This window comes from Serratia sp. CoH_122_TC_1 (assembly GCF_058191755.1).
Map to the genome: position 1 here is coordinate 186,358 of NZ_JBXWLA010000002.1, position 56,682 is coordinate 243,039.

Annotated in this window: 63 protein-coding genes and 1 tRNA gene (1 of these 64 only partly in view); 43 read left to right on the forward strand and 21 right to left on the reverse strand. The window is 50.0% G+C overall.

The features are described 5' to 3' along the window. Positions 1–258 precede the first annotated feature (258 nt). Positions 259–348 (forward strand) — tRNA-Ser (locus AC2FC2_RS03445). A gap of 209 nt (positions 349–557) precedes the next feature. Here AC2FC2_RS03445 and AC2FC2_RS03450 read toward each other — a convergent pair. Beyond that, a complete protein-coding gene (locus AC2FC2_RS03450) occupies positions 558–914 on the reverse strand; it encodes a helix-turn-helix domain-containing protein (RefSeq protein WP_037423795.1) in 357 nt (118 codons plus the stop codon). A gap of 295 nt (positions 915–1,209) precedes the next feature. Here AC2FC2_RS03450 and AC2FC2_RS03455 point away from each other — a divergent pair, with 295 nt between their 5' ends. Then, on the forward strand, positions 1,210–2,391 hold the full coding sequence (locus AC2FC2_RS03455; RefSeq protein ID WP_490658733.1) for an efflux RND transporter periplasmic adaptor subunit: 1,182 nt from the start codon (positions 1,210–1,212) through the stop codon (positions 2,389–2,391). 23 nt (positions 2,392–2,414) lie between these two features. Further along, positions 2,415–5,561: a multidrug efflux RND transporter permease subunit SdeB gene (gene sdeB, locus AC2FC2_RS03460; protein ID WP_404759825.1), complete on the forward strand. Its 3,147-nt coding sequence runs from the start codon at positions 2,415–2,417 to the stop codon at positions 5,559–5,561. A gap of 84 nt (positions 5,562–5,645) precedes the next feature. Here sdeB and AC2FC2_RS03465 read toward each other — a convergent pair whose 3' ends face one another. The 9 genes from AC2FC2_RS03465 to hinT all read right to left on the reverse strand — a co-directional run bounded on the left by AC2FC2_RS03465 (position 5,646) and on the right by hinT (position 12,958). Then, a complete protein-coding gene (locus AC2FC2_RS03465) occupies positions 5,646–6,131 on the reverse strand; it encodes an RrF2 family transcriptional regulator (RefSeq protein WP_265554925.1) in 486 nt (161 codons plus the stop codon). 291 nt (positions 6,132–6,422) lie between these two features. After that, positions 6,423–6,959 carry a glycine zipper 2TM domain-containing protein gene (locus AC2FC2_RS03470; RefSeq protein ID WP_209632784.1) on the reverse strand — a complete coding sequence of 179 codons (537 nt, stop codon included), beginning with the start codon at positions 6,957–6,959 and terminating at the stop codon, positions 6,423–6,425. A 363-nt stretch (positions 6,960–7,322) separates the two neighbouring features. After that, a complete protein-coding gene (locus AC2FC2_RS03475) occupies positions 7,323–8,627 on the reverse strand; it encodes an NAD(P)/FAD-dependent oxidoreductase (RefSeq protein ID WP_265554928.1) in 1,305 nt (434 codons plus the stop codon). A 332-nt stretch (positions 8,628–8,959) separates the two neighbouring features. Then, positions 8,960–9,502 (reverse strand): alpha/beta hydrolase YcfP, encoded by a 543-nt coding sequence (ycfP, locus tag AC2FC2_RS03480; protein WP_265554929.1) that lies wholly within the window; start codon positions 9,500–9,502, stop codon positions 8,960–8,962. A gap of 72 nt (positions 9,503–9,574) precedes the next feature. Continuing rightward, a complete protein-coding gene (gene nagZ, locus AC2FC2_RS03485; protein WP_490658734.1) occupies positions 9,575–10,594 on the reverse strand; it encodes a beta-N-acetylhexosaminidase in 1,020 nt (339 codons plus the stop codon). Positions 10,595–10,743: 149 nt separating this feature from the next. Then, a complete protein-coding gene (gene thiK, locus AC2FC2_RS03490; protein WP_490658735.1) occupies positions 10,744–11,619 on the reverse strand; it encodes a thiamine kinase in 876 nt (291 codons plus the stop codon). Next, entirely contained in the window at positions 11,600–12,184 is a 585-nt protein-coding gene (lpoB, locus tag AC2FC2_RS03495) for a penicillin-binding protein activator LpoB (RefSeq protein WP_037423820.1), read from the reverse strand. Before lpoB ends, thiK begins: the two co-directional genes overlap by 20 nt. Positions 12,185–12,208: 24 nt before the next feature. Continuing rightward, a complete protein-coding gene (locus AC2FC2_RS03500) occupies positions 12,209–12,595 on the reverse strand; it encodes a YcfL family putative periplasmic lipoprotein (RefSeq protein ID WP_130380234.1) in 387 nt (128 codons plus the stop codon). Positions 12,596–12,607: 12 nt separating this feature from the next. Continuing rightward, the gene (hinT, locus tag AC2FC2_RS03505; RefSeq protein ID WP_037423826.1) at positions 12,608–12,958 is read right to left on the reverse strand and encodes a purine nucleoside phosphoramidase; all 351 of its coding nucleotides are present in this window, start codon (positions 12,956–12,958) and stop codon (positions 12,608–12,610) included. Between the two features lie 254 nt (positions 12,959–13,212). Here hinT and AC2FC2_RS03510 point away from each other — a divergent pair, with 254 nt between their 5' ends. Beyond that, on the forward strand, positions 13,213–14,118 hold the full coding sequence (locus tag AC2FC2_RS03510) for an ABC transporter substrate-binding protein (RefSeq protein ID WP_490658736.1): 906 nt from the start codon (positions 13,213–13,215) through the stop codon (positions 14,116–14,118). Here the strand turns inward: AC2FC2_RS03510 and AC2FC2_RS03515 are convergent. Then, the gene (locus AC2FC2_RS03515) at positions 14,115–14,492 is read right to left on the reverse strand and encodes a winged helix-turn-helix transcriptional regulator (RefSeq protein ID WP_490658737.1); all 378 of its coding nucleotides are present in this window, start codon (positions 14,490–14,492) and stop codon (positions 14,115–14,117) included. The two genes, AC2FC2_RS03510 and AC2FC2_RS03515, sit on opposite strands and share 4 nt — an antisense overlap. Positions 14,493–14,591: 99 nt before the next feature. Here AC2FC2_RS03515 and AC2FC2_RS03520 point away from each other — a divergent pair, with 99 nt between their 5' ends. Both AC2FC2_RS03520 and AC2FC2_RS03525 read left to right on the forward strand, forming a co-directional pair. Next, positions 14,592–15,338 carry an SDR family oxidoreductase gene (locus AC2FC2_RS03520; RefSeq protein ID WP_265554940.1) on the forward strand — a complete coding sequence of 249 codons (747 nt, stop codon included), beginning with the start codon at positions 14,592–14,594 and terminating at the stop codon, positions 15,336–15,338. Positions 15,339–15,634: 296 nt separating this feature from the next. Beyond that, the gene (locus AC2FC2_RS03525; protein ID WP_209632776.1) at positions 15,635–15,901 is read left to right on the forward strand and encodes a hypothetical protein; all 267 of its coding nucleotides are present in this window, start codon (positions 15,635–15,637) and stop codon (positions 15,899–15,901) included. 71 nt (positions 15,902–15,972) lie between these two features. Here AC2FC2_RS03525 and AC2FC2_RS03530 read toward each other — a convergent pair whose 3' ends face one another. Continuing rightward, positions 15,973–17,277 carry an Nramp family divalent metal transporter gene (locus AC2FC2_RS03530; protein WP_209632775.1) on the reverse strand — a complete coding sequence of 435 codons (1,305 nt, stop codon included), beginning with the start codon at positions 17,275–17,277 and terminating at the stop codon, positions 15,973–15,975. A gap of 229 nt (positions 17,278–17,506) precedes the next feature. Between AC2FC2_RS03530 and mntR the strand changes: the two genes are divergently transcribed. Further along, positions 17,507–17,977 (forward strand): manganese-binding transcriptional regulator MntR, encoded by a 471-nt coding sequence (mntR, locus tag AC2FC2_RS03535; protein ID WP_209632774.1) that lies wholly within the window; start codon positions 17,507–17,509, stop codon positions 17,975–17,977. Between the two features lie 233 nt (positions 17,978–18,210). Here the strand turns inward: mntR and AC2FC2_RS03540 are convergent, their stop codons facing one another. From AC2FC2_RS03540 to AC2FC2_RS03550, 3 genes are all read right to left on the reverse strand, one after another. Next, positions 18,211–19,125, reverse strand: a complete 915-nt coding sequence (locus AC2FC2_RS03540; protein WP_490658738.1) for a hypothetical protein — start codon at positions 19,123–19,125, stop codon at positions 18,211–18,213. Positions 19,126–19,233: 108 nt separating this feature from the next. Then, positions 19,234–20,217: a phage integrase gene (locus tag AC2FC2_RS03545; RefSeq protein WP_490658739.1), complete on the reverse strand. Its 984-nt coding sequence runs from the start codon at positions 20,215–20,217 to the stop codon at positions 19,234–19,236. Further along, complete coding sequence (locus AC2FC2_RS03550) at positions 20,214–20,540, reverse strand: hypothetical protein (protein ID WP_259216851.1); 327 nt, start codon at positions 20,538–20,540, stop codon at positions 20,214–20,216. Before AC2FC2_RS03550 ends, AC2FC2_RS03545 begins: the two co-directional genes overlap by 4 nt. On the opposite strand from AC2FC2_RS03550, the gene AC2FC2_RS03555 reads away from it, so the two are divergent. Next, the gene (locus AC2FC2_RS03555) at positions 20,539–20,796 is read left to right on the forward strand and encodes a hypothetical protein (protein WP_259216850.1); all 258 of its coding nucleotides are present in this window, start codon (positions 20,539–20,541) and stop codon (positions 20,794–20,796) included. The genes AC2FC2_RS03550 and AC2FC2_RS03555 overlap by 2 nt on opposite strands. Before the next feature lie 149 nt (positions 20,797–20,945). Here the strand turns inward: AC2FC2_RS03555 and AC2FC2_RS03560 are convergent, their stop codons facing one another. Beyond that, positions 20,946–21,245, reverse strand: coding sequence for a helix-turn-helix domain-containing protein (locus AC2FC2_RS03560; protein ID WP_490658740.1), 300 nt, complete (start codon positions 21,243–21,245; stop codon positions 20,946–20,948). A gap of 87 nt (positions 21,246–21,332) precedes the next feature. Between AC2FC2_RS03560 and AC2FC2_RS03565 the strand changes: the two genes are divergently transcribed. The 10 genes from AC2FC2_RS03565 to AC2FC2_RS03610 all read left to right on the forward strand — a co-directional run bounded on the left by AC2FC2_RS03565 (position 21,333) and on the right by AC2FC2_RS03610 (position 28,906). Further along, positions 21,333–21,599 (forward strand): DNA-binding protein, encoded by a 267-nt coding sequence (locus tag AC2FC2_RS03565; RefSeq protein WP_115182679.1) that lies wholly within the window; start codon positions 21,333–21,335, stop codon positions 21,597–21,599. Between the two features lie 8 nt (positions 21,600–21,607). Then, positions 21,608–21,820 carry a hypothetical protein gene (locus AC2FC2_RS03570; RefSeq protein ID WP_490658741.1) on the forward strand — a complete coding sequence of 71 codons (213 nt, stop codon included), beginning with the start codon at positions 21,608–21,610 and terminating at the stop codon, positions 21,818–21,820. After that, complete coding sequence (locus tag AC2FC2_RS03575) at positions 21,817–22,089, forward strand: hypothetical protein (RefSeq protein ID WP_490658742.1); 273 nt, start codon at positions 21,817–21,819, stop codon at positions 22,087–22,089. The genes AC2FC2_RS03570 and AC2FC2_RS03575 overlap by 4 nt, the downstream gene beginning before the upstream one ends. A 274-nt stretch (positions 22,090–22,363) precedes the next feature. Continuing rightward, entirely contained in the window at positions 22,364–22,564 is a 201-nt protein-coding gene (locus AC2FC2_RS03580) for a hypothetical protein (protein WP_490658743.1), read from the forward strand. Further along, positions 22,561–22,782: a ParE family toxin-like protein gene (locus AC2FC2_RS03585; RefSeq protein WP_490658744.1), complete on the forward strand. Its 222-nt coding sequence runs from the start codon at positions 22,561–22,563 to the stop codon at positions 22,780–22,782. The genes AC2FC2_RS03580 and AC2FC2_RS03585 overlap by 4 nt, the downstream gene beginning before the upstream one ends. After that, complete coding sequence (locus tag AC2FC2_RS03590) at positions 22,779–22,922, forward strand: hypothetical protein (protein ID WP_490658745.1); 144 nt, start codon at positions 22,779–22,781, stop codon at positions 22,920–22,922. The genes AC2FC2_RS03585 and AC2FC2_RS03590 overlap by 4 nt, the downstream gene beginning before the upstream one ends. 9 nt (positions 22,923–22,931) lie before the next feature. Beyond that, positions 22,932–23,225 carry a TraR/DksA family transcriptional regulator gene (locus AC2FC2_RS03595; RefSeq protein WP_490658746.1) on the forward strand — a complete coding sequence of 98 codons (294 nt, stop codon included), beginning with the start codon at positions 22,932–22,934 and terminating at the stop codon, positions 23,223–23,225. Positions 23,226–23,499: 274 nt separating this feature from the next. Next, entirely contained in the window at positions 23,500–26,013 is a 2,514-nt protein-coding gene (locus AC2FC2_RS03600; protein WP_490658747.1) for a replication endonuclease, read from the forward strand. Positions 26,014–26,023: 10 nt separating this feature from the next. After that, complete coding sequence (locus tag AC2FC2_RS03605; protein ID WP_490658748.1) at positions 26,024–26,368, forward strand: hypothetical protein; 345 nt, start codon at positions 26,024–26,026, stop codon at positions 26,366–26,368. Positions 26,369–26,530: 162 nt separating this feature from the next. Continuing rightward, a complete protein-coding gene (locus AC2FC2_RS03610; RefSeq protein ID WP_490658749.1) occupies positions 26,531–28,906 on the forward strand; it encodes an AAA family ATPase in 2,376 nt (791 codons plus the stop codon). Positions 28,907–29,631: 725 nt separating this feature from the next. Here AC2FC2_RS03610 and AC2FC2_RS03615 read toward each other — a convergent pair. From AC2FC2_RS03615 to AC2FC2_RS03630, 4 genes are all read right to left on the reverse strand, one after another. Next, a complete protein-coding gene (locus AC2FC2_RS03615; RefSeq protein WP_490658750.1) occupies positions 29,632–30,621 on the reverse strand; it encodes a hypothetical protein in 990 nt (329 codons plus the stop codon). A 144-nt stretch (positions 30,622–30,765) separates the two neighbouring features. Further along, complete coding sequence (locus AC2FC2_RS03620) at positions 30,766–31,536, reverse strand: hypothetical protein (protein WP_490658751.1); 771 nt, start codon at positions 31,534–31,536, stop codon at positions 30,766–30,768. 173 nt (positions 31,537–31,709) lie between these two features. Then, a complete protein-coding gene (locus AC2FC2_RS03625) occupies positions 31,710–32,747 on the reverse strand; it encodes a phage portal protein (RefSeq protein ID WP_490658752.1) in 1,038 nt (345 codons plus the stop codon). Beyond that, positions 32,748–34,517, reverse strand: coding sequence for a terminase large subunit domain-containing protein (locus AC2FC2_RS03630; protein WP_490658753.1), 1,770 nt, complete (start codon positions 34,515–34,517; stop codon positions 32,748–32,750). Between the two features lie 190 nt (positions 34,518–34,707). On the opposite strand from AC2FC2_RS03630, the gene AC2FC2_RS03635 reads away from it, so the two are divergent. From AC2FC2_RS03635 to AC2FC2_RS03755, 25 genes are all read left to right on the forward strand, one after another. Next, on the forward strand, positions 34,708–35,505 hold the full coding sequence (locus AC2FC2_RS03635; RefSeq protein WP_490658754.1) for a GPO family capsid scaffolding protein: 798 nt from the start codon (positions 34,708–34,710) through the stop codon (positions 35,503–35,505). A 55-nt stretch (positions 35,506–35,560) separates the two neighbouring features. Further along, a complete protein-coding gene (locus AC2FC2_RS03640) occupies positions 35,561–36,619 on the forward strand; it encodes a phage major capsid protein, P2 family (protein WP_490658755.1) in 1,059 nt (352 codons plus the stop codon). Between the two features lie 3 nt (positions 36,620–36,622). Further along, entirely contained in the window at positions 36,623–37,279 is a 657-nt protein-coding gene (gpM, locus tag AC2FC2_RS03645) for a phage terminase small subunit (RefSeq protein WP_490658756.1), read from the forward strand. Between the two features lie 92 nt (positions 37,280–37,371). After that, positions 37,372–37,893 carry a head completion/stabilization protein gene (locus AC2FC2_RS03650; RefSeq protein WP_490658757.1) on the forward strand — a complete coding sequence of 174 codons (522 nt, stop codon included), beginning with the start codon at positions 37,372–37,374 and terminating at the stop codon, positions 37,891–37,893. Continuing rightward, positions 37,893–38,096, forward strand: coding sequence for a tail protein X (locus AC2FC2_RS03655; RefSeq protein ID WP_490658758.1), 204 nt, complete (start codon positions 37,893–37,895; stop codon positions 38,094–38,096). Before AC2FC2_RS03650 ends, AC2FC2_RS03655 begins: the two co-directional genes overlap by 1 nt. A 24-nt stretch (positions 38,097–38,120) precedes the next feature. Next, complete coding sequence (locus AC2FC2_RS03660; protein ID WP_099062514.1) at positions 38,121–38,387, forward strand: phage holin; 267 nt, start codon at positions 38,121–38,123, stop codon at positions 38,385–38,387. Next, a complete protein-coding gene (locus tag AC2FC2_RS03665; RefSeq protein ID WP_490658759.1) occupies positions 38,387–38,881 on the forward strand; it encodes a lysozyme in 495 nt (164 codons plus the stop codon). Before AC2FC2_RS03660 ends, AC2FC2_RS03665 begins: the two co-directional genes overlap by 1 nt. Then, positions 38,869–39,306, forward strand: coding sequence for a lysis protein (locus AC2FC2_RS03670; protein ID WP_490658760.1), 438 nt, complete (start codon positions 38,869–38,871; stop codon positions 39,304–39,306). The genes AC2FC2_RS03665 and AC2FC2_RS03670 overlap by 13 nt, the downstream gene beginning before the upstream one ends. 8 nt (positions 39,307–39,314) lie before the next feature. Then, the gene (locus AC2FC2_RS03675; RefSeq protein ID WP_490658761.1) at positions 39,315–39,782 is read left to right on the forward strand and encodes a phage tail protein; all 468 of its coding nucleotides are present in this window, start codon (positions 39,315–39,317) and stop codon (positions 39,780–39,782) included. Continuing rightward, positions 39,770–40,225, forward strand: a complete 456-nt coding sequence (locus AC2FC2_RS03680; protein ID WP_490658762.1) for a phage virion morphogenesis protein — start codon at positions 39,770–39,772, stop codon at positions 40,223–40,225. Before AC2FC2_RS03675 ends, AC2FC2_RS03680 begins: the two co-directional genes overlap by 13 nt. A 95-nt stretch (positions 40,226–40,320) precedes the next feature. After that, a complete protein-coding gene (locus AC2FC2_RS03685) occupies positions 40,321–40,959 on the forward strand; it encodes a phage baseplate assembly protein V (RefSeq protein WP_490658763.1) in 639 nt (212 codons plus the stop codon). Then, positions 40,956–41,315 carry a GPW/gp25 family protein gene (locus tag AC2FC2_RS03690; RefSeq protein ID WP_490658764.1) on the forward strand — a complete coding sequence of 120 codons (360 nt, stop codon included), beginning with the start codon at positions 40,956–40,958 and terminating at the stop codon, positions 41,313–41,315. The genes AC2FC2_RS03685 and AC2FC2_RS03690 overlap by 4 nt, the downstream gene beginning before the upstream one ends. After that, positions 41,302–42,210, forward strand: coding sequence for a baseplate assembly protein (locus AC2FC2_RS03695; RefSeq protein WP_490658765.1), 909 nt, complete (start codon positions 41,302–41,304; stop codon positions 42,208–42,210). The genes AC2FC2_RS03690 and AC2FC2_RS03695 overlap by 14 nt, the downstream gene beginning before the upstream one ends. After that, entirely contained in the window at positions 42,203–42,808 is a 606-nt protein-coding gene (locus AC2FC2_RS03700) for a phage tail protein I (RefSeq protein WP_490658766.1), read from the forward strand. Before AC2FC2_RS03695 ends, AC2FC2_RS03700 begins: the two co-directional genes overlap by 8 nt. Beyond that, a complete protein-coding gene (locus AC2FC2_RS03705) occupies positions 42,805–44,694 on the forward strand; it encodes an SGNH/GDSL hydrolase family protein (RefSeq protein ID WP_490658767.1) in 1,890 nt (629 codons plus the stop codon). The genes AC2FC2_RS03700 and AC2FC2_RS03705 overlap by 4 nt, the downstream gene beginning before the upstream one ends. A gap of 18 nt (positions 44,695–44,712) precedes the next feature. Further along, positions 44,713–45,786, forward strand: coding sequence for a phage tail protein (locus tag AC2FC2_RS03710; RefSeq protein ID WP_490658768.1), 1,074 nt, complete (start codon positions 44,713–44,715; stop codon positions 45,784–45,786). Positions 45,787–46,177: 391 nt separating this feature from the next. Beyond that, on the forward strand, positions 46,178–48,601 hold the full coding sequence (locus tag AC2FC2_RS03715; RefSeq protein WP_490658769.1) for a hypothetical protein: 2,424 nt from the start codon (positions 46,178–46,180) through the stop codon (positions 48,599–48,601). Positions 48,602–49,065: 464 nt separating this feature from the next. Continuing rightward, positions 49,066–50,238, forward strand: a complete 1,173-nt coding sequence (locus AC2FC2_RS03720) for a phage tail sheath protein (protein ID WP_490658770.1) — start codon at positions 49,066–49,068, stop codon at positions 50,236–50,238. 10 nt (positions 50,239–50,248) lie between these two features. Continuing rightward, positions 50,249–50,764 (forward strand): phage major tail tube protein, encoded by a 516-nt coding sequence (locus AC2FC2_RS03725; RefSeq protein ID WP_006322489.1) that lies wholly within the window; start codon positions 50,249–50,251, stop codon positions 50,762–50,764. A 77-nt stretch (positions 50,765–50,841) separates the two neighbouring features. Then, entirely contained in the window at positions 50,842–51,195 is a 354-nt protein-coding gene (locus AC2FC2_RS03730; RefSeq protein WP_490658771.1) for a phage tail assembly protein, read from the forward strand. Between the two features lie 11 nt (positions 51,196–51,206). Next, on the forward strand, positions 51,207–51,329 hold the full coding sequence (locus AC2FC2_RS03735; protein ID WP_490658828.1) for a GpE family phage tail protein: 123 nt from the start codon (positions 51,207–51,209) through the stop codon (positions 51,327–51,329). After that, positions 51,322–54,243, forward strand: a complete 2,922-nt coding sequence (locus AC2FC2_RS03740; RefSeq protein WP_490658772.1) for a phage tail tape measure protein — start codon at positions 51,322–51,324, stop codon at positions 54,241–54,243. Before AC2FC2_RS03735 ends, AC2FC2_RS03740 begins: the two co-directional genes overlap by 8 nt. An 11-nt stretch (positions 54,244–54,254) precedes the next feature. Beyond that, on the forward strand, positions 54,255–54,719 hold the full coding sequence (locus tag AC2FC2_RS03745; RefSeq protein ID WP_490658773.1) for a phage tail protein: 465 nt from the start codon (positions 54,255–54,257) through the stop codon (positions 54,717–54,719). After that, a complete protein-coding gene (locus tag AC2FC2_RS03750) occupies positions 54,716–55,807 on the forward strand; it encodes a phage late control D family protein (protein WP_490658774.1) in 1,092 nt (363 codons plus the stop codon). Before AC2FC2_RS03745 ends, AC2FC2_RS03750 begins: the two co-directional genes overlap by 4 nt. Before the next feature lie 73 nt (positions 55,808–55,880). Further along, positions 55,881–56,102 (forward strand): ogr/Delta-like zinc finger family protein, encoded by a 222-nt coding sequence (locus AC2FC2_RS03755; protein WP_006322501.1) that lies wholly within the window; start codon positions 55,881–55,883, stop codon positions 56,100–56,102. Between the two features lie 148 nt (positions 56,103–56,250). Here the strand turns inward: AC2FC2_RS03755 and ptsG are convergent, their stop codons facing one another. After that, positions 56,251–56,682, reverse strand: partial view of a PTS glucose transporter subunit IIBC gene (gene ptsG / locus AC2FC2_RS03760; RefSeq protein ID WP_209632737.1) — the 3' portion only. Its footprint extends 1,002 nt past the window's final position; the window shows 432 of its 1,434 coding nt (coding positions 1,003–1,434); the start codon falls outside the window, past its right edge; it ends in the stop codon at positions 56,251–56,253.

Genomic DNA, 56,682 nt, shown 5'->3' on the forward strand with positions numbered 1-56,682 from the left:
TGAGCGCAGCGAATCAAGCCCTCTCTCACCGTGCTAATCTAAAGAGAAAGCCTGAACGAAAGTTCAGGCTTTTTTGTTGTCTGCATTACAGGGAATTCTGACGGAGGATCCTCCGCCCATGCGGTTTGCCGCAGTTTTCAGCAAAGCGAACACAGGTTAAGCGGACGCACCGAATCGCAGAAATTCTGCTTGACCGGATCGCTCGCTCTCCCTATAGTACCGCCCCGTTGCAGCAGTGAGTACGCAACGACAAAATACGGTGAGGTGTCTGAGTGGCTGAAGGAGCACGCCTGGAAAGTGTGTATACGCGTAAGTGTATCGAGGGTTCGAACCCCTCCCTCACCGCCATATTTTAAAGAGAGAGCCTGGATTAACGTCCAGGCTTTTTTTTCGCATGTTATACGGACCGGGAGGGGCGAGAACCCTCGACCGGGTTCGACAAAACGCATGCGTTTTGGACCGCCAAAGGAGCGCAGTGAATTAAGCCCTCCCTCACCGCCATCTCTTAAAGAAAGAGCCTGGACGCAAGTTCAGGCTCTTTTTGCCTGCAATCCGCCTCAGTGCGTGCGGCTAGCCGCCATAGATGGCTGCATCACGGCACGGCGCCAGTCACCCGGTGTTTGCCCGTAGTGGCGTTTAAAACTGCGATTGAAAGATTGTTGCGAGTCGAAGCCGAGTGAAATCGCCACGCTGACGATCGGCTCCCCGCTGTTAGCCAGACGCTCTGCCGAGACCCTCAGCTTCTGCATACGGATATATTCCCCCAGCGCATAGCCGGTTTGGCGTTTGAACATTCGCTGCAAATGCCATTTGGAATACCCGGCGCGGCCCGCCACAGTATTGATATCCAGCTTCTCTTCCAGATTGTTATCAATCCACTCAATCAAATCCGTAATAAAACCCGTGCTGTTCATGCTGACGCTCCCATGACATTGGCAGGTAGATCCGCTGCCCGATATAGATACGTTGCAGCAGTTTCGCACTAAATGCAATTTTTATTATTGCATTTAACGAAGGGGCACTTCTATAATCCAGCCAATTAATGTACCCGATATTAATACATTAATGTGACAACAATGTGTTTCAAAACCTAACCGTTGTACCGAGGACGGGTGCAACTGCTCTGCCGCCGGTCTCAGGCCAGGACGTTACCCGGATAACAGGGCCGGGTGTGTGGCCTGATCGCACTTACTACTGGAAATAAAAATAATGCCAAGCCAGCCTGCTTCATCGCTCCATCCCCGTAGCCCCCAGCGCGGTTTCGGTTTCAGCGCACATCTATCAGCCGTTGCGCTGATGGCTGCACTGCTGGCCGGATGTGATAACAGCGTCGCTCACAATGCGGCTCCCCCACCACCGGCCGTCAGCACTGCAGACGTGGTAATAAAGCCCATCAGCCAGTGGGATGCTTTTAACGGCCGGATCGAGGCGGTGCAAAGTGTACAGCTGCGACCACGTGTCTCCGGCTACATCGACAAGGTCAATTACACCGAAGGCGATGAAGTGAAAAAAGGCCAGGTGCTATTCACCATTGACGATCGCACCTACCGCGCTGCACGTGAACAAGCCCAGGCCGAGCTTGTGCGAGCACGTAACCAAGCTGCGCTGGCACGCAGCGAATCCGGCCGCACCGAAAAACTGATTGGCAGCCAAGCGATTTCGACTGAAGTCTGGGAACAACGCAAAGCCTCCGCCGCTCAAGCACAAAGCAACGTATTAGCGGCACAGGCGCAGTTCGATATGGCACAGCTGAACCTCGACTTTACCCGAGTGATAGCGCCCATCGACGGCCGTGCCAGTCGCGCTATGATCACCGCAGGTAATCTGGTCACCGCAGGCGACAGTGCCAGCGTACTCACGACATTGGTGTCACTCGATAAGGTCTATGTCTATTTCGACGTGGATGAAGCGACGTTTCTGCGTTACCAGAATGATGGCCGACGCACGGAAAAACTGCCGGTGAAGGTCGGGTTGGTGGGCGAGGACGGCTATCCGCATCAAGGAACCGTTGATTTCACCGACAACCAGCTTAATGCCGGTACCGGCACCATCCGTATGCGCGCCCTGCTGGAAAACGCCGAACGCCGCTTTACCCCTGGGCTGTTTGCACGCGTACAGATGCCAGGCAGTGCCGAGTTCAACGCCATGCTGATTAACGACAAATCGGTGATGACCGACCAAGACCGCAAGTTTGTTTATATCGTCGATAAAGACGGTAAAGCACAGCGTCGCGATATTGAAATCGGTCGGGTCGCTGACGGACTGCGAATTGTGCAAAAGGGTCTGTCTGCAGGTGACCGGGTCATTGTCGACGGCATGCAAAAAGTGTTTATGCCGGGTATGCCGGTCGATGCAAAAACTGTGGCGATCAACGCCTCCGCGCTTAACTAAGCCCCAGCAGAGGATCCTGAGCCATGGACTTTTCCCGTTTTTTCATTGATAGACCGATTTTTGCGGCGGTGCTGTCGATCCTGATTTTTGTCGGCGGCGTTATCGCTATCCCTCTGCTGCCGATCAGTGAATACCCGGATGTCGTGCCCCCAAGCGTGCAGGTACGTGCCCAATACCCCGGCGCCAACCCGAAAGAGATCGCCGAAACCGTCGCCACCCCACTGGAAGAGGCGATCAACGGCGTCGAAAACATGATGTACATGAAGTCAGTGGCAGGGTCAGACGGCGTTCTGGTCACCACCGTGACTTTCCGCCCAGGAACCGATCCGGACCAGGCGCAGGTACAGGTACAAAACCGTGTGGCGCAGGCCGAAGCGCGCTTGCCGGAAGACGTGCGTCGCCAAGGGGTAACCACCCAGAAACAGTCACCGGCTCTGACGCTCGTGGTGCATCTGGTCTCCCCTTCCGGCAAATACGATTCGCTCTACCTGCGCAACTACGCCACGTTGAAGGTCAAGGATGAACTGGCCCGTTTACCGGGGATCGGGCAGGTGCAGATTTTCGGCGCGGGTGAATACGCCATGCGCATCTGGTTGGATCCAAACAAAGTCGCTTCACGCGGGCTGACAGCGTCTGACGTGGTCACCGCCATGCAAGAGCAAAACGTGCAGGTTTCCGCGGGTCAACTGGGTGCAGAACCTATGCCGACTCGCAGCGACTATTTGCTCTCGATCAATGCGCAAGGCCGCCTGCAGACCGAAGAAGAGTTCGGCAATATTATACTCAAGAACGGCGATAACGGCGAAGTGGTTCGTCTTCGCGACGTGGCGCGCATTGAGATGGGTTCAGGCAGCTACGCGCTACGTGCTCAGTTGAATAATAAAGACGCAGTCGGGATCGGCATCTTCCAGGCTCCGGGAGCTAATGCCATCGAATTGTCCAATGCGGTGCGAGCCAAAATGGCCGAACTGTCGACCCGTTTCCCTGAAGGGATGAGCTGGCAATCACCGTATGACCCCACCGTGTTCGTGCGTGATTCAATAAGCTCAGTGATAGATACCCTGCTCGAAGCGGTGTTGCTGGTGGTGCTGGTGGTGATTCTCTTCCTGCAAACCTGGCGAGCATCCATTATTCCACTGCTGGCGGTACCCATTTCTATCGTCGGTACCTTCGCCGCGCTTTATCTGTTGGGCTTCTCGCTCAACACCCTGAGCCTGTTCGGGCTGGTCCTGGCTATCGGCATCGTGGTCGATGACGCCATCGTGGTCGTGGAAAACGTCGAACGTAATATCGAAGAAGGCTTATCGCCGCTTGCAGCAGCGCATCAGGCAATGCGTGAAGTATCCGGCCCGATTATTGCGATTGCCGTCGTTCTGTGCGCCGTATTCGTGCCGATGGCATTCTTGTCTGGCGTCACCGGGCAGTTCTATAAACAGTTCGCTGTCACTATCGCCATTTCAACCGTGATCTCGGCGATCAACTCGCTGACCCTGTCGCCGGCTTTGGCAGCGCTGCTGCTGAAGCCGCACGGCGCGCCGAAAGACATGCCGTCGCGCCTGATTGATCGGCTGTTTGGTTGGCTGTTCCGTCCTTTTAACCGCTTCTTTGCCAATAGTTCACAGCGGTATCAACGTGGCGTTTCACGTGCGCTGGGCAAACGTGGCGCGGTATTTGTGGTGTATGTGCTGTTGTTGTGTGCTGCTGGGGTCATGTTTAAAACTGTGCCCGGCGGCTTTATTCCGACTCAGGATAAGCTTTATCTGATTGGCGGGGTGAAAATGCCGGAGGGAGCGTCACTGGAACGTACTGATGCCGTGATTCGCAAAATGAGCGCCATTGGTCTGAGTGTTGACGGAGTAACCGACGCGGTGTCATTCCCAGGGCTCAATGCGTTGCAGTTTACCAATACGCCTAACACCGGTACCGTATTCTTTGCATTGGAGTCATTAAGCACCCGAACGCGCAGTGCTGCGCAGATTAATGCCGAGATTAACGCCAAGATCTCGCAGATCCAGGAAGGGTTTGCGTTCTCCATTATGCCGCCGCCGATCCTCGGTATTGGTCAGGGTTCGGGTTACTCGCTGTATATTCAGGACCGTGCCGGTCTGGGGTATGGGGCTTTGCAAACCGCGGTTAACACGATGTCAGGCGCGATCATGCAAACACCGGGCATGGGGTTCCCGATCTCGTCTTATCAGGCCAACGTTCCACAGCTGGATGCGAAAATTGACCGTGATAAAGCCAAAGCCCAAGGGGTTCCACTCAACGCCTTGTTCAGCACATTGCAAACCTATCTCGGCTCGTCTTATATCAATGACTTCAACCGTTACGGCCGTACCTGGAAAGTTATGGCGCAGGCTGACGGTCAGTTCCGCGACAGCGTGGAAGACATTGCCAACCTCCGCACCCGTAACGACAAGGGTGAAATGGTGCCCATCGGCAGTATGGTCAGCATCAGCACCACTTACGGCCCTGATCCGGTGATCCGTTACAACGGCTTCCCGGCGGCAGATCTGATTGGTGACGCCGATCCGCGCGTGCTGTCTTCTTCACAGGCGATGAGTGAATTAACCGTGATGGCTAACAAACTCCTGCCGAACGGCATGAATATTCAGTGGACCGATCTGAGCTATCAGCAGTCTACTCAGGGTAATTCGGCGATTATTGTCTTCCCGGTGGCCGTGCTGTTGGCTTTCCTGGCGCTGGCGGCGCTGTATGAAAGCTGGACGTTGCCATTGGCGGTGATCCTGATCGTCCCCATGACCATGCTGTCGGCGCTGTTCGGCGTCTGGCTTACCGGCGGCGACAATAACGTTTTCGTCCAGGTGGGGTTAGTCGTATTGATGGGGCTGGCCTGTAAAAACGCCATTTTGATCGTCGAGTTCGCCCGCGAGCTGGAGCTGCAAGGCAAAAGCATTATGGAGGCGGCGCTGGAAGCCTGCCGCCTGCGACTGCGGCCGATCGTCATGACCTCCATCGCCTTTATCGCCGGGACTATCCCGCTGATCATGGGACACGGAGCCGGTGCTGAAGTCCGTGGCGTCACCGGTATCACGGTATTTTCCGGCATGCTGGGCGTCACGTTGTTCGGGCTGTTCCTGACCCCGGTGTTCTACGTTACGTTGCGCCGTATGGTGACGCGTAAAACGCGGCAACAAGCGGCAGGCTAATTCTCCAGCCGCTACCATAAAAAAAGCCCGGTTTAAAAAACCGGGCTTTTTTTGTCTTATTTTTTATACCGCGTATACCGCAGACTATTTTTCCGCTGTCTCTGCGTCTTTCAGGTCTTCTATTGCATAGGCCGCGCAGGCTCGCTTATCGCCCCGCTCCAGCTCGGCCAAGGCATCTGCCACCGTGTGGCGTGCCAGTACGTCCAGCGATGCCTCTTCCGCCTCGTTCACCACCGACTTGAAATACCAGCAGGCGTTGGCACTGACCAGGCAACGCGCCGGCCCTTCCGGTCGGGCGGCCCAGATGCGTTTATCATCGATAACTGACAGATAGATATCCCGCAGGGTGATCTGCTCCGCCGGGCGGCCCAAGTGAATCGAGCCGTTACGCCCCAGGGTCGAAACAATGATGCCATTTTTGGTCAAGGGCACCATCAGCTTGCGGATAAAGCTAGGGTTGGCTTCCAGACTGGCGGCAAGCACCGCGCTGGTCGCACGCACGCCCAGCTTCTCAGCCACGGCTACGCTAAGTACCATTTGCATTGCAGTCGGAAAGCGAAAATCTAACATGTTTTTATCTCTGTCTCCGGGAGACTAAATGCTTGGACTGGGTCAGTGTGAGATGACGCCACCACACCCACTCAACTGCACAATAATATAACAAACACTGTTGCACTATTGAAGGTATGCCCGGATAAATCGCACGGATACATTAGTGCTGAGAATAGCGTCGGCATTGGCCTGATGGCAAAACGGCGGGCAATAAATAGCAGAAACCCGCGTCAATATTAATGCCGCTCGCTTAACTGCGTTAAACGATCAGAACTAACACTGCCCGCGGGCTTAATTCGTAAACTGTGATCAGGCTTTATTCAGCACCAGCTGGCCGCTTTTATCCAGCGGAATCTGGGTGCCCGGATCGTGATCCATACGGATCTTGCCCTGCTGAGTACCGATCTTGTAGGTCACATCGTAACCCAGCATTTTCTGTGATTTGTCGTAGACCGTTTTGCAACGCTGTTGCGTACTGGTGGTGGTGTCGTTATTTTGCATCGCCCCCTGTACCTGATTACCGGCGTAGCCGCCGCCCAGCGCGCCGACGACCGTCGCAACATCACGTCCACGACCACCACCGAACTGATGACCAATTACGCCACCCGCTACCGCACCCAACACGGAACCGGCAAGGCGGTTTTCATCCTGCACTGGCGCACGGTGAGTCACGGTCACATTACGGCATTCCTGACGCGGAGTTTTGATGGTTTCTTTGATCGGCGTTGCTGCAATGACTTGCGCGTATTGCGGACCGGAAGAGAAAACATCAAGACTGGCTACCGCAGCAATACCCAGAGCCGCAGCGATACCAATACCCACACCAGCTAACATTGACTTGTTCACAGGAAATCCTCCTGAAAGTGTTACCACGCATTTGTACCGGGGACTTTACCGACATTGCACCGCGCTTATTATTTTGCGCATTGGCGGCACGTGGTATTCCGGTTTACGGCGTGCGCGACGCGCCGTCTGTAAACGAGATAAAGTCTGCACAATGTTCCAGACCCTCGCAATAAGACAATATGACCAAAAATGCCGGAAATCACGGTTACCCCCGGTGTTTAGGAGGATTCTTAAGAATTTTACCTATTGATGCAGGACATTGTTCTGAACAATCAGTCCATAACGGCCCTATTTCGCGGAAAGAGACCATAAAAAAGCCCACGCGGGCGAACCGGCGTGGGCGAGAGTCGATAACGAAAGCTGTTAGTGCATTTTCAAACGCGGGCGGATCACCCGGTTAATACCACCGACCAGCATCATCAGACCGGTTTTGATGTAGCCGTGCAAAGCGACCTGGTGCATACGGTACAGTGAGATGTAGACGAAACGCGCGATGCGGCCTTCCACCATCATTGAACCACGCATCAGGTTGCCCATCAGGCTGCCAACGGTACTGAAGCGGGACAGAGACACTAAGGATCCGTGGTCTTTGTACACGTACGGCTTCAGCGTCTGGCCATTCATCAGCGCCAGAATGTTGGTAAAGCAACGTGATGCCATCTGATGTGCCGATTGCGCACGTGGCGGGACGAAACCGCCGCCCTCTTTCGGACAGGAAGCACAGTCACCGATGGCGAAAATGTTCGGATCACGCGTGGTCTGCAGCGTTGGCTCTACCACCAGCTGGTTAATACGGTTGGTTTCCAACCCGGCGATGTCTTTCATAAAGTCTGGCGCCTTGATACCGGCAGCCCACACCATCAGATCGGCGTCGATGAATTCGCCACCTTTGGTGTTCAGACCCTTGGCGTCCGCGCTGGTGACCATGGTGTTGGTCAGTACGCGTACACCCAGCTTGTTCAATTCCTGATGCGCCGCAGCAGAAATACGTGGCGGCAATGCAGGCAGAATACGTTCCCCCGCCTCGACCAAGGTCACGTTAAGCGCGCTATTGTCCAGGCCTTCAAAACCATAGCTGTGCAATTGCTTCACCGCATTATGCAGTTCGGCTGACAGCTCAACACCGGTGGCGCCGCCACCGACAATAGCGATATTCACCCGCTCTTTTTGCCCCGGCTGCGCCGAGAACTTAAGGAACAGGTTAAGCATCTCGTTGTGGAAGCGTCGCGCCTGGTGAGGGTTATCCAGGAAGATACAGTGATCTTTTACGCCAGCCGTGCCGAAATCGTTCGAGGTACTGCCCAGCGCCATGACCAGGATGTCGTAAGACAACTCGCGTTCCGGCACCAGTTCACCGCCCTGTTCATCGCAGATTTGCGCCAGGTGGATCGTTTTCGTCTCACGGTTAATATTGGTCAGCGAACCCAGTTGGAAGCTGAAAGCATGATTACGTGCGTGCGCCAGGTAGCTCAGCGCATCGACGCCGTCATCAAGGGAACCGGTGGCGACTTCATGCAGTAAAGGTTTCCACAGATGGCTGTGGTTACGATCCACCAGCGTGATTTCTGCTTTGTGCTTACGACCGAGTTTATGGCCCAGGCTGGTCGCCAGTTCCAGACCACCGGCACCACCGCCCACAATGACGATTTTTTTCTTTGGCGTTGTCAAAATAACCCCCTAAATGTGAACCAATTGTTATCCAAGGGTAAATAAATAATATCCTTAGAATACATAGGGTTCGCTTAAAATAAACCTGCTATCTGAAGCCAGAATAGCATGTGAGGTTATTTGGTCATACCAAAATTGATGTACATCAAATTTTTTTGGTTAAAGGCTGGACGAAGGGGAATTTTGAGGATTGTGATTCAAATAGTTAGCGCTGAGTCACAGTTTTAAATTTTGTCGCCTATGGGGCAAAAACCGACATTTTGGCAAAGAGATGCCGCAATTTTTGCCGGTAAAAAGCAATCATTGCGGCATCTTCGGGCGTTATGAAACTGTTACGCCAGCGTCTTGAATGCTTTGATTCGTTGCAAATGTGGCGAGATATTTTTGAACTTGTGGGTCTGTTGTTCATCCCAGACAATTTCATAATACTTGTGCAGCAATTGAGCACTACGCTGGCTGTCGAGCACTTCGTCGTGGCGAGACAGCACTGCCAGGCAGCGATCGCGGTTTTTCTCCCGAAAATCGTCCACGCACTTGGTGGCAATATCGCGATACTCTTCCGGCCGGTCGATTTTGCCTTGCATATGCTCTTCAGGGTACAAATTGGGGTTGAAGATCACCTGGCGGATACCACACAGAAAGCCAATGCGCTCGGCCCAAAATCCGCCCAAACCGACACCGCAGATCAGCGGATGTTTGTCGCCTTCCTGTTGAACTGCCTTGTCCACTTCTTTCAATAGATGCTGCATGTCATGGCGTGGATGCAAGGTGCTGTAGCTAATAAAGCGTACGTCCGGATCGATAAACTGCAGCTGTAACACCTTTTCATGATTGCCGGGACTGGTGGAATCGAAACCATGCAAATAGATAATCATGTGGATCCTCGCAACAAGCTGAGGGCCGCGCCGCAGCCCTCATCATTTACGCCGTATTACGACGCCCTGGGTTCACCCCGCATTACGCTGTTTGTACTCCTCCCAGCGTTCGCTGAGCGCATTCAGCTCTTTATGCGCCAGCTGCCAGCGCGCAGAATCGCGCAGCTCCTGACGGGTGAACTGACCGCGATGATATAACCGCTTCACTCTCTCTGCTTTGACCGGGGACAGGTTATCCAGCACGCTAACCGCCCCTGCGCGGTTATTGCATACCAGGATCATGTCGCAGCCAGCATCTAATGCTGCCTGACCACGTTCGGCATAGCTGCCCATAATCGCCGCGCCTTCCATCGACAAATCATCCGAGAAGATAACACCGTCGAAGCCCAATTCCTGGCGCAAAATCTGTTTTAGCCAGTAAGGCGATCCGCTGGCTGGGCGCGGGTCTGCTTCAGTATAGATGACGTGCGCCGGCATCACGGCGTCCAACAGTTGACGGTTAATCAACTCCCGGAAGATCGACATATCATGTTCACGGATCTGTGCCAACGGGCGCGGATCGCGGGGGGTTTCCTTGTGCGAATCCGCACTCACCGCACCATGACCTGGGAAATGCTTACCGGTGGTTTTCATTCCGGCGCTGTGCATGCCCAAAATGAAACGTTCGGCCATCACCAGCGCCTGCTGCGGATCGCTGTGGAACGAACGTTCGCCAATCGCTGCACTGACATGGCCAATATCAAGCACCGGCGCAAAGCTGATATCGATATCCTGCGCGATCATTTCCGCCGCCATCAGCCAGCCGGCCTCCTGCGCCAACCGACCACCTTCATGGGCTGAGTTTAGTGCCGCGAACGACTGCGCCGCCGGTAACCGGGTGAAACCTTCGCGGAAACGCTGAACGCGCCCACCTTCCTGATCCACTGCCACCACCAGTCGATCGTGGGAAGCGTCACGGATTTGGCGTACCAATTCACGCAGCTGTTCGGCATCATGGAAATTACGGGTGAACAAGATCAGACCGCCCACCAGCGGATGTTTTAGGATCTCACGTTCTTCTGCATCCAGCTCATAGCTGGCGACATCTAACATTACTGGGCCCACGGCCACCTCACTTCATTATTCATTTATACCTATCATACTTGAACCTGCACCTTTGTTGGCTGCGCCTGTGCGCCCCCGTCGCCGAGTTATCTGTGCTCCTGGGGTGTTACAGACCGGCCGCCTCAACGCAACGCCAATTATTCTAGGTATAGAACATGGGATGTTAAACAAAAACGCCGGTGCAGCACGGTACCCCAGCGCAAAAATTCAGGATCGCCGGTCTGTTGCCAGCGCACTTCAAACCATAACAGCATCAGATAATCTACCCACGGCAGCCAGCGTTGCACCTGCGCGCTCAGCACCTGTAAATTGAGATAACCGATTTGCGCATAACGCTGTAAAAAACGCTGTTGGCTGGCTGACGACCAGGCGTTACCGCGGAACAGCGCAGCGATGTCCAGCGCGATGTCTCCATCAGCGGCATATTCCCAGTCAATCAATCGCAGGCCTGCGGCCTGTGTTATCAGATTGCCCGGATGAATATCCATATGCAACGGTGCCAATTTCAAGGGTGTCGGCGGGCAGCGATGAAGAAAGCGCTGATGCAGCCGCAACCAAGCGGGCGTTAAGCGTCGGCGATCCAACTGTTGCCAATAACGGGCAAACTGTCGCTGCAGATTCAGCGTGTAGCCACTGAGCGGCTGACGATGCAAATCTGCCATCAATTCCGCCAGGTTTCCACGCTCATTTAACTGACTGAAAGCGGCACTTGTGACAACGTCACCATCAAGCCATTGCAGGATAATCCACTGATTGTTTTGCACTAAAACCTGCGGACCGATCCCTCTTCCACTACGGCGAAGCATACGTGCCTCACGCCGGCGACTCACGCCAAGCGCACTTTTCTCTGCGCTTTGTTGACGCGCCAGAAGCTGTACACCTTCACCTTCAATGCGCCAACTTTCGCCCGTCAGCCCCTGCACTGGGCTAAAACGACAACCGGCGGTTTTCACCGCCGGCAGCTCGCTTTCAATCAGTTTCCGTAGTGCGGCTTCAGTGTGTGACTGCGCCATTACCTGACCAGACGATTTCACCGGTTTGTACCAACATCAGTTGCATGTCCAGAGTCGGAGACTTCACATCACCGCTGACGTCGCTATACAGGACATATTGCGCACTGACGATACGCGCCAGGCCAATGGCCTTGCTGCGTGAGCCCAGGCTATCATCCGCCGACAAGCCCAGCGTCTGTTTGGCGGTCGCCAACTGCGCTTCTGGCACGATGGAGAACGTTTGATTCGACGCCAACGCTTTATGCAAAGCAGATGTGGCTTTCGCGGTCTGTAATGCACCGTTGGTATTGTTCTTTACGCTGTCCAGCAGCAACACGCTACCTGGGTTGACACCGTCGGCTTTCAGCATCTGATTTACCAGCGGCTGCACACTGCTCAGCCAATCGAGCTGCTGAATTTTCGGCGGTTGAGGCACAGGTTCTGTGACGGGGGGTTGCGGCTCAACAACGGGCGGCGTCACCGGCTCAACCGTTACCGGCGGTTGAGGTTGTTCGGGTTCCGGCGGGCGCGACAGACAGCCGGTTAACATCAACGCGGCCAGTGCCACAAATAGATACTTTTTCATTTATCTCTCCACTGAACCAAGAGTTTATAAGAATAGATACAGACGCACGCGTTTAGCATCGAGATTGCCGTTGAGTGAGTAAATGGTGGCGTCTGAATTTGGTGCAATAGTGATGGTGCGCTGCGCTTCAAAAGGCCGGATATCCAGCCCCTGATCGTCATACCAGTAGAAGCGATAATGCACCGTCACTGGCGTAGGTTGGCTGTTGCTGAGCTCCGACGTGGCCATCACGCGCCCGGAGGCATTCGAAATCGACGGGTTGTCGGCCAGAATGCCTGCGGTAAGCACCGGCGAATCCATGACTACCGTCTGCCGATCGTTAACCGCGATGCCGCGTGGGCTGCTACAACCCATCAAAATGACAGCGGGCAACGCCAGCGCCATCAGACGCAGGGATTTGCTATAGCGCATGACTTTCCTCGATTAGCGAGACAACAAAGGCCCTAACGAACGGCCACCGACCAAATGCATATGAATATGATAGACCTCTTGGCCTGCATGGCGATTGCAGTTAACAATCAGGCGGTAGCCGTCATCGGCAATGCCCTCTTGTTCTGCAATTTTCGCCGCGGCGGTAATCATACGACCCAGCGCAGCCTCATGTTCAACGGTGACATCGTTGATGGTGGGGATCAATACATTGGGTACAATCAGAATATGCGTCGGAGCCTGAGGTGAAATATCGCGGAAAGCGGTGACCAGTTCGTCCTGGTAGACCACATCAGCGGGGATTTCGCGGCGGATAATTTTACTGAAAATCGTTTCTTCGGCCATCTGGCGTTCCTTGTAGAGGAAAATAAGCTGTACGCAGTATGAGTGACAAATTCTACTGCTTTCAACCTGATTGCGCACTTTCCGCGTTGAGTGATGCAGAATCAGACAACCTTTCGGGATAATCCTCCCTCTCTCGCTACCGTCCGGCGGCAATCATTTGATTTTTTTCACTTTCGATATTCACTATTGTTGCTTTACTTGCCTGCCATCGGCGCGAATAGTAACTCTATGATTAAAAAAGGATAGAGGACAACATGCGATTCAAAACCCTGGCACTGAGCGCATTGCTGATATGCGGTCATTCTGCGGCTGAGACCAAAAGCATTATTGATCTACAAGCCAACCAGCAACATTTGCGTGCGGAGAAAAACCCGGCCGCCGTCGCGCTGATCCCAGCCAATTATCATTTTGCCGTACCGGGCAAACTAACCATAGCAGTGGCGTCTGAAAATTCCCCCCCACTGGCGCTGTTTGCTGAAGACAATAAAACGTTGATTGGCAGCGATCCGGACATCGCGCAACTGGTGGCAGACAGCCTGGGGCTAGAGTTGAACCTAGTACCGACCTCCTGGGAAGATTGGCCGCTCGGCATCAGCTCAGGTAAATATGACGCTGCAATTTTTAATATTGCCGTGACCAAGCAGCGGAAAACCAAGTTTGATTTCGCCACCTATCGCGTAGATACGCTGGGCTTTTACGTAAAGTCCACCAGCAAAATCAGGGCCATTAACCAACCTGCGGACGTTGCCGGGCTACGGATTATTGTCGGCTCAGGGACCAATCAGGAAAATATCTTGCTGGGTTGGGATAAGCAGAATCAGGCTAATGGCCTGGCACCGGTACAGCCCATTTATGTCACCGATGACGCCGCCGCCAATCTGAGCATTCAGTCCGGGCGCGCCGACGCGTTCTTTGGCCCCCACTCCACCGGAGCCTACAAAGCAGCACTGACTGGCAGGACGAAAATGGTGGGCATCGGCCCGAACGTCGCCTATGTGGCAGTGACCACTAAAAAAGATAATGGCCTGGTTACCGCAATCAACGCAGCCATCAATGGTGTGATCGTCAGCGGTGAATATGCCCAGGTTTTGGATCGCTGGGGTGAACATGATGAGAAAGTTCCACGCTCTGCCATCAATCCGCCGGGGATTGGTGACTAGCCGTCAATCAGCTGTGGTGCGTGGGTGCGCATCCAGTTGGCCAGAGAGTCGAGTGTCGGACGCAACGTTTTACCCAGTGGCGTAATTTGATATTCAACCCGTGGCGGAACCTCCGGGAACACCTGCCGGGTGACCAAACCACGTTGCTCAAACTGCCGCAGTTGACGCGTCAACTCTTTCTGGGCGATGGGTGCGACTGCGCGCTGCAGTTCGCTAAAACGTATTGGGGTATCAATCAGTATCAGCCGGTAGAGGATCGGAATAGCCCATTTCCCCGCGACCAGATTCACGAAGCCGACCATTGGGCAAGGTTCACCCGCTGTAGGCAATGCCGTTATATTTTTTTCCGCCGTCGACGGCTCTGCGTTGGTCATTTCATCCCACCTTGTCCTTTAGTATCTAAAAGGTGCCTACTATGCAAAAGATACTATAACGCAAATAATGCCTGTGCCGACAATAAACAGGAGTACGTTATGTCACGACTTAAAGGCAAGTACGCATTGATCACCGGGGGTACCAGCGGCATTGGTTTGGAAACTGCGCGTCAGTTTATCGCTGAAGGCGCCACCGTAGCGATTACCGGACGCAACCAGAACAGCCTAGAGGCAGCAGGAAAAGCGCTGGGCAAGGTACTGCTGTTGCGTAGTGATGCAGGAGATATTGAGCAGCAGCGGGTTTTAGCGCAGCAATTGGCCAGCCACTGGCCACGCCTCGATGTGCTGTACATCAATGCAGGCGACGTCACCCACCATCCTCTGCAAGAATGGGATGAACAGAGTTATCAACGGGTGATGGACATCAACCTTAAAGGGCCCTTCTTTCTGATCCAGTCGTTGTTGCCGCAGTTGGCTAACCCCGCGTCAATTATTCTGTGCGGCTCGGTCAGTGCGCATATCGGCCTGCCGTTAAGTAACGTCTATGCCGCCAGCAAGGCTGGTCTGCTGTCGCTGGCCAGAACCCTCTCCGGTGAACTGCACCCACGCGGCATTCGGGTCAATGGCCTCAGCCCCGGCCCAACAGAAACGCCGGCACTGGGTAAGCTCGGCCTGAAGGATGCCGATGAACAGGCATTACGTGACGAGATCCGCCAATTGGTACCCATCGGTCGTATGGGCACGTCGCTGGAATTGGCAAAGGCGGCAGTGTTCCTCGCATCCGATGAGTCCGCCTTTATGGTCGGCAGTGAATTGTTGATCGACGGTGGCGTGGGAAATTTGTAATTACGTCATGCGAGCATTCGGGGGGGTGATCGCCCATTAACACAAATGCTTTCTTGCTAATTATTTCACTTGAAACAACCAAACATACCCCGAAAGCAATTACGGATCCTGCTTACACTCGCGCTGTCACCCTGGCTGGCGGCGCTGCCTACACTGATTAAACAGGGCGTATTGTGGATCCCTTTCGCCAGCCAAAAACCGACTGACCCTAGCTATCCCTCACCCTCTTACTTTTGTTCCTGATAGTGCCATGCATCCGCCAGTCAGGTGCAGAGCACAAAGTGGAGACTGAGACGATGAGAGTAAAATACCTGATTAATGCCATGCTACTGCTGATGCCCCTGGCGCTGGGCGGCATCGCTCAAGCCAATGATCAGACCATTCCCTGGGGGGAAAACACCGGCGGTGTTGAATCCAATCACATTGCCGCCGTAGGTCAGAACCTGAATGCAGCACATCAGAAGGTCACCAAAACCCAGGAAGGCGTATGGGCCGCAAATAGCGGCAGTATTTCTAACGACGAGAAAGCACTGACCAATGGCCAAAACCCAACGTCCAAATAACGCCACACTGGGAGATAGCGTGATAAAGAAAGGCGGCAAGCCGTGACAGCATAAGCTGCACGGCTTATCGATCACCCCAGACCGGGGATGGCGACACCAAACGTCTGCAACAACAGAACCAGGTTGAGCAGGAGAATAATCACTGTACCTATGACCGACACCAGGCTGGTCAGGCGGCTATTAACAAACTCGCCCATAATGTCGCGGCGACGGGTAAACATCACCAACGCAATCATCGGTGCCGGCAACGCCAGGCTCAGCACCACCTGGCTGTAAACCAGCGCGTCTGTCGCATTCACGCCTAATGCCACCACAATGAAGGCCGGGATCATGGTTACCATACGGCGTACCCAGACAGGGATCCTAAAGCCCACAAACCCCTGCATGATCATTTGACCCGCCATGGTACCCACCACCGAGCTGGAAATGCCGGAGGCAATCAACGACATCAGGAAGATGCCAGCCGCGGCAGCGCCAAACAATGGGGTCAATGTATGGTAAGCCGTTCCTATCTCTGCCACGTCGCTATTACCGGCATGGAAAGCGCTGGAGGCCATAATGACCATAGCGATATTCACCAGCCCCGCGATCGACAGTGCAATCACCACTTCAATATTCGAAAAACGCAGCAATTTGCGCCGTTCGCCACTGTCGCTGGCCGGCGCACGGTGCTGGGTTAAGCCCGAGTGCAGAAAAATAGCGTGCGGCATCACCGTGGCACCGATAATACCGACGGCAATAGTCAATGCCTGCGCATCCGGCAACTGCGGCGTTACCATACCAATACCGGCAGCCGCCCAGTCCACCGGCACAATAAACATTTCAACCAAGTAACACAGTGCAATCACCGCGACCAGACCGCCAATCATCAGTTCTACCGGGCGAAAACCTTTTTTCTCGACCATCAGCAATGCATAGGTGATAACCGCTGTCACCGCCATTCCCGGCAACAACGGCATATGAAACAGCAAGGCAAGCGCGATAGCCCCGCCGAGGAACTCCGCCAGATCGGTGGCCATCGCGGCCACTTCACTGAGCAGCCACATACCGATCACCACCGGACGTGAGAATTGATCGCGGCACATCTCTGCCAGATTACGGTTGGTGACAATACCCAGCTTGGCCGAGAGCGCCTGAAACAGCATGGCAATCAGGTTAGCCATCACCACCACCCATAACAGGCTATAGCCGTATTTCGAACCCGCCTGAATATTGGTGGCAAAATTACCGGGATCCATATAGGCAATAGAGGCAATCACAGCAGGCCCAGCGAACAGTAGCGGCGTGAATGCTCCACGCTTGCGCCCGGCAAGTGCGTTACCAATCGCCGTATTGGTTCGTTCGGTTAACGATGTGGTGGTTGCCGCATCACGCATGGTTTACCCTCAATCTTTTTCTGGTTATTTTTCACCCAACACTCCCTGCAATGTAGCATCGGCTACACTTTATGCAAAATGGAAGATTCACTGCCTTTGTGTACAAATATTTCTTATTATCAGCGAATACGCCCGCCGAATTGATAATGCGTCGCCTTTGGACTAACGTATGGCGGAACTGCAGTAACCTGCAACTTACTGGTTTAACGTTTAAAGGACGTCTCAGAATATGGCTACAAGCGCACCAGATGACGCCGAACGCCCCGTGGTGGCTGAAATGCCGGACGAGGCTGAACATGCCCTGCGCTTCACCCGCGCTCGTGAGGCGCAATCCAATGCGCTGATAGAGGATTATGTCGAGCTGATTGCCGACTTGTTGATGACCACCCGCGAAGCCAGAACCACCGACATCGCCAAACGCTTCGGCGTTTCGCACCCGACGGCGATCAAGAACATCGCCCGGCTCAAAAGCGCTGGATTAGTCGAGTCACGCCCTTATCGGGGGGTTTTTCTGACGGAAGAAGGCGAGCAGCTGGCACAGAAGGTACGCCGTCGCCACCGGATTGTCGTCGACCTGCTGGTATGTCTTGGTGTACCGAATGAAACCGCCGAGCTGGACAGCGAAGGGATTGAGCATCACATTTCTAGCGACACCCTGGCGGTGTTTGAACAGTTTTTGCAAAAGCACGCAGCAAAGTAAATCCGCACCCATAAAAAAGGGAGGCTTTCGCCGCCATACCTTCGCCAAAAAAAACAAGCAGTTACAATAATATCAGTGAGTTAGATACTTGTAACTGCCTGCTAAAAACGGGTATAGCGTGGGCGTTTGGGGCAGAATGTGGACACAGTTCCCATATGCCGATACCAGATAAAATTCTCATTTGTAGAGTTGTAACATTATATTTTATGCAATACCATCAATTGATAGCATCATTAGTAGTTTAAAAATTTATTCCTATTAACTATTTTTATTTTTAATCCATCACCAAATATATGAAAACCTTCATCATCAATATAAATTTCACTGCGCTCCTTACTATCTAAGATCACTTTAGAAAAGTTACTAAGATCATCGCTTTTTAAAGCAGATTGCAATCGGTCAGTGAGTTTAACAGATACGCCGTAACGGTCTAAAATAAAACTAATAAAATCCGGATCAGCCAAAGATCTTAAATGATAATAGTATGCGTTAAAAAACTCAGCATCTGAAAACTCGATATCTAAACCATCCAACTCCGGCTCTGGGTCTTGAAATTTAGCACTCATCGATGTATCAAAATATAATTGAGAGGCAATATATAATATTGGGGTGACGCGATTAACCGTCTTAATAACATTGAGTTGGTTTAACGCTTTTTTTTGTGTTGCATCATTATATTTCCCCGAAGTACCTTTTGCCTCCACAATAATATAATCACCTTTAGAATTCCGCCCAATCAAATCTGGGCGTGATTTTGTATTCCTTGAATATGACATATGGGTTTTTAACATATGTAAATGTGCTAACCAAGGAACATTAAGTAATTTCTGAGAAAGCAGTTTAGAAACAGCCATTCCTAACATGAAAGACATAAATGTTTTTTCTGTAGGGTCAGAGTTTTTATAAATCACAGATTTATATATTTCACGGTTACTTAAGTCAAGAATGGAACCAATTAGACTGATGCGATTTATTATTTCCATAATGGAAAAGTTTTCATTTATAAGCACTTGACGTTGGTAGCGCTTTCCTACAGTTATCATCGCCCATAATAGTTCCTCCTCAGTAATATCCACTCCAGATGAACTATTCAATCCTGCATAACTTCCAGAGAAATCAATGATATTGCAATTAATATGATGTAACATAATTATCTCCGTATATTTAATGAAATAGATTTAATATGAAAAAAATCAATAAATAAAGCCAATAAGGTATCTTATACTTTTATTTTTGGAAAGCGCCTTAATTATTCATCAAAATCCATTTGAAACCAGCGGATTAAAACGTACTGCATCCTCTAAATAGTCTGGCGCAAAATGCGCATAAACCATTGTTTGTAGGATGCTTGAGTGCCCTAAAATCCGCTGCAATGCCAAAATGTTGCCACCGTTCATCATGAAATGGCTGGCAAAGGTATGGCGCAGAACGTGAACGGCCTGCCCTGCTGGCAAGCCTGGGGCAACCTCTTTGATACACGTCCTCACATACGAGTAATTGAGCTCGGCGAATAATGACCCAGACTTGATCCCAGAAGTGATTTCTTTGCAGAGTTCCGTTGAGATCGGGACAGTTCTATTTTTGCTGTTCTTGGTGTTGAGGTAAGTCACCTTATTGCCGATCACCTCTTCCCGCCGAAGTTTGACCACCTCACCCCAGCGTGCCCCTGTTGCCAGGCACAACTTAACCGCCTTCAGATGATCACCTTCCAGCCGGTCGAGCAACTGCCAGATTTCGTCATGAGTTAAGAAACCCATTTCCTGATCCGGCAGCTTAATTTTTTTCATCTCTTTGAGCGGATGTTCACCGTGATAAAGCCCCAAATCGATGAGAACGGAATACACCCCGCCCAGCTTTTCCTGATCGAGATTGACGGTCTTTGCCTTTCTGCCTTCGGCGAGGCGAAGCACTCGATAATCAGAAAAGAAAGATCGGGTGATCTGGCAGGCCTTAGGGTTACCCATTTTGGCCGCCATTACCTGCAATTTATGCTCTATCTTCACACCATCTTTCAGATTCTGGCCATGATGTTTAAACCAAAGCTCTATCAATTCCGTTAATGGTCGTTGGTCGGCTAGTTTATCTACCCAGTCTTTATTATTCTGTGTCGCGATAACCCAGCGCTCAAACTGCTGCGCCTCGGACTTAGTCTTAAATTTCTTGCGAACACGCTTACCCGTCCGCCCCTGGGGACGCACGTCCACCATATAGCCCTCAGCGCCGAGCGATTTAATACTCATAGGTCTGTTTTTGCTGGATCAGAACGTTGTTCACTGAGTTTCTCGAGCACTGATGCTATCTCCTCCGGCGAAGTGTTGGATGAATCAACCATTTTTATTTGGCCATTTTCGAAGTACTCAACCCGAAATTTTTTCCCTCGCTTGATAAAAGCAACCAGCACACCGATAACACCGGTTGCTAAGGGGAGAATTATTTCTACATACTCTGTGTGAATAGTAGAGAAATGTAATGAGCTACGTTCAACCTGCACCCCAGCTCCATCGAAATCGTTTTTCAATTCAGTTACACTATTGCTATCAGAAAAGCAACGGAGTATAGACATGAGACTGTTCATCCTCGCTGAAAATTTATCGTTCATTCAAAGAGTAAAGCTACTTGAACCGCTATTTTTTGGCGCTATAACGCTTCTCTTCGGGAAAAACCTAGTTATTAAGTTCAATCTGTCACCATCCGATCGTCATCCAAAGAATAAAATCTTAGATACCACTGAGTGGACACTGCCGGATAGTGGGGTAACATTCCTGACTAAAAGCGATCTAACCAAACCATCTTCTCCACTGTTTGAAGACGATAGGTAACAAAACCCAGTCAACGATCGATACACAAGTTATGCCGAAAACTCACTCTAGTTAACGCCTTCACCCTGATTAATTTTAATACCCATCCCAAAGATTCCTTTCGAAACAAATTCCGCCTTTACCCCAAGAATTCTTTATACGCCAGGCAATTATCCAACCTTCTGGTCTTTTTGGGGACTGGATGTGCTTCCTAGCCCATCAGGGGAGAGAGCAGGTGAAATCTGTCCGATTTCCGGCGCGACATCCCCTGTCATTAGCCACATCGTATATTTCTTAAACCGCGGGTTGCTTGTAATCTTCATGAGAGTCACACCGCCTGGCTCAATCAACCCCGTTTCGTACTTCTTCACAGTACTAATTGATATGCCTGTTATGTCGCAAAATTCGCTCTGGCTTACCCCTTCACTCTTCCGGATCGCCTTCACTTTCTCGCTTAGAATGCTTGACATGGTTCATTCCTATGAACTATCGTTACCTTGGTTCATAGATATGAACCTCCAATAACTTAAATCTGCGTGATCTTAAAGGGTATCACTATGAACAAAAACCGACAAAAAAAGGTGATTGGGGTAAGGGAAAACCAACTGCCGGCTGATTATCCATTTGGTGATCTGTTGGAAGAGTCGATCTCTGACTACGCCCTGCGCATCGGGAAAAACAAGCAAACCATTCGTACACAGGCCGATACCGGTGCCTTGCCTATATTGCAAGCACGGCCAGGCGCAAAACGTCGAGTAAACCTGTACGCCATCTATCTGAATGCCAAGCGTCACGCGGAAAAGTTTGTTGCACAAATGAGTTGAGGTGGGAAATGCGAACAGGCGAACACGCAATCACCAAAATTAGCCGTAATTCATCACGCTATCGCAGCTTTGTTATTGTTTACCGCCCATGCACCATCGCTAACCCGTTCGCCAGGTATGAAGTCAGCCAAGGCGATCAGTCTTACGGTTTGTTCGATGCACAGGCACTGGCAACGGATTACATCGACCAACTTTACGCACAACAACAGGTGGCAGCATGAAACAGGCTTACATCATTTTGGTTGATGATCTGCTGACGCAGTACCACGCCAAAGCCCAAAACATCAATGCAGCCAGCGCTATCGCCCCGGCAGTGCGAGCTGTTTCACTAAATGACCATGCATTCCGTTTAAGCGTTGGCCTCACTGGCTTATTTAGTGCCGCAGAAGCCGCAGGCGATGGTGTAGCTGCTGCGGTGATCGATAGCTTGGTGTCACGCTGCAACAATGGCGATATCCCATCCCCACGCGAAACAGCATGTTTCGCCTGAATGCCGAGTTGCCCGGCTCTATCTGAGAGCGCATCCCTTCCATTAACGTGTGGGCGATAGGCGTCGTGGGGTGCGCTCTCAGATAGGTAATAAGCATCCGATCGCGTCCTTATAAAAGAATGGGCTGCATATATCGGGTAATTACCTTCAGCATGAGCCGGCATGGATAAAAACCGGCATATATTAGTTGATTACTTAAATATATGAACCATTCGAAATAACAAATGCTGCCTTCTAGTGGCGGGCTTCCCACATCCTAAATTCAGGGGATTTTATGAATGATGTTGCGTTAATGGAATTACTAACAGAAGCCCGCCGTGCCTCGCGGCTACAACTCTTGGAGTTGTTGATCACACGGATTGAACGTTTGGAAGCCGACAATGCTTCTCGCGATCAAATTCTTTCCATGCTGAAAAGCTGGTTAAGCGCCCGTCAAAATGTTGGAGCCAATAAATCTCAGGGGGCCGCACTGTGATAACTCTTGCAGGCACTCCTGCCAAACCTGGCGTCTACCGCAAAGCCATTTCTTTATTAGCGCAATTTCGCCGAGGTAATCGAGTGTTTCGCCGTATTAAGCCACACGGCTACCTGAAAATAGATATCGGTTATCGCTGGCGCTTGCTGAGTAAAAACGGCGGTAAGGATTGGCGGTTAATGACTCACGAAACTTACAACGTGGAGTACCGAAAATGACGGGTTTAGGCCTGGCCATCACCAGCATCTGGGCTGTTATCGCCTTTAGTCTGGTTGGCTTATTTATCTACCGCTATTGCAAGTTCTGCCGGGTATTTAACCGCCAGTGTATGCAACCAGAAGAACGCAACTACGACTAAGGATGCCTGATGGCTGATCAAATCGACATGGCACAAGAACGGCATCAGCTAATTCTTGACGCTCAAATCAAAAACGCCCGCTCGCGGCCTTGCGGACCTTCCGCACTTCACTGCGAAGAATGCGGTTCATCTATTCCTGAACTGCGCAGACGTCTAATTCATGGCGTCACTACCTGCGTGCACTGCCAAGCAATACGCGAAGCCAAATCACGTCACACGAAGTTCCAGGGGAATCCCTCACCACGAAATGAGGATGTTAACGCTGGCTGGATGCAAAAAATCAAACCGAGTAATACCGAGTGACGCCCGTATGAAAACACACCCCTGTGCCGCGCCAACTGGCGTTTTTACATTCAGCTGTAATTCTCGCGATTTTGTTGTTCAACAAAAAGACGTCGCTTACTTCCACCCTTCAACAACTAATGAGCGGCAGTATTTCGTGATGATGCAAAACGGTAAGCAGTACCGAGCTGAAAACCTAGTGGAGATTACAAGGATGATCGGCCCAGGTGAAACAATCAGCGTGAGGAAGAAGCTTTGATCAAATTCACGTTGGTAATGCACCAGGCCACCATGCATGGCTAGAAATTCCGGTTGCCGTCACGCTCCCACCCCACCGCTGCCATACCCTGGTAGCGGCGCGCCTGCTTTTGAATGGGCATTCTCATGGAATGCACCGCTCCCGGTTATCGAGCCATCGCTGAACCGACCGCCCGAAATCGATAAACAGACCGAAGAGCAGAGCGCCGCCACCCTCAACGCTTATCTCCTGCTTGAACAGCAACCACAGCTGATCCAACGCGATGTGCGCTACCACATCAACAAACTGGAAGAATCCCAAGGTATCCGCCGGGGCAATGCGTACTTGACGAAAAACTTCGTTGAGCGTGTATTGCCACGGCTTGATCTCGTCAGTGACAAATACCGAGTTTCCGATAACAACAGTGACGCCGACCTATGCCGCCGCTTCAACCGTTTACCGGACGCGGGGCGGTCTGATATTGAACTGTTGGCGAAAGATATCGCCGCTGTCATCAAGCGGGAATTGAGCGTGATCGATGAAGAGGCTGTCCGTACGTCTGAATTATTGAGCGTGATGGCGCTATATAAAGGTGCCGCCGCGCTCACCCGCAGGTTTAAGCAAAAGCCGCCACTATGGAAAACCTACCAGGTGGCCAATTGGAAAATGACAGTGGAGAACACCACACCGGCAGTCATGCGCATGATGTCAGAGGATTGGTGGCTGCGCCGTTTGCGACGCCATGCTGACCGCTGGAAAGAGCACCTGCATATTGCCATCGGTCACGTCAGCAAAAAAGCGACACCCTACGCCAGTCGGCCAACCGTAAGCGACTGGCGGGAGCAGAAACGCCGCACCCGTGAATTCTTAAAATCGATGGAACTGGAAGACGACGAAGGCAACCGTATATCGCTGATCGACAAGTACGATCACAGTGTTGCAAATCCAGCTATTCGCCGATGCGAGCTAATGAACCGCATTCGTGGTTTTGAGAATATCTGCAACGAAATGGGGTTCGTGGGGGAGTTTTACACCCTGACAGCCCCTTCCCGCTTCCACGCCACCAACAGACATGGCCACCGCAATCGCAAGTGGTGTGGAGCCAGCCCGGACGAAACGCAACGCTATCTGCGTAATGTGTGGGAACGCGCACGCGCCAAGCTACATCGTAAAGGGTTCCGTATCTTCGGGATCCGTGTGGCTGAGCCGCACGGTGACGGCACGCCTCACTGGCATATGCTGCTATTCATGCGGCCCGAGGTAGTTGGCCAGGTGCGCGACATCCTGCGCGCTTATGCCTGCGCGGAAGACACTGACGAGCTTTACAGCGAACGCTCAAGAAAAGCACGTTTCCACGCCGAAGCTATAGACCCGAAAAAAGGCAGCGCTACCGGTTACATCGCCAAATACATCTCAAAGAATATCGACGGTTACGCGCTCGATGGCGAGCTGGACGACGACAGCGGCAAAGAGTTGAAAGAAGTTGCTCCAGCAGTATCCGCCTGGGCAGCACGCTGGCGTATCCGACAGTTTCAGTTTATAGGCGGTGCGCCGGTGACGGTCTACCGCGAATTGCGCCGCATGGCTGACCATGAAACCGCACTTGGCCTGAGTGTCGAATTTGCCGCTGTGCATGATGCAGCCGACGATGGCCGTTGGGCTGAATACGTCAACGCCCAGGGCGGCCCCTTTGTCCTACGTGATGATCTCATTGTCCGCACCTATTACGAGCAGGCAGAAGCCACCAACGACTATGGCGAAGACGTGATCCGGATCCGGGGTGTATTTTCTCCCCCGGTTGGTATCGATACCCCGATCATCACCCGCATAAAGGAATGGAAGTTTGTTCCTGCCCGTTCCGTTGGCCTGGCCGTTGACCTTAAGGGCGCGCCTGCGCCCTCTCGGAGTTCTGTCAATAACTGTACGGTGCAGCCGGAAAGGCTAAAAATCAAACAGGTTAAGGAGCCATCTCAACCGCCTGAAAACCTCGATTTTGAGCGACTAACCGACAAGGAACGGCGGTTGATGCTCCGGCGAATACGCAGCGCACCGCCAGAACCCGTGAAAAATCCATTTATGGCCGTCGCCGAGGGCTTCGCATTGCCTGACGAGAGGCTGGATCTGCCACCAATAAGGTCGGTACTACCAGATACGGCCAGCATTAAGCGGTGGCGGGAGCAAGTGCGCCACGAACAAGAGCAACGCGCCCTGGTTTATTTCAGTTTGGATGATGGACAGGAAGTTGAAAATCATCGGCCATCCACGGCCAGCGCTGGCATTAACACAATCAAGCGACCACTCAGCAAACTGGAACGCCAAATCGGCAGTTTCGCCGAGTCCATCGGTTTCAGCCTGGATGCCTACATTTTGAAGTCGGTGGCCGAGGGCGCAACTGTCGTGATTGACGGTCAGCGCTATCGAGCGAGGGCAGATGGTTGTCTGTATAAGCAATCAACGCCAGCAGCCACCACCGCGCTGACGCGGCTCACTGCGCTATGGCATCGGCAGATACCAGAGCAAACACGCCTTGTCGGCGATCACCTGAGAAAAGAAGCCATGAAGCAGCAATAGGAGAAATAGCATGACCACATCGACAGAACGTAAACGTGCCCAGCGCCAGCGTGACAAGGCGAACGGCATCACCACGATCACCCTGCGCGTAGACAGCCAGGAAATGGCGATGATTTTGGAAGGTTGCCAGCAACGCAGGATAGCCAGGGAACCTTACGAAGTGACGGAATATCTGATTGGCCTTATCCGGCAAGATAACAAGCTGTTGCATAAACAGATGGCTGGCCTGAGAAAAAGCAGTTGCGGAAAATGTGGTGATACTCTTCCAGGTGATCCGAAGGGTTGTTGTATGCAGGGTGATTCAACCTGTTGGCAAACAAGAGGCTATAAACGAATAATGTTACGTACACTTTAAAAGAACAACTATTGATAAATACACTCTATTCATATAAGTATACAGTATAGAAAGTTGCGATAATTTTTATCTTAACATAATTGATTGCAGTGCTAATTATTTACGGAATTTATTAATAACAGTGGAAATTATAACAAGAGATGTTTAAATGAGGAGTTGAGAATGTTTAAAAAAATACAATCAATTGATAATCTTGCTGTTTACAGTAATTACCGATGGAACGACTCAGTAAAAGATAAAGATGGCACAGTAGTTGATTTTAAAAAGGTCAACATTCTTTATGGAAGGAATTATTCCGGAAAAACCACTTTATCAAGAATATTCAGATCATTAGAGACAGGAGTAATCTCAGAAAAATATGTTAATCCTCAATTTCAAATGGTTAGACAAGACAACTCAATTCTTACGCAAAATGACATCTCAAATAATCAGATAAAAATCAGAGTTTTTAACGAAGATTTTATAAGGGAAAACTTAAAATTTATAACAAACCCCGATGAGGATATTAACTCCTTTGCAATACTAGGTGATAACAACAATAAAATCGAATCGGAAATACAGGCTCTTGAAGATACTTTAGGCTCAATAGAAGAAAAAAAAGGGGTCTTATGGGAAATTGAAGTTAAAAATAAAAAACATTTAGAAGACACAAAAAATCATAGTAAATCAGTCAACGACTTAAACGAAAAAATATCAGACAAAGCGCTTAATAGAAAATCAGGTATAAAGTATAGTGAAGTGTTCGGAGATCCTACTTATAACTCTGCAAAATTAACTTTAGATATTAAAACCGTACAATCCGAAACGTATAAGCCTATATCTGAGAATGATGCTCATCAACTTAAAACTCTTCTAAGGGAGGATGTAAAAACTAAGCTGGAAGAGATAACACTTCCTATTCTAGATTTTGAGTTACTCAATAATAAAACGGAATCGATTTTAAAAAAAGAAATAAAAGTAAGCAACCCTATTAATGAACTTCTAAACGATGCATTACTAGAAAAATGGGTTAACCAGGGAAGAGAGTTTCATAAACATACCCGAGAAAACTGTGCATTTTGCGGTTCAGTGTTACCAAATGACCTATGGGTTAAATTAGAGCAACACTTTAATAAAGAATCAGAAAGCCTAAGAGGTGAGATTGAAGCATTAATTATAGAAGTCAATCAAGCAAAGAGTGAAATAACAAATGGCTTTAATATTGACTTAACTCACTTCTATTCGACATACACTGGTGAAGTGTCAGTAATCGAAAGCTCTATTAATAAATTATTTAAAGAGCAATATAAAAACTTAGATACTCTCGTGTCTGATTTAAAGAAAAAAGAAGAGTCGATATTTACACCAATAGTGCCAAGCATTGTAATAGATTTTAGCTTGGACATCTCATCTGAAATATCAAAACTTAATGAAATAATTGAAAACTCAAACAACCTCACAAATAAATTAAGCAGCGAAAAATCAAAAGCTAAAATTATATTGCGATTAAATGAGGTATATAAATTCACGATAGATACAAAGTATTCTGATGAGATAGTAAAAATAGCTCAACTAAAGAGAATAGAAACAGAATCTAACACCCCGCTAAATGAATCCAATGAAAGAAAGAAAGAAATAAATAAAAAAATAAGCAGTTTGAAAGTGCAGTTGAAAGATGAAACCAAAGGGGCTGATGGTGTAAATAAATTACTGAATGACTTTTTTGGACACCAAACTTTATCGTTAAAATCTATAGACGATGGTGAAACGTATAAATTTGAAGTAATTAGAGATAATAAGAAGGCACATCATCTAAGCGAGGGTGAATGTAGCTTAATCGCATTCTGTTACTTTATGGCTAAACTTGAAGATATTGAGACAAAGGGATTATCTCCAATAATTTATATTGACGACCCTATATCTAGTCTTGATAGTAATCATATATTTTTCATTTATAGCATAATAAATAGCAAGGTAATTTTAGAAGGGAATTTCAAGCAAATATTTATTTCCACTCACAACTTGGATTTTTTAAAATACCTAAAGCGGATACCTAAAAAAGATAATCTAGGCAATAAATTACCTCAAGAATTTTTCATAATCGAAAGGGCTGAAGAAGAAAGCAAAATAAGATTAATGCCGAATTATTTAAGAAACTATGTAACAGAGTTCAATTACTTATTCCATCAAGTATTCAAGTGTGCAAATGCTGATTTACAGAACGTCGATAATAGTCATGATTGTTATTATAATTATGCTAATAATGCACGGAAGTTTTTGGAGGCATTTCTATACTTTAAGTATCCAAATGCTTTGGAAAATGACAATTCGAAATTATCTAAATTCTTCGGAGGTGATCCTCTTTCAGCTGCCTTAACAGACAGAATTAACAATGAATTCTCTCATCTTGCTGGTGTATTTGAGCGCAGCATGACTCCTATTGATGTTCCTGAAATGAAGAATTCGGCACAATTTATACTGAAAAAGATACGAGAAAAAGATCCTGAGCAATACGATTCCTTTATAACCAGCATAGGTAATCCAATACAAACATTTTGAGTTATTAACTATTAGGCTATTTCATGTGCAATAAGCGCCTCATAGATTCAGTGTGAGGCGCTTTTTTCTTTGCGTGTTCGCTCACATCGTAAAAGATATGACCTTACACCGCTAATGCCATGCAGCACCACTGCCATTTTCTGCACCCAGCAAAGATAAAAAAGACCCACATCGATCCCCCTATTCCGTGCCGTCCCCCCCGCCCCCGCGCTACATTCTTGGGAATTAACTTTTTATGCGGTAGGGACCCCATGTCAAAGCCTTGCTGGATGTGGCCTGAAAGAGTGATTAGGTATGCAAGAAAGTATGCGGATTGTTGCACTTAGGGTATGCAGTATTTTATTATTTAAAATCCGGGTCGATCCCGATAAAAAATACGCTTTAGAAAAGAGTACCAGCAAAGGGCATGCTAAGTATGCGAAACTATCCTGCCACGTCACAATTTCATTTTCAACAGTCGTGTGACGTGTCATTCTCATAAAAAAAATCGTCTGTGACATGTCACATGACGCTACATCTACGCATGAATAATCACGTATAAAGATGCAAAATAGTCGCCTTTAAACGGTTAAATTGAGAACAAACAAGTAACTTAATATATATTTACTCAGAGATTAATCAACGTCACTAGGTAATCTAAAAGATTATATTTAACAATTGGTTAAAATTAAAACTTGAATAAAATGCATCTAGCACATTAGGTCAAGCGCTAGGAATAATAATTATTATTTAAACTTACAATACTTTTTGATGAAGTCTTTAGGACTGCAAACCACGGTTCCAAATCCAACATACGCAAAGCATGCCATAGCTTTCTTGCAGAATTTTATATCATTAGAAATTAAAAAATCAGTACCTAAAGCGGCTATAACATGCATCATATCTTTGTTTGAAGCGTTAAACCGATCTTTCCCTTTCTTAAGCTTAGTAAAATCATCGGCGTAATATCCCGCCCAATTCATCAAACTATAAGCACGGGCCACATCTGATTGAGCATTTTTTCCAAAATACTGTTCAAAAATAAAACCACTATTTTCTTGCTTGAATGTCTCCTCAATTCTATTAACAACATGGTTAATATCGACACTTTGAATTTCCAGTGATTTTATTTCCGTCATATCTCGAAATGGTTGTGGACCTAATTGCTGTTCGTCACTAATCACTAAAGCATTTAAGCCGTTAACCCTTTCTCTAAGCTCATCTATTTGCCTTTTCATATCAATGAAAAGGCACTTTTTCTCCTCTCCAAGTAAGGAGATATCTATTGATGCCAAATGGTTTTCACCATTTGTGATTACAGCATTTAAACTATCTTTCAACTTTTCATTAATTTCATTAAAACTTTCCCCAACAGGTAGTCCAGAAAACTTACGTGACGTAAGTTGACTGACGGAAATCAATGTATCTATTCCCATTTCACTATTTAATTTGTTATTTTCTAAATACCCATTCCATATATCACCAGGGGATTTTTTATTCAGCTCACCAGTTAAAGGTTCAATATACTGAGCATTTAATTCCATCAAGAGCTCCACATGCTCCTGTTGATATTCTATATTTTTTATTTGTAAAATCTCATCAAGAGTTACATGAGAGTACACTAATATAACTTGCCCTTCCTTTATTAAATATTTTAATACTTTAAAATCATCATTATCTGTTTCTTCAATTTTACGCTGGCGTAAATCACTTAAAGTATTTTGATCTAAGTACATTAAAAAACACATAAATCCACCGTTTTTTTTTCAGATTAATAAATGTTATTTTGTAACCTTATCCTAAAAAACTAACATACCTGGTAGAATCTGCTTTTGTATTCTGGCTTTCGGTTTCCCATTAATTAAGACATTCAATTTAGCCTATTTCCTCCACTCTCTAGTACCACTAATGTTTGACATAACATCATAAAAATCGAATCTAGGATCTGCATTAGGGTTGAACTGCCCATTTTTACCATCATAAATGAAACGTTGACAATCACATCTATCATCACGTTCACCACAATCCATGCATTCAGCATTGCAATGATCAATCATCCTATCAATGGCTTCCCACGGTTCATAATCATAGTCGAAATGACCATATCCACTGCTCCCAAATATCCTTCCATTTATGAAGCCATCAATATCATCCCTACTTTCTAGTCTGCAATTAAAAATATTAGATATAGGTCTGAGAACAACTCTCGCATAGTCAAATTTATATGATGGCATTTCAAAAAAAACTTTCCCTTGTTCAGCACAAAGACTATGGAAAGATAGATCTCCATACTTAGCTATAAGGCTCTTATATCTATTTTTATCCAGTTCAACGTGTTTAAATGAATTATTGACTGCATCCAGAAGAGAAAACTTATTGTTAATATGCTCACACCCAGCGACTTCATATCGCTCATCGAAAGTTTTTATGAAGTCACTTCGAGTAATGCTCGTCTTTTTTTTTGCAATAAATAGCATGTAGTCAACGACATGGGCTAAAACCGCATTAAATGAAAAAACATGATGTAGCTTTAAATTATTTACATTCAACAATAAAAAAAACTCTTCAGATGCAGGGGTTAGTACATCGTCTAGATAAGAAAGAAGATAATGTGCGTCTTTTTCATCAGATTGATCAATATAAAGTCCCATAAACCCTCGTTAATAATTAAGTTTAATGCTGTACTCTTTGAGCAGTAGAATCTCTGCAAATTTTCAGTAAGCAAAGCTTATATCTATAAGCCAATACAGTAAAGAATGTTCGCTTCAACATAAAATCAAGTGCCCGATAAAACATGGATCAACGCACTTACTAATCCAACTGATTATGTGCCCTGCTTCAGCAGTTCATAGGACTTAAAGCTGATCACCTCTTCCCCTACCCATTCGTTAAGTTCACACAGCCGCTCTTGCAGCGGTGCCAGCTCATTAATCGCGAATACCCGCGCAGCTTTCTCAACGTCCCCAAAACCACCGGTGTTATTCGGCAAAATCCCCATCAGTTGCGGTGGCGTACGCTGGGCAGCAAGCTGATCATCACGCGTCACGTTTTTGATGTTCAAAAACTCGTCCTTTGCCGCGACTTCGGCCAGCGGGATCAGTTGCAACCCGTCCGGCTTACCGCCAGGTGCATACATAAACAGGTTGCGGAAGTTACCCGGCCCTTTTGACTCTTTCAGCGCTTTTCGCAGGTTATCGATATCTTCCTGCTTATGCGCCGCGTCGTTCATGTACAGGATAAACCCGGCATGACTGCCGTTAAGGTAGTATTTCCTGCGAAAAAGCGTCGCCGCCTCGTTAAGCCAGATGGAGTTAAGCGATGAAAGGTATTCGGGAACGCCGTAAATCTCCTGGTTAATGTCAGGATCCAACAGGTGGAAAATAGAACCCTCCGCAAACTGATGCGGCTCCATCCACGATTGTACGAACCAATAAGAATCAGTTTCAACACCACGGCGGGTGTACTTCGCCAGGCTGGGGGCCAGCTTCATCAAACCGCCTAGCCGGTTATAGCGCCCCTCAATAAAGCTGTTGCCGAACACCATAAAATCCTGCGCATAGCGGCTAAAATCCTGCTTTGACAGCAGCCGGTGAGGCTTGAACATGCTCACCAAAATATTGCGCTTCATGGTGATCGGTGAACTGTGATGCACCGCTGCGCGGAACGTCTTCGCCAGGCCACTGAAAGAGATCGGCGGCTCATACCAACGGTCAACAATACTGCATTCCAGATAATCCAGAATTTCACGCCGATCCAGCATCGGGATCGGGTCGCCGAAGGTGAACGCCTCCACATGCTGCGCCCCGCTTTGTTTCTGCGTGATCGGCTGGGTGTTTTTGCAGCCCCGGTTGTGTTTGCTCATCTAAAAAATCTCCATAAAACCTGTATTGCTACCAGTTGCCCCTTCGAGCGGTTCATTGAATAAGGCGTGCATGACCGCCCAGGCCACATCGCCGTGGCTCACGCCTTCGGCGCGGCTGGTGACATAGGTTGCCCGCCGGCCCGTTGCGGTCATCTGTTTACGGATGGACATAAACGCCTGGGCGATATCCAGCGCGCCGGCGTCAAACTCCAGACGGCCAGAACGGATCACATCGCGGGCTTTCAGTACCAGGTCGGTTTTCATTTCAAGGCTGTAGTTGATGGCGTTAACCGCCGGGAAGAACTGACGCACCAGTTGCGATACCGCACGACCAAGGCCAGTGTTATCGATGCCGATATAGGTCACGTTGTAGCGCTCAGTCAGCGCCTTAATATTTTTGGCCTGGGCGGCAAAATCCATGCCGCGCCATTGATGGCGCTCCAGCACGCGGAACTTGCCACCCGCAATCAGCGGCGGCAGGATAACCGCACAGCCGGCGCTGTCACCGTTTTCAGAACTGGCCGGGTCATAACCGATCCAGACTTCCCGCGCCGCCACCGGGCGCAATGCGAAGGGTTTAACGTCCGTCCAATGTTCCCAACTGTCGACCATGCAACGCTGCATTTCCCCTATCGGGAACACCGACGCGGTATCATCAATAAAGTTGCACATAAACAGGTTTTCAAAGTCTTCATCACTGTTCTCTTCGCGCAGCTCATCGAGATCAAACAGGTCGCAGCCACCGCGTAACGCATCCTCAATGGTGACAATCTGGCGAAACTGCTTATCTTCACAGAGCAAGCCGCTGGCCAGGCGTTTATAGCTAACATCAATTTCCCGGCGTCTGTCCTTCGACTTGCCCTTGTTAAACAGCGTGCCATTCCAGAAGGAATAGGCTTCATGGGTCATACTGGACGGGGTGGAAAAGTAGGTGGAACGGTAGCGTGTTTGCGACGCCATACCCGATGCGGCCCGGCGCAGTTTCTTAAAGCCCGGGATCCAGAAATATTCATCCAGATACAGGTTGCCCGGTCGCCCCTGGGCGGTGTTGGAGTTGGTGCCTAAGAAGTGCATTTCCGCCGCGTTGGGTAGGATAATCGTTTCACCGCGCAGCTCTACATCAACCTCCTGCGCAAACGCCATGATGTAGTTTTTGAACTGGTGCGCCTGTGCTTTCGAGGCAGAAACAAACATCTGATTGCGCCCCGTGTCCAGAGCGTCGATCAGGGCTTCACGGGCAAAGTAGTAGGTTGCGCCAATTTGGCGGCTTTTCAGAATGTTGCGGATGCGGAACCCTTTCGACAGCCCGGCCTGATACCAACTGCGTTGATACTCAAACATCTGTTCTAAAAAGATTTCTTTCAGCCGGGCGTGTTGCTCATCCGTAAAGGCATTTTTCTGCGTGCGCTTGCGCGGGCCGGCGTTACGGGCGGCAATGTTGGGGTTAAGATCCGTCTCATTCCCACCGCCGTTGTATTTACCTATGCGGGCGTGCCGCTCAGCCTGACGGGCCAATAGGTCAATTTCTTTAAGATCGCGCCCTTCCTTCTCCGGTTTCAGGATCAACTGACAGTAGCGGGCGGCGGTCGTGATTTGCATCTGGTCGAGTGGGCCGTAATCGTCCCACTTGTCGCGGCGTTTCCAACTGTGTACCGTGACGGACTTCTCCCCGATCATCTCGGCGATGCGGGCCACTCGCAGCCCCTGCCAGTAGAGATACATAGCTTGACGACGGGGATCCAAATCGGCACTGATAGTAATAGCGTTCATGTGCAATCAGCCTGAAATTCAACGTTTCAATGCCGAAAGGCTACCTACCCGCTACCGCCAACACCCTTAATGCACCTTGTGCCATTGACCACACAAGGCCGCTGCGTTGTCCCCATTCCAGCCCCCGGCCACCATAAGCCAAACACGGCCAACACCGGCCAAATTCGCTTACATGATCGGGGCTTATCCAATGCCAATTTCAAAATCTTTCCGTGTCGCCGTCGAGGGGGCAACCAGTGATGGCCGTCAGATCCAGCGCCAGCACATCAAAGAGATAGCCGAAACCTATAATCAGCAATTCAAACCGGCACGCGTCAACCTTGAGCATTACCTGAGCATTTTCCCTGACAGCACCTTCTGTGCTTATGGCGATGTGCTAGCCCTGAGTACCGATGAAATCAGCGATGGCCCGTTGAAAGGTAAGTTGGCGCTCTACGCCAAGGTTGATGCAACGGATGGCCTGGTGGAGTTGAACAATAAGCGTCAGAAGATTTTCACCAGCATTGAGTATTACGAAAAATTCGCAGATACCAACAAAGCCTATCTGACCGGCCTCGCGTTCACGGATAACCCTGCATCACTCGGCAGTGAAGCAATGAAATTCAGCTCAAATCACCTGGCGCAGCAAGGTCTGTTTTTCTCTGCAGCAGAAGAAACCACCCTCGAATTCGAAACACCGGAAACCGAAAAACCAAACCTGCTCGCCAGCATTAAAGCCATGTTCGGCAAACGACAGGCCTCTGATGATGCACGCTTTATCGACGTTCATCAGGCCGTGGAGTTGGTCGCCGAAAGGCAGCAGCAGGCCGAGGAAAAACTTTCCGGTCTGGATGGTATGAAAGACATCATTCAAAAGCTGACAGACCGACTGACCGCCAGCGAAACGGCATTTTCTGGGCTGGAAACCAAACTCAGCACCACCGACCGCAGCGACAAGCGCCGCGAACTGTCAACGGGTGGCGAAAGCGCCGAGCTAACCGACTGTTAAGCAAGCAATTACAGGCGGTGATAGCACCGTTCTAGCCGATTAAAGGAAAAGAGAAATGAGAAAGGTAACCCGTGAGCAGTACAAGAAGTATGTGAACCAGATTGCGAACATCAACGGCATTGATGCCCTGGATGTGGCGGCAAAGTTCACCGTTGAGCCATCCGTCAGCCAAACCCTGGAAGAAAAAATCCAGGAAAGCAGCGGTTTCCTGAAAACAATCAATATTGTACCGGTTGATGAACAAAGCGGTGACAAAATCGGCCTGGGGATTGATCGCCCGGTTGCCAGCACCACCAACACCGATGAAAAAGACCGTGAACCCATCGATCCAACCAGTCTGGATGAACAAGGCTACATGTGTACCCAGACCAACTTTGATACCGCATTGAAGTATTCAAAACTGGATTCATGGGCCAAATTCAAGGATTTTCAGGTAAAAATTCGCAACCAGATTGTGAAACGCCAGGCGCTGGATCGCATCATGATCGGCTGGAACGGTACTAAACGTGCAAGAACGTCCGATTTCACCGTCAACAAGCTGTTGCAGGACGTGAATATTGGCTGGCTGGAGAAAATCCGTAAAGGCGCGCCGGATCAGGTGATGTCAAAGATTTTGGATGAGGCTGGCGCTGTCGTTTCAGAGAAAATCCGCATCGGCAAAGCCGGCGATTATCACAACCTGGACGCCCTCGTTATGGATGCCGTCAACGAATTGATCGCCGCATGGTTCCAGGACGATACCGAGTTGGTCGCCATCGTAGGACGCTCTCTGCTGGCGGATAAATACTTCCCGATCGTCAACAAAGAGCAAGAAAACAGCGAAATGCTGGCGGCAGACGTCATTATCTCGCAAAAACGCATCGGTGGGTTGCAGGCGGTGCGCGTCCCTTCCTTCCCGGATAACACCATTCTGATCACCCGTCTGGATAACTTGTCGATCTACTGGCAAGACGGCACCCGCCGCCGCCACATCATCGACAACCCTAAGCGCGATCGCATTGAAAACTACGAATCGGTCAATGAGGCCTATGTGGTGGAAGATTACCAATGCGCCGCGTTGATCGAAAATATCGACATCCTTAAACCAGCCGCACCGGCACCAACAGAGGGTTAACCCATGACCAGCCCGGCACGCAGGCATAGGCAATATATCGCCGCGCAGCAATCCTCCTCACTCAGTGAAGCGGCCAGCCTGAGCCACCTGGGCAACTATGACCTGCTGCTGTTCAAGATGCAGCAGGACTTGGCTAGGCTGAGTGGTGTTGAGTCCCACGACACCAAGGCGGAACTGAAACGCCGCATGATCCCCACTTACATGCCGTGGGTCGCCGGTGTGCTGCAAAGCGATGCCGGCAGGCAGGACGCCATTCTGATGCGCGTGCTGGTTTGGTTGCTGGACGTGGGCGACATGGAAACCGCGCTGAATATCGGCGAATACGCCATCAAGCATGATTTGGTTGCCCCTGACGGTTTCGAGCGTTCTACCGGCTGCCTGATTGCCGAAGAACTGGCCGCCGCCGCACAACGCAGCATGACGGCCAGTAAACCGCTGGACACAGCACAGTTACTCCGCGCTCAGCAGTTGCTCACAGGGCAGGATATGCCGGACAAGGTCAAGGCCCGGCTGTATAAATTCGCAGGATATGCCCTGCGTCAAGACGGTAACACCGTGCTTGCCCTGGACACATTAAAAAAAGCCCTGCTGAAAGATGAGAATTCCGGTGTGAAATCTGACATTAAGCAACTGGAAAAACTCACTCAGGCAGGAAGTTAACGAATCGCCCCCGGCGAGGGCGGCACGGGAGCCGCGACAGGTTTTAACCGCATCAACGCTCCCGTCCACCGCCCGACTCACAGAGAAAAACCATGGTCAGCATAGCGATTGAACCCACACCGGGCGACCAGAAACCCGGTAACAATCTGGAAATTGATGTGACACCTCCCCCCGCGCCGCCGGTCAGCACGGTGATCAAAAATACGGTTTTTTGGCCGGATATCGACCTGAAACAGTACCGGGAGGATATGCGCCAGGACGGCACGATCACACAGCCGCGTCTGCTGGAAGCCGCCCGCAATGCCATCAATGAAGTTAACGATCGTCTGGCCAACTGGCGAAAACAGCAGCAAAGCGCGGGCAATAGCGCGCTGGATCAGGTTCCTGCCGATCGTCTGGATGATGAGAGCACCCGCGTACAGCTTTACCGCCGTGCGGTGTTTTGTCTGACGCAAGCCAGTCTTACCGAGCGTTTTCGCAGTTTTGACGCAACCAACTCAGGCAACAAGCGGGCCGAATCGCTGGAGCCAACCGTTGATGACCTGCGCCGCGATGCGGATTGGGCCATTAATGATTGCCAGTCGCTGCCGCGCATGACGGTTGAGTTGATCTGATGAAGGTCTACGCGCACCAGGGTGACACCGTTGATGCACTGTGCCAGCGCTATTACGGCAAAACACAGGGGGTCACCGAGCAGGTATTGCTGAGCAATCCGGGCCTGGCCAATCGGGGGCCAATTCTGCCCCACGGTTGCCCGGTAGACATGCCGGATATCATTCAGGCCGCATCGGTGCAAACCCTTCAATTATGGGATTAACCCCCTGCGGGCGGGAGGTGGAGAATGAAAATTATGACGGAAAAACTTGCCGCAGGTCTTAACTACTGCATTGCCGGCGGACTCTGCACCGGTGGTCTGGTCGACTGGTTCCGCCATGTGGACTGGAATCAGGTTGCGGTGATCGGCGGTTTTATCCTGGGCCTGATCACGTATCTAACGCAGACCTATTTCGACTGGCGGCGTACCAAAGCCTATGAAAAAGGGGTTAGCGCCGGGATCATCACCGAACCGCCGGTAAAGCGCCGCCTGTTCCGTAAAGAGGCCGAATAATGGCGATGTCATCCACCTTGCGTAAAAGCTTGCTTGGCGCTGCCGGTACTGGCGCAGTGGCGCTCGCCACATTAATGATCCCTGAGCTGGAAGGCGTCAGGCTTGAGCCTTATCGTGACGTTGCAGGCGTGTTGACGGTCTGCTACGGCCACACCGGGGCCGATATTATCCCCGGCAAGCGCTACAGCCTGGCGCAATGCAAAGCCATGCTGGATAAAGACCTGATCCCCTTTTCCCGTTCGGTTGAGCGGTCGGTAAAGATTCCGGCGACGGAATACCAGAAAGCCGCGCTGATCAGTTTCAGCTACAACGTGGGGGTTTACGCTTTTGAGCATTCTTCCCTGCTACGCAAGCTGAACGCAGGCGACGCAACCGGCGCTTGCGCTGGCCTTCGCCAGTGGATTTATGCCGGCGGCAAACCGTGGAAAGGCCTGATGAACCGCCGCGATATAGAGCATGAGGTGTGCACCTGGGGGCAAAAATGGCCCGTCTGATTGCCGTCATCGTCCTGATCCTACTCTGCCTGCTGGCCTTTCTGTTCTACAGCAATCAGGGGCTGCGCCAGGTGCGCGACACATTGCAGGATGCCAACGGCCAATTAACCCGCCAGATTGATTGGCAGAACAAGACGCAGCGCGCTGTTGCTGCCATTGACGAAAACCGAAGCCGGGAATTAACCGATGCGAAAAGTAAAATTGATGATTTGCAGCGTGATATTGCCGATGGTCGTCGCCGGCTGCGGCTCAGCGCCACGTGTCCAACCGCCACCGCCGCCAGCCTGGCTGATGCAGGCGGCCCCCGACTTACTGACGCCGCTCAACGGGATTATTTCACCCTCAGAAAGCGAATTGAAACCGCCAGCAACCAAATAGCCGGCCTGCAAGACTACATCCGCAACGTCTGCCTGGCGCAACCGTAGGAGCGATCATGTTAAAACCGGACTCACTTCGCGCAGCCCTTAGCGGTTCCGTAAAGTATGTGAAGCAAAACCCCGATTGCCTGCACATTTTTATTGATAAAGGGGTGATTTATTCCACCCTGGCCCCGTCGCTGTCCTTTGAATATCAGTACACGCTGAACCTTATCGTGACCAGTTATGCCAATGACGCCAATCTGTTGATCGTGCCTATCCTGCATTGGTTACGCACCCATCAGCCTGACATCATGGCCAACCCGGATAAACGCGGGGATGGCTTCACCTTTGAGGCCGACTTCCTGAACAATGCCGCAAGGGATATCAGCATTGACCTGAAACTGACCGAGCGCGTGATCGTCAGCGAGGACAACGGCAAGCTGAACGTCAGGCATGTGGATGAACCCACGCCACCGCCGAGCGCCCTCAGCAGTTATGAAATCTGGATGGAAGGCCGCAAGGTGGCAGCATGGGCAGCTTAAGCGACTTCCAGGCACTGGACGAAACGCTGTCCGTGTTGCTCCAGCAGCTTTCCCCGCAATCGCGCCAGGTATTCACCCGCCAGGTGGCCAAAGAGTTGCGCCAACGTCAACAAAAGCACATCCAGGAACAGAAGAACCCGGACGGTTCGCCGTACATACCGCGCAAAAACAAACGGCAGGACAAGCACGGGCGCATCCGCCGCAAAATGTTTACCCGGCTGCGCACCGCACGCTTTATGAAAACCGAGTCCAACACCGATGAAGCCACCGTGACGTTTGCCGCCGGTGTGACCAATTTATCCGCCGTCCACCATTACGGCCTGCGGGATAAAGTCAGTCCAGACGGCCCCACCGTGCGCTATGCGCGCCGTCAGTTACTGGGCTTCACCGATGCCGACCTTGAATGGATTAAGGATCTGGCGTTGGCGCACATCGCCAAATAATCACCCCGCCTTACTGACCACGCCACCGCCTTGTGCCATCGCTGGCACAAAGCACACAAAATGCCCCACGCGCCCGCACGCGGCACACTGGCAGCATGAAAGCATCCATCGCCGAACTAAAACGCCTCCTGGCCAACATTGTGCGCATTGGCACCGTCTCCGAAGTGGACACGGCCAAAGGGCTGTGCCGCGTGAAGATCGGGAAAAATGAAACCGACTGGCTGAACTGGTTGACGCTACGCGCCGGGCGCGTGCGCTTTTGGTCTGCCCCGTCAGTTGGCGAACAGGTAATTGTGCTGAGCATCTTCGGTGAACTGACCACGGGTTTTGTATTGCCGGGCGTATTTTCCGATCAGTATCCCGCCGCCTCGGCGTCACCCGATGCTGTCCGCCTTGATTTCCCGGACGGCGCAGTCATTGAGTATGAGCCTGAAAACGGCACGCTAACGGCAACAGGCATGAAATACGCCGATATTCAGGCATCTGAAAAAATTAGCGCCACCGCCAACGTCGTGATGGTGACGGCCAGCCAGATGATCACCCTGGATGCGCCCGTGGTGGAATGCACCCATAAATTGATTGCTGGCTCACTGTTGCTTAAGTACGGCGGCGAAATGTTCGGGAATATCACCCACACCGGTGGCAGCTTTAACTCCAACGGCGTGATCATCCACATCCATTATCACGGCAACGTGCAGAACGGCGGCGGTAACACCGGGGGGCCAGCATCATGATGTATCTCGGTATGAACCGTAACGATGGCCAGGCTATCAGCGAGATCGAACACATCCGCCAGTCCGTCAGCGATATTTTGATCACGCCTGTCGGTAGCCGTGTCATGCGCCGTGACTACGGTTCGCAGCTATCAACCCTGATTGACCAGCCACAAAATCCCGCGCTGAACCTCCAAATGATGGCCGCCATTTATGGCGCGGTTCTGCGCTGGGAAACCCGCATTTCACTCACTGCCATCAATCTTGCTTCCAGCGTTGACGGGGAAATGGTGGTTGATTTGGTTGGCAACCGGACGGACACCGCCGGTCGCATCCAGTTTTCCTTACGGTCAGGGGGCAATAATGGCCACTATTGATTTGAGCCAGCTACCCCGGCCCAATGTCATTGAAGCATTGGATTTTGAGACGCTATTTTCCGAACGAAAAGAGCGGCTAATCAGCCTGTACCCCGAAGAAGAACGGGAGGCGGTACGCCGAACCTTGGGTTTTGAATCAGAGCCGATCGTCAAAGTCCTGCAAGAATCTGCTTATCGGGAAGTATTGTTGCGCCAGCGCGTCAACGAAGCCGCACAGGCGGTGATGGTGGCCTACGCCATCGGCAATGACCTGGAACAGCTTGGCGCAAACAACAACACGCCAAGATTAACGATCGTCCCGGCAGATGCCGAGGCTATCCCACCGGTTGAGGAAGTGAAGGAGTCCGACGCCGATTATCGTCAGCGCATTCCGGCAGCCTTTGAAGGGATGAGCGTCGCAGGCCCAACCGGGGCGTATGAGTTTCATGCACAAAGTGCGGACGGCAAAGTCGCGGATGCTTCGGCCATCAGTCCCGCTCCGGCAGAAGTCACGATCAGCGTACTGTCCCGCGACGGTGACGGCACCGCATCCCCCGAACTGTTGGCCACCGTCAGCGCTGCGTTAAATGACGAGGCAGTCCGTCCGGTAGCCGACCGGCTGACCGTGCAATCCGCCCAGATCGTCAATTACCAGATCGACGCCACGCTGTACGTTTACCCCGGTCCGGCCATCGAACCCATTATGGCCGATGCTGAACTGCGCCTTAAAAGTTACATCAACGAGCAACGCCGGCTAGGCCGCGATATTCGCTTATCGGCCATCTATGCGGCGCTGCATACCCAGGGTGTACAACGCGTTGAACTGGCTGCGCCGCTGGCTGACGTGGTGCTAGACCGCACCCAGGCGGCCAACTGTACCGATTATCGCATCCGGATCGGCGGTTCGGATGAATAGCCTGTTGCCGTCTGGGTCATCCCCGCTTGAACGACGCGCGGCAGAAGCTTGCGCCGGCATCAGCGATCTGAATACCCCGCTGCGTGACCTGTGGAACCCTGACCGCTGCCCGGTTAAGTTCCTACCCTATCTGGCCTGGGCCTTTTCGGTCGATCGCTGGGATGAGAAATGGACGGCTGCGGAGAAGCGCAAAGCGGTCAAAGACGCCTTTTATATCCATCGCCGCAAGGGAACGATCGCGGCCATCCGGCGCGTGATTGAGGCAATGGGCTATTCAATGACCATTGAGGAATGGTGGCAGGTCGCCGATCCGCGCGGCACGTTCCGCCTTATGATAGACGTGAATGAAATAGGGATTACTGACGAGCTTGTTAACGAATTGGAAAGGCTGATAGGAGACGCCAAGCCGGTCAGTCGCCATATTAGCGGCATTGCCATAGCAACGAGAACCAGGGGGATTATCAATATTGGTGTAACGGCAACCAGCGGCGACATCATTACGATTTATCCGAAGCGTTTAGACGCGGATGACGCAATTATTTATGACGGCGAACAACGATACAACGGCAACGCCTATTTTTCCGGAGTTATGAAATGACAAAAATCACGGAGATCGAGCGCTGGGAAGACGAAGTCCACTTGATCGCACGCAACGAACGCGTGGCTGGCGGTCGGGATGGCGCAGTCAATAAACAGGCGGGGCAACTGGCTAACCGTACCCTACACCTAAAACGCGAGGTGTCCGCCGTCAGTGATTTGGCTCTAGCCGATATGGGTGTTTACGCCTCAGCAACTGACGCCCAAAACGCCATCAATACCGGCGTTGAAAAACGTCGATTTTTCCCCGTTAAGGGCAGCGGTAATATTTGGGCGTGGCGCTATGAAAATGTGGCTGGCGCAGCAACACGAACCAATGACTATCTGCGCAATGGCAAATCCATCCTAAATCTTGAGCAGTGGTTGGGTATCAGGTTGTACGACCAAACAGGCGAGACAAACAATTATTTTGTCAGGGCAACCGGGCCAGACACAGGCAAAATCCAAACCTCACCGGGTACGGCGGTCGCCTGCTTCTCGGTTTATGCCGGCCAGACCTATAATGTTACGGCCGCCGATTACCGGTCTGATTATTTTGCTATCGCGCTGAAAACGGATAGCTCACTGACCGGCGATACGTTGGGATTGGTTTCCATTACAGACAACGGCGATCACAAGTCGTTTTCAGTCCCCGCTGATAGTCCTGCGCAATTCGCCTTTATTAATACCGTCATCCCAAATGGCAAATTTGACATTCGGGATGATCTCGCCGTTGAAATAGACAACATCAATCAGGTTAACGGTATTCCCATTGTCGATGCCTGGGTGCGTGAATCGCTGATCGAAAGCAGTCTCGCATTTGTTGAAGAGGATGGCGGGCAGCTGTACGCACCGGAAAATGACCAGGTGAATTATTTTGTCAGGGCACTCGGCGCTGACGCGGGGAAAATACAGACGTCACAGGGAGCCATGCTGACGTATTTCCCCGTCACCCCCGGCAAAAAATACACGATCTATGCATTAGACTTTACCCAGGGTTTCTTTGTCGTCGCGCTGAAAACTGACAGCGAATTAACGGGGAGCACGCTGGGGCTGATTGAGCTGGAGAACGGCGGGAGTTACAGATCGTTCACCGTACCGGCAGACAGCCCGGCGCGATTTGCGTTTATGAACGTCGTGCTGCCACTGCAAAAATGGGATATTCGCACCGGATTGACAGTAACAGGCCCCGCGCTGAAAGCGAAAAGCATCAACGGCCACGAGGTGTACGACGCAAAAGCCCGCGATATGATCGCAAATTTGGGCGAATCGTCGATTTTAACCGGTAAAGAAGCAGTCTATTTTGGCGACAGCATTACAGCCAAAAATCCACGCACAAAGAAAAACTATCACGAATACATCGCCGAGGCTGTTGGCGAGATGCAGATCAGAAACTATGGGATCAGCGGCAGCGGATTTTATAACCGCTACGCAGATGCAGCCACCATTAAAGAAAACCCTGATTATGTCGTGATATTTTTGGGTACAAACGATTTCGGCGAAGTGGGCGGTAAAAAACCGCTGGGCGCTCTTTTCGATGAGGGGACTGCGACGGTATCGGGGTGCATAAATAGATTACTTCGGGACATAATCACCAAATTTTACGACAAAAAAATTGCAATCTTGACGCCCATCCCACGCCTGACCAATTACGGCAGCAATGCGGACAATAATTCGTCAGGATTTACGCTTGGACAGCTTGCGGAGTTAATTCAGCGCTATGCGGCGCATTACTCTATCCCCTGCCTCGATCTTTACCATGAAAGTAACTTGCCAGTGTATATCCCCGCAGGCAACGCGCACTATTTTACGCAGCCAGGCGGCACGCGGCCGGACGGATTGCACCCGAATGACGCCGGCCATCAGGTAATGGCTAGGAAAATACGCGTCTTTATGGAATCCCTTTAACAGCCAGGCGGATTGCACATGATGAAAAAATATTACTCTGTTATCACAAACATCGGCGCAGCCAGGCTAGCCGATGCGATCGCCACCGGCACCCTGTTGGATATTACCGAGATGGCAGTCGGCGACGGTGGCAGCGTGTTGCCACGGCCAAGCCCAGAACAAACGGCGCTGATCAATGAAGTCTTTCGCGAGCCATTAAATCGACTGTCCATTACCAATACTGCTGCAAATGTCGTTGAAGCTGAAATGATCATACCGGCACAGGCTGGCGGGTGGTGGCTTCGAGAGGTCGCACTGTTCGCGTCCGATGGCGTATGTATCGCCGTTGGCAACATGCCGGAAAGCTATAAGCCACTAACCACTGATGGCTCAAGCCGCACGCAGATCGTGCGCGTGCAGTTGGCTGTCAGCAGCACCGAACATGTGGTGCTGATTATCGATCCGACCGTTGTCATTGCGACACAACAGGACGTTAACGCCGCTAAAAACGAGGCCAAAGACTACACGGATGAAGCAACCGGAGAATTGAGCGAAAGCGTTAAGAATGAAATTGCCGAAGCGGTAAAAACAGCCATTCATGATGCCTGGGAACTGGATAACCCGGTCGGATCTTCTCGCCTTTTCAACCAGAACTTAAACCCCAATGAACGTTGGCCGTGGTCAACATGGGAGTATGCCGGCGAACACCTGACGATCAGAACGGCAAAAGCAGACGGTTCAGATGTTGGCGCTCTGGGTGGTAGCGACACCGTAACAATTGCGCGTGCCAACCTGCCAGTGGAAGAAATCAACGTATCAGGGACGGCGCAAGATACTGACCTTGGGACTAAGCGCACCAAACTCGGCGGTAAGCACGTTCATCATGGCGTACCTAAACGCAACAGTGATTATGAGCTGGGCGGTAACAATCGGGTATTCTTCGACCCTTATCAGGAAGGCGACACGGACGAAGCCGGCGAACACGATCACGAAATGGAATTAGGCCCACACGGCCACCCCGTTTCGGGGAAAACTGATGCACTCGGCCAAGGGCAGGCAGTCAGTATAGTTGAGCGCCACAAGCTGCAAATGCTGTGGCACCGTGTTGCATAAGCTGTATTAGCTCAGACTTGAGCTGATAGCATTCTCTGGCAGCACACAATCAAATCTGACAGTCCGCTCTGAGCTAGTAGCGGACATTCCCTTACAGGATTTCTGTAAGTCGTATAACGAATTATTGGATAGGAATTTGATTAATGAAATCCATGCACGGAACTATAGAGTCTCATAAGATGAGACTTTAGTGTAAATGCAAATAGTTGCATCAACATTAATTCTTATTGAATGTTTTATTACCATCGCTGCCAACCAAATTTTCACAGTGAATTTTTCCTCACCCAATAAAATTTGGCTACATTATATATTTTACTTCATAAAAAAATATAAACGATATAATTAAATCAACAAAAACACTTTTTAAGTTATTTTAAACAAGGAGATGAATGTGAATATTGAACACCTAAAGGAACTTATTATTAGAAAAAAATCATTGCATGAAAATGTGGGTGATTTGATAATGGATGAGATGCTATCTTTGCTTCAAGGATTAAAATACTGTGAATTAGATGAAATACGGCATTTTGTTTCTGACTTATCTCATGAATTGCATAAGCATGAATCACTTTCCATTCCAATTTTGGCCGTTTTTTCTCTAAAGCATATTAATAAAGTATTAGACACAGATGGTTATTTCCCTCCCCATAGTAAAGGAGAGGAGGTTGATGATGAAGTATATATGAAATATCTTGAAGAGTGTTACTTCGCATTCCCTCATAGGGAGATTAGAATATTTAGTGATAATATAAACTCAGTCAACATACCTAACGAATTAGGGTTTTATAACACCAATAAATATCTTTTGGATATGCATATCGCCACTCCTTTCGTAGAGGGTGAGATTAATGAAGATCTTAGCACTAGAATAATATCTTTAGCTATATCACATCATTATTCTTATAAGTATAATTTGCAGCATGAGTTTTACATTCAATTTGGTTCCATTCTTTCCAGACTAAGCATAGATGGCTACCCTCAGTTAGCAAGGGATTTTTCAGAGGAATCTCTATTTTGTTCTTTTGACAAAAAAGAATTATATTATGGATTTTATGTGAAGTTCATTATGTATACATCACAAAAAAACATATTGGACGCCCTATTAAGCTTATCGCTTTTTATTATTTCATTCGACAAGGCGACAATTAATCATGAACTGAAAAATAAAACGCTTATAGAACTATTCATCTTACTTAGGGATTCAAATCTATTCCCTTTAGCAAGGAAGTATTACACTGATGTTATAAGCACTCTGAATATAGAAGAGTATGAAAGCCAAAAATGTCAACTTGCTTATTTTAATCTAAGTATACTTGAAAAAGATGAAAAAGTAACAGTTGATATAAGAAAATATCTTGAAAAGAAAATAAATGATATTATTTCGTTTCATAGTGGGTCTATTATTCCATGGTTTGTACTGCTACATAACCTCATGAAAATCTTTCCTGAGAATAATGAACAGAAGTACTTTCATAGTGTCATTTTAAAATTTGAAGATTCTCTAGATAGAAAATTAGTCACACAATTAAAAGAATCATTATTAGGCATTAGTGGGAATTTAAAGAACAGTCTAATTAAAGGGATGGATAATTTATCTAAAACAAGAAATAAAAATGACTATGTATATGAGGTTAACTCTCTAATACCACTAGCAAATAACCTAATAGATGAATCGATTAAAAGCAAAGATATTGAAGGTTTTTTATTAGCGCATAAGTTAAAATCTGACGCGTCAATATTATTCAAGGGCGATATGATAATGCCTGTCAATGGGATGGTAAAAATAGAACCTAATAATTACAAATCAAATAGATTGAATTTAAATGAGTATTACAATTCCGTGGCATCACAACTTGAAGATGACACCTCTTATTTTTGGGTTGGATTTAATGACAATAAATTATACTCTCTCATTTTAAATGGTAAGAACTTAGAGTATATTGGCTATGTACAATCGGCAAATTTAAATGACTTTAATGAATGGATTGATGAATGGATTAGTGGAATGGGGTTTAATGATAATCCTTCAAATGATATTTTCATTGAAAATGAGGATGTGTGGAAGGTTGAAAAAAATAAAATAATTGAATCACTGCCCAACCTGGAAATTAAAGATATTAGTTTTAAAGAGAAAATTGTTATCTTTCCTGATGTTAAAATGATGGGCATGCCTTTTAACCTTATAAAAGTAAATGATGAAGTTTTTGGTGAAAAATATATATTGTCAGCACCATTTTCTATTGATAACTACATCTCTAAAAATATAAATGATGACTTCTACCTATGGGCACCAATGAATCAAAATGATTTTGCCATTGCTATAGCTTACTCAGAAGTAGAACGTGTTATAAACAAAGATGAAGTGCGTTGTGATATCTCTGACACTCCGACAGCAAACTCTGATGTAAATATATTTATATCGCATGGTGGCAAAGATAACACTGTCGGGTTTTATGGTGTTTACCCTGGAAAGGATAAAACATTCAACATTGATACATTATTTGGCACTGGCCGTGTTGCTATATTATTTATTTGTCATTCAGGGAGCATGGTTAAAAACACCTATACCAATAGCAATAACACATTAATAACAAGGTTAATAGAATCTGGTTATGATGCCGTAATATCACCGAGTTGGAGTTTACATATATCCATCCCTTCGATATGGCTACCAGAATTTATATCGGGATTAAAGAGCCATCTAAATATTGCCGAGGCAACTTTTAAAGCCAATGAAATAGTGGAAAAAAAATTCATCAGTCCTAAAGCCTCTATGGCTATGCATGTGTTTGGTAATGGTGCCTTACATTTTTAATCTTATACAATAACCTTTTCAATAATTAATACAAATAACATAAACCAATTTACCTTAACTGGTTTATGTTATAGTGAAAATTGAACGAGATTAACTCAAGAGTCATTAACTAATTTAATTAAACCTTCTGTGCTTTTGTAGGATAGAACAAACCCACAATGGAATGCTCTCAAATATCCAATACAATTAGATGTTTACAATATCTACTTCTGGCACAGAACTGCCCTGTTAGATTAGGTTAAGCTCTGTGCTGTGACAATGTCAGCTCAAGTCTGAGCTAATACACATAAGCCCCTTCTGGGGCTTTCATTTTTCTGTAAACGCGGTCATTGTTATATGTGCTGTCAAGACTATTGGCAAACTTCACCACGCACCTTGTGCCAGCCCTCACACAATGCCCACCATATGCATTAACCGCCTGCCGCAGACACCATAGGGGAACACCGTTATAGGAGATCCACCTAATGGCTCAAGACTACCACCACGGCGTGCGCGTCCAGGAAATCAACGAAGGCACTCGCACCATTACCACCATCAGCACGGCTATTATTGGGCTGGTCTGTACCGGTGATGACGCCGATGCGAAAACCTTCCCGTTAAACACGCCCGTATTGCTCACCGACGTATTGACCGCCAGCGGTAAAGCCGGCGAGTCAGGCACCCTGGCCCGTTCCCTGGACGCCATCGGCGACCAGACAAAACCGGTAACTGTCATAGTACGCGTAGCTCAGGGTGAAACCGAAGCAGAAACCACAACCAACATCATCGGCGGCGTGACCACCGAAGGCAAAAAAACCGGCATGAAAGCCCTGCTGGCAGCGCAAAGCCAACTTGGCGTAAAACCCCGTATTCTGGGTGTGCCCGGTCATGATAATGAGGCTGTTGCCTCTGAATTGTTAGCTATCGCGCAAAGCCTACGCGGCTTCGCGTACCTAAGCACCTATGGCTGTAAAACCGTGGCCGAAGCCATCGATTACCGTAAAAATTTCAGCCAGCGTGAAGCTATGTTGATCTGGCCAGACTTCCTGAGCTGGGACAGCGTGACCAACGCATCGGCAACCGCCTACGCAACGGCCCGTGCATTAGGTCTGCGCGCCAAGATTGATGAGCAAACCGGTTGGCACAAAACCCTGTCAAACGTCGGTGTCAATGGCGTGACCGGCATCAGTGCTGACGTGTATTGGGATTTGCAGGATACGGCCACCGATGCCAATCTGCTGAACCAAAACGACGTCACCACGTTGATCCGCAAAGATGGATTCCGTTTCTGGGGTTCCCGCACCTGCTCTGATGATCCGCTGTTCCAGTTTGAGAACTACACCCGCACCGCGCAGGTGTTGGCGGACACCATGGCCGAAGCGCAAATGTGGGCCGTTGACCAGCCTATGCACCCTTCTCTTGCCAAAGACATTATCGAAGGCATCAAGGCCAAATTCCGTGAGCTGAAATCCGGCGGCTACATTATCGACGGCGACTGCCGGATGGATGATGCCGCCAACGATAAAGACACGTTGAAAGCAGGCAAGCTGATCCTGGACTACAACTACACGCCTGTGCCGCCGCTTGAAAATCTGCTGCTGCGTCAGCGCATCACCGACCAATATCTGATGAATTTTACTCAGAACGTGAACAGCTAAGGGGGACGCGATGGCCTTACCACGCAAACTGAAATTCCTGAACTTGTTCAACGACGCCAACAACTATCAGGGCGTCGTTGAAGAAATCACCCTGCCGAAGCTGACGCGAAAGCTTGAACAGTATCGCGGCGGTGGCATGAACGGCAGCGCCGGTGTTGATCTGGGGATCGATGATGGCGCACTGGATGCTGAAATCACCCTCGGCGGCATTGAGGCCCAGCTTTATAAACAGTGGGGGATCGCCAAGGTTGATGGCGTACTGCTGCGTTTTGTAGGCTCTTTCCAGCGCGATGACACCGGCGAGATTGTCGCCGTGGAAGTGGTCATGCGCGGTCGTTTTTCTGAGTTTGACTTCGGCAACTACAAACAGGGCGACAACACCCAAACCAAACTCAGCGCCAAAAATACCTATTACAAGCTGACGATGGACGGCGCTGTCCTGCTTGAAATCGACGTGGTGAACATGATCGAAATCGTGGATGGCGTCGACCGCCTGGCAGAACACCGCCGCGCTATCGGCTTGTAACTGGCCAGCCCACTTGCACAGGTGTTCCCGTGGCCCCGGTCTGGGGCCGGTAAACCAGACAAAATGAAGGTTAAACAATGAAAAACGATAAATCTGTAAACGTTGAAATCAATGATGGCCAGGGCGATACCGTTACTGATTTGCTGAACAAACCGGTGATCCTGGACGTCCCTGTCCTGCGCGGCACCGTGCAGATCACCGAAGTGACCGTGAACAAACCAAATGCCGGTGCGTTGCGTGGCACCCGGTTGCAGGAGCTGATTGAAACTGACGTCAATTCACTGATTACCGTCCTGCCGCGTATCACCTCCCCAGCCCTGACGGCTAACGAAGTCGCCAGCCTGGATCCGGCAGACCTGTATCAGTTGTCCCAAGCGCTGGCACTTTTTTTCTTACCGAGTTCGGTCAGATCCGATTTCCTAAACAGCTAACCGTTGAAGACCTGACGGCGGACATTGCCGCCGTCGTCCATTGGCCGCCAACCGTGACCGACCTGATGCCGCTGGCCGAACTGTTGGAATGGCGGCACAGAGCTATTATCCGCAGCGGGGCAAGTGATGAGTGACAAAAACCTCCGATTGCAGGTTTTACTGAGTGCGGTCGATAAAATCACCCGCCCGTTCAAATCCATGCAGGCCAGCAACAAAACGCTGGCCGCGTCTGTTAAAGCCACAAAAGACCAGTTAAAACAGCTTGATACTCAGGCTGGAAAAATTGACGGTTTCCGCAAGACAAAGACCCAGGTTGCCGCCGCCGCGCAAGCGCTGAACGCCGCCCGTGAAAAAGCGCGCGATCTGGCTGTAGCATTGAAATCAACGGACGGCCCAACAGCCAAACAAGCCCGCCAATTTCAGAAAGCCAGGGAAGAAGCAGTTAAGCTTCAACAGAAATTCGCAGATTTACGGGCTTCACTGCAAAACCAGCGTACCGCCCTGCAAAACAGCGGCGTGGCAACAAATCGATTGGGTGAGGCTCAGCGTTCTCTGCGGTCAAACATCACCGGGGTAACTGGCGCATTAGCCGCACAGCAGAAACGGCTAGACCAGCAGGCCCAGCAGCAAAAGCGGCTGAATGCCGCCCGCCACCAGTTTGATGAAAGCAATCAGCGCAAAGTGATGGCCGCCGGGGTGGGCTATACGTCAATGGCCACCGGGCGCGCTATGGGCCGTGGACTGGTTGACGCCCTGCATGTGGGCTATGACTTCGATGCGATGATGAGTAAAACCCAGGCAGTGACGCGCATCCCAACCAAAGCCGATCCGCAAATGCAGTCATTGCGGCACCAGGCGCGAACCTTGCCGCTATCGTCGAAATTCACCGATCTCCAGGTGGCCGAGGGGCAATATTTTCTTGGCAGAACCGGCTATTCACCCCAGCAAGTTTTAAAGGCGATGCCAGGGATGTTGAATCTGGCCGCTGCCGGTGACATTGACCTTGGCACCACGGCAGATATTGCGTCAAACATCCAAACGGCCATGGGGATCCCTGCGGAAAAAATGGACAGGGTGGCCGACGTGCTCACCGCCCTGTTTACCCGTAACAACGTTGATATCCCCATGCTGGGCGAATCGCTGAAATATTCCGCCGGTGTGGGGCGAGAGTACGGGCAAAGCCTGGAAACCGTGTCCGCTGCTACGGCGATCATGGGTAATGCCGGTATTCAGGGGAGCCAGGCAGGTACAGCGATGCGTGCCATTCTGAGCCGTATCGGTAACAGTGCCACGGTTAAAAAGCTGGGCGTAACAACCAAAGACAAAGACGGCAATATGCGTGATTTGGTCGATATTTTAAAAGATATCAATCAGAAAACGTCAAAAATGGGGAACGTCGATCGCGGCAAGATTTTTAAAGACATTGCCGGCATGTATGCCGTCACCGGATTTGGTGAGCTAATGCGGGCAGTGTCAGACGGCAAGCTGCAACAGATGCGCGGCGCGCCAGGTGAGTACGACGGGGAGGCCCGGCGGGTTTCCAATACCATGCTGGATAACATGAAAGGCGACATGACGATGTTACATGCCGCTCTGGAAAATATCAGCGTTGAATTATTTGAAAAAAATGACGCCTGGCTGCGCAAAACAGCAAAAGGCATCAGCAACTTTTTACATGGCGTTGCTGAGTTCCTGAAAGCACATCCAAAAGTCAGTGCCGCCCTCGTCAAAATTGGTGCGGCAGCGGCCATTTCAACCACCGTTTTTGGCACGCTGGCCATCGCCGTTGTCGGTCTGTTGGGGCCGTTCGCCCTGCTCCGATTTAGCACACGCATGTTGGGGATCCACCTGCTGCCCAACCTGTCACTCAGCATGCTGAAATTTGCCAGCACCACCCCGATCACTACAAAACAGCTTGGTAGTTTCAGCCGTTCACTGCTGGAAGCGGGAAAGAATGCACTGACATTTTCTAAACAGCACCTTGGCAGCGCCGGGCGCGCCGTCGCGTCTTTCGCATCATCACCGCTACAGACGGCAACCAAAGGGATTAAGGGCATTGGCCGCGTGTTTACCTGGCTGGCTACGTCCCCGTTGCGCTTTTTGCGTTTTGCCCTGGGCGGCTTGGGAAGCATGTTCGGTATTTTGGTTAGCCCGCTTGGGTTGATTGCTGCTGCCGTCGTCGGCGCGGGCCTACTGATTTATAAATATTGGAAACCCATCAAAGCATTCCTGGGCGGCGTGGTTGACGGTTTCAAAGCTGCGGCGGCCCCCATCAAAGACGCCTTTGCGCCGCTAATGCCGGTATTCACCTGGATTGGTGACAAAGTTAAAACGTTGTGGGGCTGGTTTACCGACCTGCTCACGCCGATAAAGTCGACAAAAGAAGATTTGGATGGCGCGGCATCAGCGGGGAAAAAGTTCGGTGAGTTTCTGGCCGCCGGCATTGAATTAGCGCTTACCCCGCTGAAACTGCTCATAGAATCAATCAAGTGGGTGCTGGGCAAACTGGATGAAGTTAAGGACAAATCGGAAAAAACGCGCATCTTAGCGCAGACAAACCCCGGCGTTGCCGATGCGGCCCGCCGGGCCGGAGTGGTTATGAAGCCAGGCCCGCAAGGCAATTCAGCGGCAGCAATACGCAATAGGTATACCGGCGAACACGACAGCGGCGGCAGGATCCCACTGGGGAAATTTGGCGTCGTGGGTGAGTATGGCCCGGAAATTGTCAACGGGCCGGCGAATGTCACAAGTCGCAAGAATACCGCCGCCATGGCGGCAGTTGCCGCGTTATTTATGGGTGGCCCTGCCACCGCTGCGGACGCCCCCTTGCATCCCTACAGCCTACCGGGGAGCCAATACCCGCGCGGGGCTACTTCATCGCATCACCAAGGCGGTGATACCTACATTGACATTCACGCCCCTATTCAGATTGTCGCTCAGGCTCACCACAACCCTCAGGACATTGCGCGGGAAGTTGCTCGGCAACTGGATGCACGGGAACGGCAGGCAAGATCCAAGGCGAACAGCAGTTTTAACGATATCGAGTGAGGACGATCATTATGATGATGGCATTAGGCATGTTCGTGTTCATGCTGCAAACCGTTCCATACCAGGAGTTTCAACACCAGATGGCCTGGCGGCATCCGACCAATAGCCGCGTCGGACTTCGCCCGCAAAGCCAATTCCTGGGGCCGGATGATGAAACCATCACACTGAGCGGCGTTTTGCTGTCGGCATTAACCGGGGGCCGGGTTTCCCTGATGGCTATCCAATTAATGGCGGAAACCGGCAAGGCCTGGTCATTGATTGAGGGGAGCGGCGCAATACATGGCATGTTCGTGATCGAAAGCCTGAGCCGCACCAAAACTGTATTCTTTTCGGATGGCTCCGCCCGTCGTATTGAGTTCACCATCACGCTCAAGCGCACGGATGAAGGACTAAAAGACATGTTCGGCGATTTAGCTCAGCAATTTGAAGACCTGGCCGAACAGGTTTCCGATACCGTCGGCGGGTTCCTGTCATGAGCCTTATCGATACGTTAGACAAACTCGGCGGCGACAATACCCCGGCGTACTCACTTAGCATTGATGGCGTTGATATCACCGGGAAGGTGAAAGAAAAATTAATCAACCTGACGCTAACGGATAACCGGGGCTTTGAGGCCGACCAGATCAATATTGAGCTTGACGATAGCGAAGGCAATTTGAAGCTGCCCCGCCGTGGCGTCAGCCTGGCTGTTGCACTTGGCTGGAAATATACCGGGGTGATCGATAAAGGGACGTTTGTCGTTGATGAAATTGGCCATGCCGGCGCACCTGACATATTGACCATAACAGCCCGCAGTGCCGATTTTCGGCAAACATTGAACGTGCAACGCGATGCCTCCTACCATAAAAAAACCATAGGGGATATTGTCAGAACCATTGCCGGCCGCAATAAGCTGGCGGCGGTTATCAATAAGAATGTGGCAGACATTCAGATCGGGCATATCGACCAAACTACCGAGTCAGACGGGAGTTTTATCACCCGACTGGCAAAAGAGAATGGCGCAGTGGCCGCAATAAAAAATGGCAATCTGCTGTTTTTTAAACAGGGACAAAATATGACCGCCGGGGGAAAACCGATCCCGGCAATCCTCATTAACCGCCAGTCAGGTGATAGCCATCAATTCACGTTAACCGATCGGGGAGCTTATACCGGCGTTGTGGCCAATTGGCTGAATACCCACACGGCAAAAAGCGAACAGGTTAAGGTTAAACGCCGCCGGGTTAAGAAACCCGCACCAGTCGATGAAAAACAGGGAGAATACCTGATCGGCAGTGATGAAAATGTGTTGGTACTGCGCCATACCTACGCGTCGAAATATAACGCACAACGAGCGGCAAAGGCCAATTGGGAACGTATTCAGCGTGGTGTTGCAACCTTCTCTATTCAGCTTGCCCACGGGCGCGCAGATATTTACCCGGAAGCACCGGTCACTGTTTCAGGTTTCAAAAAAGAGATTGATGAGGCCAACTGGACGTTGGTTAAAGTGACTCACTCACTGAACAACAGCGGTTTTACTACCGCCCTCGATTTGGAGGTCAAGATTGATGATCTGGAAATGGAGTGATGCAAAATAGCAATAATTGTGCATAATTATTAGCAATACTGACCATAGTCAGGGCATCTCGGAGAATCCCGCCATGATGCATTGCCCGCTTTGCGGCCAGGCCGCACACACCCGATCATCAAGCTATATCACCTCAACCACCAAAGAACGTTACAACCAATGCACGAACATCAATTGTGGGGGCACATTCGTGAGTCATGAAACCTTTACCCGCATGATTTCCCAACCGCAAACCGTGGATCCTGTACAACCTCACCCCAAAAGCAGCGGACAAACCTCATTAATCTTTGGCTAATCAGGGTGCCCGCAGAGGTGGGCATTTGTCTCATAGTGTTTAGCTGCGGTCTTAATGTGGACATTAAAAATAAAAAATACTTATAAATCAACATTAAAATCAATAAAAAAGGGAGGCTTACGCCTCCCTTAAAACTCCCCTGCCTGAATTAATGGTTACGGATGTATTCGTCCATATCCGTTTTCAGGTTATCAGATTTGGTACCAAAGATAGCCTGAACGCCAGAGCCTGCGACAACAACGCCGGCAGCCCCCAGTTTTTTCAGGCCAGCCTGGTCAACCTTGCTCACGTCTGCCACGCTAACGCGCAGACGAGTGATACAGGCATCCAGGTTGGTGATGTTTTCTTTACCGCCGAAGGCCTGAACCAGCGCCGCAGACATTTCAGAACCGCCCTGAGTAACCTGCTCAGAAGCCGTATCTTCACGACCTGGGGTTTTCAGATCCAGCTTGGCAATCAACACGCGGAAGATGGTGTAGTACACCAGACCGTAGATGATACCCACAATTGGGAACAGCCAGATTTTGCTGCTGTTGCCACTCAGTACGATAAAGTCGATCAGACCGTGCGAGAAGCTGGT

Bases quoted from the DNA above. Each gene is read 5' to 3' on its own strand.
- AC2FC2_RS03450 (WP_037423795.1), bottom strand. From the start codon at position 914: ATGAACAGCACGGGTTTTATTACGGATTTGATTGAGTGGATTGATAAC.
- AC2FC2_RS03455 (WP_490658733.1), top strand. From the start codon at position 1,210: ATGCCAAGCCAGCCTGCTTCATCGCTCCATCCCCGTAGCCCCCAGCGC.
- sdeB (WP_404759825.1), top strand. From the start codon at position 2,415: ATGGACTTTTCCCGTTTTTTCATTGATAGACCGATTTTTGCGGCGGTG.
- AC2FC2_RS03465 (WP_265554925.1), bottom strand. From the start codon at position 6,131: ATGTTAGATTTTCGCTTTCCGACTGCAATGCAAATGGTACTTAGCGTA.
- ycfP (WP_265554929.1), bottom strand. From the start codon at position 9,502: ATGATTATCTATTTGCATGGTTTCGATTCCACCAGTCCCGGCAATCAT.
- nagZ (WP_490658734.1), bottom strand. From the start codon at position 10,594: ATGTTAGATGTCGCCAGCTATGAGCTGGATGCAGAAGAACGTGAGATC.
- thiK (WP_490658735.1), bottom strand. From the start codon at position 11,619: ATGGCGCAGTCACACACTGAAGCCGCACTACGGAAACTGATTGAAAGC.
- lpoB (WP_037423820.1), bottom strand. From the start codon at position 12,184: ATGAAAAAGTATCTATTTGTGGCACTGGCCGCGTTGATGTTAACCGGC.
- AC2FC2_RS03500 (WP_130380234.1), bottom strand. From the start codon at position 12,595: ATGCGCTATAGCAAATCCCTGCGTCTGATGGCGCTGGCGTTGCCCGCT.
- hinT (WP_037423826.1), bottom strand. From the start codon at position 12,958: ATGGCCGAAGAAACGATTTTCAGTAAAATTATCCGCCGCGAAATCCCC.
- AC2FC2_RS03510 (WP_490658736.1), top strand. From the start codon at position 13,213: ATGCGATTCAAAACCCTGGCACTGAGCGCATTGCTGATATGCGGTCAT.
- AC2FC2_RS03515 (WP_490658737.1), bottom strand. From the start codon at position 14,492: ATGACCAACGCAGAGCCGTCGACGGCGGAAAAAAATATAACGGCATTG.
- AC2FC2_RS03520 (WP_265554940.1), top strand. From the start codon at position 14,592: ATGTCACGACTTAAAGGCAAGTACGCATTGATCACCGGGGGTACCAGC.
- AC2FC2_RS03525 (WP_209632776.1), top strand. From the start codon at position 15,635: ATGAGAGTAAAATACCTGATTAATGCCATGCTACTGCTGATGCCCCTG.
- AC2FC2_RS03530 (WP_209632775.1), bottom strand. From the start codon at position 17,277: ATGCGTGATGCGGCAACCACCACATCGTTAACCGAACGAACCAATACG.
- mntR (WP_209632774.1), top strand. From the start codon at position 17,507: ATGGCTACAAGCGCACCAGATGACGCCGAACGCCCCGTGGTGGCTGAA.
- AC2FC2_RS03540 (WP_490658738.1), bottom strand. From the start codon at position 19,125: ATGTTACATCATATTAATTGCAATATCATTGATTTCTCTGGAAGTTAT.
- AC2FC2_RS03545 (WP_490658739.1), bottom strand. From the start codon at position 20,217: ATGAGTATTAAATCGCTCGGCGCTGAGGGCTATATGGTGGACGTGCGT.
- AC2FC2_RS03555 (WP_259216850.1), top strand. From the start codon at position 20,539: ATGAGACTGTTCATCCTCGCTGAAAATTTATCGTTCATTCAAAGAGTA.
- AC2FC2_RS03550 (WP_259216851.1), bottom strand. From the start codon at position 20,540: ATGTCTATACTCCGTTGCTTTTCTGATAGCAATAGTGTAACTGAATTG.
- AC2FC2_RS03560 (WP_490658740.1), bottom strand. From the start codon at position 21,245: ATGTCAAGCATTCTAAGCGAGAAAGTGAAGGCGATCCGGAAGAGTGAA.
- AC2FC2_RS03565 (WP_115182679.1), top strand. From the start codon at position 21,333: ATGAACAAAAACCGACAAAAAAAGGTGATTGGGGTAAGGGAAAACCAA.
- AC2FC2_RS03570 (WP_490658741.1), top strand. From the start codon at position 21,608: ATGCGAACAGGCGAACACGCAATCACCAAAATTAGCCGTAATTCATCA.
- AC2FC2_RS03575 (WP_490658742.1), top strand. From the start codon at position 21,817: ATGAAACAGGCTTACATCATTTTGGTTGATGATCTGCTGACGCAGTAC.
- AC2FC2_RS03580 (WP_490658743.1), top strand. From the start codon at position 22,364: ATGAATGATGTTGCGTTAATGGAATTACTAACAGAAGCCCGCCGTGCC.
- AC2FC2_RS03590 (WP_490658745.1), top strand. From the start codon at position 22,779: ATGACGGGTTTAGGCCTGGCCATCACCAGCATCTGGGCTGTTATCGCC.
- AC2FC2_RS03595 (WP_490658746.1), top strand. From the start codon at position 22,932: ATGGCTGATCAAATCGACATGGCACAAGAACGGCATCAGCTAATTCTT.
- AC2FC2_RS03600 (WP_490658747.1), top strand. From the start codon at position 23,500: ATGGCTAGAAATTCCGGTTGCCGTCACGCTCCCACCCCACCGCTGCCA.
- AC2FC2_RS03605 (WP_490658748.1), top strand. From the start codon at position 26,024: ATGACCACATCGACAGAACGTAAACGTGCCCAGCGCCAGCGTGACAAG.
- AC2FC2_RS03610 (WP_490658749.1), top strand. From the start codon at position 26,531: ATGTTTAAAAAAATACAATCAATTGATAATCTTGCTGTTTACAGTAAT.
- AC2FC2_RS03615 (WP_490658750.1), bottom strand. From the start codon at position 30,621: ATGTACTTAGATCAAAATACTTTAAGTGATTTACGCCAGCGTAAAATT.
- AC2FC2_RS03620 (WP_490658751.1), bottom strand. From the start codon at position 31,536: ATGGGACTTTATATTGATCAATCTGATGAAAAAGACGCACATTATCTT.
- AC2FC2_RS03625 (WP_490658752.1), bottom strand. From the start codon at position 32,747: ATGAGCAAACACAACCGGGGCTGCAAAAACACCCAGCCGATCACGCAG.
- AC2FC2_RS03630 (WP_490658753.1), bottom strand. From the start codon at position 34,517: ATGAACGCTATTACTATCAGTGCCGATTTGGATCCCCGTCGTCAAGCT.
- AC2FC2_RS03635 (WP_490658754.1), top strand. From the start codon at position 34,708: ATGCCAATTTCAAAATCTTTCCGTGTCGCCGTCGAGGGGGCAACCAGT.
- AC2FC2_RS03640 (WP_490658755.1), top strand. From the start codon at position 35,561: ATGAGAAAGGTAACCCGTGAGCAGTACAAGAAGTATGTGAACCAGATT.
- gpM (WP_490658756.1), top strand. From the start codon at position 36,623: ATGACCAGCCCGGCACGCAGGCATAGGCAATATATCGCCGCGCAGCAA.
- AC2FC2_RS03650 (WP_490658757.1), top strand. From the start codon at position 37,372: ATGGTCAGCATAGCGATTGAACCCACACCGGGCGACCAGAAACCCGGT.
- AC2FC2_RS03655 (WP_490658758.1), top strand. From the start codon at position 37,893: ATGAAGGTCTACGCGCACCAGGGTGACACCGTTGATGCACTGTGCCAG.
- AC2FC2_RS03660 (WP_099062514.1), top strand. From the start codon at position 38,121: ATGAAAATTATGACGGAAAAACTTGCCGCAGGTCTTAACTACTGCATT.
- AC2FC2_RS03665 (WP_490658759.1), top strand. From the start codon at position 38,387: ATGGCGATGTCATCCACCTTGCGTAAAAGCTTGCTTGGCGCTGCCGGT.
- AC2FC2_RS03670 (WP_490658760.1), top strand. From the start codon at position 38,869: ATGGCCCGTCTGATTGCCGTCATCGTCCTGATCCTACTCTGCCTGCTG.
- AC2FC2_RS03675 (WP_490658761.1), top strand. From the start codon at position 39,315: ATGTTAAAACCGGACTCACTTCGCGCAGCCCTTAGCGGTTCCGTAAAG.
- AC2FC2_RS03680 (WP_490658762.1), top strand. From the start codon at position 39,770: ATGGGCAGCTTAAGCGACTTCCAGGCACTGGACGAAACGCTGTCCGTG.
- AC2FC2_RS03685 (WP_490658763.1), top strand. From the start codon at position 40,321: ATGAAAGCATCCATCGCCGAACTAAAACGCCTCCTGGCCAACATTGTG.
- AC2FC2_RS03690 (WP_490658764.1), top strand. From the start codon at position 40,956: ATGATGTATCTCGGTATGAACCGTAACGATGGCCAGGCTATCAGCGAG.
- AC2FC2_RS03695 (WP_490658765.1), top strand. From the start codon at position 41,302: ATGGCCACTATTGATTTGAGCCAGCTACCCCGGCCCAATGTCATTGAA.
- AC2FC2_RS03700 (WP_490658766.1), top strand. From the start codon at position 42,203: ATGAATAGCCTGTTGCCGTCTGGGTCATCCCCGCTTGAACGACGCGCG.
- AC2FC2_RS03705 (WP_490658767.1), top strand. From the start codon at position 42,805: ATGACAAAAATCACGGAGATCGAGCGCTGGGAAGACGAAGTCCACTTG.
- AC2FC2_RS03710 (WP_490658768.1), top strand. From the start codon at position 44,713: ATGATGAAAAAATATTACTCTGTTATCACAAACATCGGCGCAGCCAGG.
- AC2FC2_RS03720 (WP_490658770.1), top strand. From the start codon at position 49,066: ATGGCTCAAGACTACCACCACGGCGTGCGCGTCCAGGAAATCAACGAA.
- AC2FC2_RS03725 (WP_006322489.1), top strand. From the start codon at position 50,249: ATGGCCTTACCACGCAAACTGAAATTCCTGAACTTGTTCAACGACGCC.
- AC2FC2_RS03730 (WP_490658771.1), top strand. From the start codon at position 50,842: ATGAAAAACGATAAATCTGTAAACGTTGAAATCAATGATGGCCAGGGC.
- AC2FC2_RS03740 (WP_490658772.1), top strand. From the start codon at position 51,322: ATGAGTGACAAAAACCTCCGATTGCAGGTTTTACTGAGTGCGGTCGAT.
- AC2FC2_RS03745 (WP_490658773.1), top strand. From the start codon at position 54,255: ATGATGATGGCATTAGGCATGTTCGTGTTCATGCTGCAAACCGTTCCA.
- AC2FC2_RS03750 (WP_490658774.1), top strand. From the start codon at position 54,716: ATGAGCCTTATCGATACGTTAGACAAACTCGGCGGCGACAATACCCCG.
- AC2FC2_RS03755 (WP_006322501.1), top strand. From the start codon at position 55,881: ATGATGCATTGCCCGCTTTGCGGCCAGGCCGCACACACCCGATCATCA.